This is a genomic window from Halomonas sp. R57-5 (assembly GCF_900070345.1).
Classification (GTDB): Bacteria; Pseudomonadota; Gammaproteobacteria; order Pseudomonadales; family Halomonadaceae; genus Vreelandella; species Vreelandella ventosae_B.
The window spans coordinates 2,017,733-2,075,094 of the sequence record NZ_LN813019.1; the positions used below are offsets into that span (position 1 = coordinate 2,017,733).

Below are 57,362 nucleotides of genomic sequence, written 5' to 3' on the forward strand. Positions count from 1 at the left end.
TCGTTGCCAAGCCATTACTGAGCTATGTCGCCAACAGACAGCGCTTGAAGCCTTGCCCGTACACAAATTTATGGATTTGTGGATGATTTAAGGCGTGTCTCAACAATAGCCCGATGCTTATGCCACCGGGCTATTGTAGTGGTTTACGAAAGATAGGCTCCCCAATAAGTCTATTCAAACGTTACTTGTTCGCGCATGCGGTCCACCGTGGCAGGGCCAATGCCGCTGACGCGTTCAAGATCCTCAACGCTTTCAAAGGCGCCATTGGCTTCACGCTCTTCAATGAGCGCTTCAGCCCGGCTGGGACCAATGCCCGGTAGTTCGGCCAGTAGTTCAGCGTCGGCGGTATTGACGTTAATCGGGGCCACTTCTTGAGCCATCACGCCACTTGAAAGTCCTAAGCTAACGCTAAGCAGTAGTGCGGCCAACATTGCTTTAAGTGTCATGTTCATCCTCAATGATCCTTTTAATAACGTTGGAGTACGTGGGTTGCATAGACGACGTTGGGTAGTGGTTTTTACCCATGCCCAAGTTATTGATGAGCAAGATAAGCGCCGCTGCATTATTAACTTAGCTTTATTGAAAGCGCGTTTCTGTAAGAGATCTATGACGGCGTTTGTAAGTTTTTAGCTATCGATATATGGCAAAAGGCTTACATATAGCTTACATGTGGGGGGCGCGAGGAGAGGGAAGAGGCTGATACAATGGCCGAAAACGTATTTGGAGCAAGGTTGTGGCCACCGATTCCCCGATTATTATTGCCCTTGACTATCCCTCCCTAGATGCTGCGCTGTGTATGGCTGATCAACTAGATCCCGCCCGCTGCCGGGTGAAAGTGGGTAAAGAGCTGTTCACCCGCAGCGGCCCCGCTGTGCTTGAGGCGTTACACGGGCGTGGCTTTGAAGTATTTCTGGATCTTAAATTTCACGATATTCCCAACACCGTAGCCAGCGCCGTGCAGGCGGCGGCGGAGCAGGGTGTGTGGATGGTCAACGTGCACGCTAGCGGGGGGCGGCGGATGATGGAGGCGGCTGTGCAGCGCCTGGATCAGCACGCTTTAACGACCCACTTAATCGCCGTCACTGTATTGACCAGTATGCAGGCCGACGATTTGGCGGAGTTAGGCATAAAGGCCCCGCTGGCCGAGCACGTGGAGCGCTTGGCGCTGCTGGCGAAGCAGAGTGGTTTGCAAGGAGTGGTCTGCTCAGCCCAGGAGTCAGCGCGGATTAAAACCCTATGCGGCGAGTCTTTCTTGAAGGTGACCCCCGGTATTCGGCCAAGCTTTGCAGCCGCTAATGACCAGCAGCGGACGATGAGCCCCAGCGAAGCCATTGAGGCGGGGAGTAGTCATCTGGTGATAGGGCGACCTGTTACTCAGGCCGAGGACCCTATGGCCGCGCTGGAGGCGATTGAGGCTGAGTTGGCGCACCGCTAAACGAATAGCACGGCTAACTATTCTCCCTCTACGCCTATGACCGGCTTAATCGTGCCCCAGTAGCGGCAGCTGGGGCACTGCCACTGTAGCGCGTCGCTGGCAAAGCCGCAGCGTTGGCAGCGGTGGCGCGTACGGTTAAGCAGCAGCGCATCAGTATGATGTTTTAGTAGCAACAGGCGGGTATCAGGTGAGGGTTTTCCGCTAAGCCGCTGGCTTTCAATATATAGGTCGATCAGATAATCCAGCCCGCCTAAGCTTGGCACTGCGCGCAGGCGTTCGCCTATCAACTCAATCGCTTTGTCGACACCGTCACGCTGATGAACGAGCTGCCCTAGCGCAATAATGGTACTGGTGTAAGGTGCTTGCTCCAGTAGACGGTAGAGGTGAGCCTCAAAACCCGCTTCATCATTATTGCGCAAATAGGCGTGCTTGAGGGCAGGCAGGATGGTGGGAATATGAGCTATGTCCTGCCTCGGGATGTTGTCTAATCGCTCAACTGCGCGGGCATAATGTCCGTTGTCCATCTCTAATTCTGCCAGCAGCAGCGTGGCGCGAACGCAGTTTTCATCCAGTTGCAGGGCTTTCTTGAGGTGCTTTTTAGCCAGTGCTCGGCTGGCTTCACTAATTTCTTCCAGCGCCAGTTCGCATAGCCAGTGAGCCGCGGGACGGCGCATCTTGGGATACTGTTTGAGCAGCGGCTGGATCACATCGAAGGCTTGCTGCCAGGCTTTCTCGCGCTCCAATAAGTCGACGAGCAGCTGTTTGGCAGCATAGCGGTGATCATCATCACCGCTGTTTTCCAGCAGCGTATTGAGTAGCCGCTGCGCACGGTCGTGAACACCAAGGGTCATAAAGTCCCGGGCAAGTTCAAGCTGGATCTGTTCGTTGGTATGCTGCGAAAGGGCGGGCCGCGCCAATAGGTTTTGGTGAATGCTGACCGCTTTATCGGCCTCGCCGCGGGCGCGAAACAGTTTACCAAGCGCGATATGGGTATGAACCGTGTCGCTGTTGACCGAAAGCACGTTGATAAAGGTATTAATTGCTTCGTCGGGCTGCTCGTTAAGCAGGTAGTTTAGCCCGACGAAGTAATCCCGGGAGAGCGCCTGCGAGGAGGGCGCAGACGGCTGGGAGCGATGTCGGCGGCGTCCGGCTTGGCGATAACCTAACCCGTAACCGATGGCAATGGCGACCAACAGTACGCTTAGCAGCGCGACATCCAGCATTTATGCCAGTTCCTTGAACTCCTGGGTGCGTAGGCTATCCAGCTCTTTACGTTGCTGCTTATTGTGTCGCTGACTGCGGGCCAGGGTCGCCTTTAATCGCACGTAGACACCCAGCATGGCGAGCATGCCCAGCACAACGCCAAACACCAGTGTCGCTAGCAGCCAAACCGATAGCGATACCGCTGGCAGCTCCAACCAAATAAGGTTCAAGGCTATGGTTTGCTGATTATTAACGGCAAACAGAATGCCTACCAGCACTACAATGAGCAAAATGACGGCTAGAATCAGCCCTTTGATCCAACGCATGTGAGTTTCCTAGTCTGTGACGTTCACGGTAGCGCTATTGTGTACGACTCGAGCGGCGACGTCATCCCACAGAAGGTCGGATAACCCTAATAGCCGCGATTAGTAACCGAGTGCTCGACTAGCATCTACCTGCTCGCGTAGCTCCTTGCCTGGCTTAAAGTGCGGCACATACTTGCCTTCCAGATCAACCGCGTCGCCTGTTTTTGGATTGCGCCCTACCCGCGGTTCCCGGTAGTGCAGTGAAAAACTGCCGAAACCACGGATCTCAACGCGACCACCGCTAGAAAGAGAATCCGTCATGTCGTCCAGGATAATACGCACCGCCGTTTCAACATCTTTGGCGGACAACTCCGGCTGACGCATCGCAATTTGTTCGATTAATTCAGATTTAGTCATCGGTTGGCTCCCTGCAAACATTGAAGGCCGTGACGCGCTATCGACCTCGCTAACATCAAATTCAGCATACTGCGCAATTCACTATAAAACAATTCAGATAAAACAAGGTTCTAGGTACTTTTACAGCATAGGCGAAGTAGGGCGCTGGCGCGACCCTGTGGCTTAGGTATACTGGCCCTTCATTTCTTAGATCGGAGCGGCTGACGTTGAACGACGACAATTCCCCAGCAGCCATTTTGCGCAAACGGCTTTACTGGCACTCCCGGCGCGGCATGTGGGAGCTTGATCTGCTGCTTATCCCTTTTCTTGAACAGCGTTTTGACCATATCAGCGAAGCGGATCAACAGGCCTATCAGCAGCTGATTGAAGGTGAAGATCAGGATCTTTTTGTTTGGCTGATGCACCGCGAGTGGCCCGAGGAGCCTAGCCAGCGGCGTATCGTACAAATGATCGTTGAACATGCTGAAACCACCGATAATTCTGCCTATCGTACCCTCTAAGTATTGGCTACTGGCCCAATGTGGGTTGTTGATTGGGGTAGTGGTGCTGAGCTATTGGGTAGGGGGTAAGCTCGCGGCAGGGGCGATGGTAGTGTTAGGCGCTGCCTTTGGGTGGCGGGGCTATCTTCGCCAACCCAAAGGAGTGCTCTCGCTGACGTCGATGGGGTCACATTTCCAGGGCCGCTGGCTGCGCGATTCGCAGTCAGCGGAGGCGGGCCTGACCCAACATGAGGTGCAGGGTGAAGCGCATCAAGTGCACTGCGACTATTTAGGGCCCTGGTTGATCGGACTTTACGTGGGTAAACAGCGGGTTTGGCTCTGGCCTGATAGTGCGCCGCAAAAAAGCCTGCGAGAAACACGTAAGTTATTTCACCGTCCCGGTCGTTAAATCGGTTATCGAAAGCGCAGAGGCAATGGCTTCGGGCTGATGGTGGGGCCAGTCGGTGGCGTAATGCAGTCCGCGGGACTCATGGCGCTGCTGAGCGGCGAGTACCGTCAATATGGCTAGCTGTAGCGTTTGCTGTAAGCGTTTGCCTTCCGGGGCAGTTAAGGCCCCTTCTAGTTCTTCCAGGCTGTTTAGCAGCGCCTTCAAGTTCGCCAGGGCAGTATTTAGCCCGGTTGCGCTGCGCACAATGGAGACATGCTGGCTCATGGTGGTTCGCATCTGTTGGCGTATGGCGCTGAGCTTTGCCTTGGGAAAAACGGCTGCAGCCCGCGCCGGGGGCTGGAACTCGCTAATGTGGATAGTTTGGTCGCCTTGTTCCTGTCCGTCTGCTAACAGCGCCTGGGCACAGCTGCGTGCAAACACTAAACACTCTAACAGTGAGTTGCTGGCCATTCGGTTAGCGCCGTGCAGGCCCGTGCAGGCCGTTTCTCCGATAGCATAGAGGTGGGCTACGTCGGTGGCGCCTTGTAGGTTGGTGGCGACACCGCCGCAGCTATAGTGGGCGGCAGGCACCACGGGAATGGCCTGCTGGGTGATGTCGATGCCTCGGGAGGCACAGTGCCCCAGAATAGTGGGGAAGTGGTGACGAATCGCTTGTTCACCTAAATGGCGAATGTCCAGCCACACGTGCCCCAGGGAGCTGCGCTGTATTTCAGCATCAATGGCGCGGGCTACCACATCGCGAGGAGCTAATTCTGCGCGGTTATCCAGTGCCAGCATAAAACGCTGCCCCGCCTCGTTAAGCAAATGCCCGCCTTCACCACGAACTGCCTCACTAATCAAAAACGCCGGGCCTTCGGGGTCAAACAGGCAGGTGGGGTGAAACTGCTGAAACTCTAGGTTCATTAGCCTAGCGCCCAGCTCTGCGGCCATCATCATGCCTTCACCGCTGCTTGGAGCGGGCGTCGTGGTGTGGCGGTAAAGACCGCTTGCCCCGCCGGTTGCCAACACGGTATGGCGTGCGGTGAGCGAATGCCACCGGTGGTTAGTATCGTTGCCATAGGCTCCGCAGCAGGCGCCTTGATCATCTTTTAGCAGGCCGACTACGGKTAGATCGTTGCGTTGGGTTATGTTGGCATGCCGTGCAACGTTGGCTAATAAGGTGTCCACCACGGCGCGGCCTGTGGCGTCGTCAGCGTGGATGATGCGCCGGGCATTGTGACCACCTTCACGGGTGAGGTGATAAGGGTAGCGCGCGGCGGGGTCGGGCTCGGGTGTAAAGGGAACGCCCTTATCAATCAGCCACTGAATAGCCGCGGGTCCGTGGGTAACGGTAAAGCGAACGGCCTCGATATCGCATAGCCCATCACCCGCGATCAGAGTGTCGTTGATATGCGCTTCGAGATCGTCATCCGGCGAGAGCACGGCGGCAATACCGCCTTGGGCCCAACGGCTGGCCCCTTGGTCGTCTTGAGCGGGGCGCACCAGTGTTACTGACATATGATCAGCAATTTCCAGGGCAAGGGTCAGTCCAGCGACGCCGCCGCCAATGATAAGTACATCGGATGTTGGCGTGCTCATAGTGCCCGCTCCTTCTTGATACTGACCAAAATATTGCAACCCTTAGGGCCTGTTGACGTTTCAGCGCGAACCGCGTTGCACCACAAAGCGCGCCAGACAAGGCGCAAAACGCAGGGAAGGGTGGTTCCCTTTTCAAGTTTTGCAACGCCGTATGGCGCGCTTTGTGGTGTAACCCGTAGGGCTGGGCCCGTTTTTACCCGCGGCGGCGTTAGTCGTCGTTCATTTGGAACCACCAAACGTCTCTCCTCCTGCCTTGCCGCGAATAAAAACGGGCTCCAGCGCGGCCGCGAGTGAAACGTCAACAGGCCCTAGCTTCGCCGAGCGCAAATAGTTAGGAGGCAGGCATCATAGCGTGGCGATTCGCGTTTAGCGATGTTTTAGGGTAAGAAATACGTGATTCTGGGCGCTCAAATGAGCCATGTTCTGACGCACTGACGGTCGCAACAGAGGCAATGTAAATAGATAACCAGAATAAGAAGTTGAATCACTAGAAGAGGTAATGCGGAAGGCAGGGGGTAAGCAGCTAACTAGATAATGGTGCCCGGAGCCGGACTTGAACCGGCACGGGGTTTCCCCCGAGAGATTTTAAGTCTCTTGCGTCTACCGATTTCGCCATCCGGGCTATACATTACAAACAATCACATCACAATGCTGTTTCATGCTACTTAAAACATCATTGCGGTACAAAAATGGAGGCTGGAGTCGGAATCGAACCGGCGTACACGGAGTTGCAGTCCGCTGCATAACCACTCTGCCATCCAGCCTCAAGAGTCGTTAGGGCGGGAAAGGAGATACGATCGGACTGGCGCACCAGCTCACGACCCTAGCCTGCTTTACCACACTATCCAAGTTGGAGCGGGAAAGGAGATTCGAACTCCCGACCCTCGCCTTGGCAAGGCGATGCTCTACCACTGAGCTATTCCCGCTCGACTCGAGGGCGAATTATACGGATCGCCACCGGGTTGTCAATCAATGAATTAATTCGCGTTCCCTATTTACTAATCAGCAGCTTACATGGAACGGCTAAGATGCGGCCAGGCGGCTTTCAGGTACTGAATCATTGACCACAGCGTCAGGATAGCGGCGGTATACAGCACTACAACACCCAGCAGTGCAAATTCGTGCGACGGCGGCAGCGCCAGCAAGATTAGCAGCGACACCATTTGCAGGGTCGTTTTCAATTTGCCCACCCAAGAAACCGCCACCATGCCGCGTTTGCCCATTTCGGCCATCCACTCGCGCAGCGCTGAAATAACAATTTCACGGCCAATAATCACCAGCGCCGGAAGCGTTAGCACCAGGGTGTCGTAACGCTCGATCAATAACGCCAGGGCCACGACGACCATGAGCTTGTCGGCGACCGGGTCTAAAAAAGCGCCGAAGGGCGTTGACTGGTTCCAGCGTCGCGCTAAATAGCCGTCCAGCCAGTCGGTGATGGAGGCCAGTCCAAATAGGCCCGCCGCCACGGGCATGCTCCAACTGAAGGGTAGATAAAACAGCACCACCAGCAGTGGAATAAAGGCGATTCTCGCCAGTGTCAGTATGTTGGGTATGTTCATCGCAGGGTGCGATCCTTGCCGGAAAATCAGAGGATTCGAAGTGTCTGGGGCTCATTCTATCCCCCTTGGTCGATAGCATCCATGCCAAACGGGCGTTTATCCGTTGAGCGCCCGATAAATACTCTCTGCTAACGACGCATTAATGCCGGGTACGCGGGCGAGTTCATCGCGGCTGGCCTTTTGCACTCCCTGCAGGCCGCCAAAGAAACGTAATAACTCCCGCCGACGTTTAGGGCCAATGCCGGGAATATCCTGCAGGGTGGAGGTGCGTCGCGCTTTATCGCGCTGAGCACGGTGGCCCGCAATGGCGAAACGGTGTGATTCATCGCGAATATGCTGGATCAGATGCAAAGCGGGGGAGGCCGGGTCCAGATCGAGCGGGTTGTCAGCGGTTTCCACAAACAGGCTTTCGAGCCCCGCTTTGCGCGTAGTGCCCTTGGCGACGCCCAATAGCATGATGTTGCTGATGTCGAGTTGTTTAAACACCTCGCGGGCCATATTAAGCTGCCCCTTGCCCCCGTCGACGATCAAAATATCGGGGGCAATCGCTTCACCACTTTTTACCCGCTTAAGGCGCCGTGTCAGGGCCTGCTGCATAGCCGCGTAGTCGTCGCCGGCGGCGACCCCCTCAATGCGGAAGTGGCGGTAGTCGCTTTTACGGGGACCTTGATGATCAAAAACCACGCAGGAGGCAACGGTCGCCTCGCCGTGGCTATGGCTAATGTCGAAACACTCAAGACGCTGTGGCGTGTTCTCTAAGCCCAACGCTTTCTGCAGGGCGGTAAAGCGCTGGGTAAGCTGGGTTTGATTGGCCAGTTGCGAGGCCAGCTGCTGCTCAGCATTAGTAATGGCGAGCTGTTGCCACTGGGCGCGGTGGCCGCGCACTTGGCTGGTGACGCGAATGCGTTTGCCCGCCTGTTGGGTCAGCGCTTCGGCGATCAGTTCGCTGTCGTCTAACGGATGGCTAGTAATCACCTCGCTGGGCACGCTGTGCGGTTGACCAAAATAGTACTGGCTAACCACCTCGGTGAGTAGCGTCTCTAGCGGTAGGTCCAGATCGTTTTTTGGCGTGTGATGGCGTGCCCCCAATAGGCGGCCGTCACGGACGCTTAACACGGAAACACCCAGTGCACCGGGGCGCTGGGCGAGGGCAAAAATGTCGGCATCACCGCCACCGGTATCAACAAACTGGCGCTGCTGAAGCTGGCGCAACTGCTGAACCTGATCACGCAAGCGAGCGGCTTCCTCAAAGTTAAGCGCCTGGCTGGCGGCTTCCATCGCCTCCATCAGCTCCTGAGTCACACGCTCACTTTTGCCTTCAAGGCACATCACCGCGTGTTCGAGATCGCGTCGGTAGTCCTCGGCGGAGATATAGTCGACGCAGGGGGCGCTGCAGCGCTGAATCTGATACTGCAAGCAGGGGCGCGAGCGGTGGGCAAACACGCTGTCTTCGCAGTTGCGAATATGAAATATCTTTTGCATCAGCGCTAAGCTTTCGCGCACGGCGCCGCTGCTGGGGTAGGGGCCTAAATAGCGGCCGTCGTCGCTGCGTTGCCGGGCGCGTTTATACTCAAGAGCCGGGTAGGGGTGGCGGTCAGTGACAAACACAAACGGGTAGGACTTATCGTCGCGCAATAAAATATTGTAGGGCGGACGCAGTTGTTTGATCAGCGTTTGTTCGAGCAGGAGGGCTTCAGTTTCCGTGCGCGTGACGGTTACCTGGACGTCGGCGATACGCCCTACCATGGCCTGGGTTTTAGTATTCAACTGGCCGCGGAAATAGCTGGCAAGGCGCGTTTTTAAGCGCTTGGCTTTGCCTACATAGAGGGTGTTGCTTTGCTCATCAAGCATCCGATAAATCCCAGGCGAGGAGCTTACCGAGCTCAAGAACTGTTTTGAATCAAAGGTCATATCAGCGTGTAGGTACCCAATAACAGCAGGAGAAAAAGGGGGTTATATTTGGGTGCCGTCAAACCCCTCGACCAGCCCGTGACGAAGCGCTAGGKGAGTAAGCTCGACGTCGGTAGCCACCTGTAGTTTATCAAAGAGTCGGTAGCGATAGGTATTGACCGTTTTAGGGCTTAGATGGAGGCGATCGGAGATATCTTGCACACGCTGGCAGTTAACAATCATGAGCGCAATCTGTAGCTCACGGTGGGAGAGGTGGCTAAACGGATTATCCTCATCGGTAAAGTGTGACATAGCCAGCCGCTGGGCGATTTCTTGACTGACATGGCGTCGGCCATGGAACACCTGGCGGATGGCGTCGGTCATTTCTAGGGCATCTGCCCCCTTGCTCAAAAAGCCCGAGGCGCCGGCTTCGAGCATGCGGCGCAGTACGCTGTCTTCCATGTGTGCGGTTAAGATCAGCACCTTAACGTCTTTCATGCTGCGGTTAATACGCCGAGTGGCTTCAAGCCCGCCGATGCCTGGCATGCGAATGTCCATCAACACGATGTCGGGTTTTAAATGGCGGCATTGGGTTACCGCACTTTCACCGTCGTCGACCTCGCCCACAATTTTAATGTCGCGCTCTTCGTTTAGCAGGTGAGCAATGCTAGTTCTGACTAGGTGATGATCATCGGCGATAAGTACAGTGATCAATGGACAGGCTCCTGCTTGGAAACATCATGGGCTCAGGCGTTGGCCTCGGGCGCTGCTTTATCGTGTCAGCTGCATATAGAGTGCCACAGCTAACGACAAAGGAGAATTAGTTGGCCGCTGATGATGTGGATACTTGACCAAGATAAATGTTCAACGTAGTATTCGCCTCGCTGTTGACAGATAGCATGTGGGGCCTTAGCTCAGCTGGGAGAGCGCAACACTGGCAGTGTTGAGGTCAGCGGTTCGATCCCGCTAGGCTCCACCATTATTTTGCGTTACAAAGATTCCAGAAAAAAGCCTCGTTTAACAACGAGGCTTTTTTTCGACTTTAAAAGCTGATTACGCAGCGATTTTTCCTAGCAGTAAAAATTCAATTAGCGCTTTTTGCGCGTGCAGACGATTCCCGGCTTCCTGCCAAACTACCGCACGCGGGTCTTCGAGCAGGGTGTGGCTAATCTCTTCGCCGCGATGCGCGGGCAGGCAGTGCAGAAAGAGTACGTCCTGGTTGGCTTGATCAAGCATCGCTTCGGTGACTTGGAAACCTGCAAAGTCGGCCTCACGTTTCGCCTGTTCCTCTTCTTGGCCCATAGAAGCCCAGACGTCGGTGGTGATTAAGTCAACCTGTTTTACCGCTTCCTGTGGGTCGTGCAGCAGCGTCACTTGATCGCCAGCGGCCGCCATAATGTCTGCACGGGGCTCGTAGCCTTTGGGGCAGCAAATGCGCAGATGAAAACCAAACTGGCGAGCGGCATTGATCCAGGAGTGGCACATATTGTTGCCATCACCGATCCATACCGCTGTACGTCCTTTTACACTGCCGCGTAGCTCGGTCCAGGTCATCACGTCGGCAAGTAGCTGGCAGGGGTGGTAATCATCGCTCAAGGCGTTAATGACCGGTACGCTGCTGGCGCTGGCGTAGGTTTCTAGCCCTGCGTGGGAGAAGGTGCGAATCATGACCGCATCGACCATTTCAGACAGTACGCGAGCGGTGTCTTCAATCGGCTCGCCCCGGCCTAGCTGGGTATCCCGGGGGGAGAGAAATAGTGCGTGGCCGCCAAACTGCGCCATTCCCGTTTCAAATGAAACCCGCGTACGCGTTGACGATTTTTCAAAGATCATCGCCAGGGTGCGGTTGGGTAATGGTGTATAAACAGGACCTTGGGCTTTGAGATTGGTTTTGATCGTAATGGCGCGCTGGATCAAATAGTCCAGCTCATCCGGGGTCAAATCTAGCAAGGTCAGGAAATGGCGTGTCGCCATAAGAGCTTCTCTCCGCGTAAAAACACTATCCTAGCGATGCTGCAGGGGATGCGCAACGCGGACGGCATGCGTAGAATGCCCTTTACACGTTAAAGCCGAGCGCTCTACTCAGGTACTAGTCTTAAGTACTATTCGGGTTCAAGAACCCGGTTCAAGGGCCAAGCCAAGTAGATGGGTGAGAGGGTATCGGTCATTGATAAGCGAGGAGATAGTATGAGCACGACTGCCGAAAACATTCAGCGTCAAATTAGCGAAAATCCGATCCTGATTTACATGAAAGGGTCGCCCCAACTGCCTCAGTGCGGGTTTTCTGCCCAAACCGTTCAAGCGCTGATGAGCTGCGGAGAGCGTTTTGCATTCGTTAACGTTCTGGATAACCCGGATATTCGCACCGAGCTGCCCAAAATTGCCAACTGGCCGACCTTCCCCCAGCTGTGGGTAGAAGGTGAACTCGTGGGGGGCTGCGATATCGTGGTTGAAATGCATCAAAATGGCGAGCTTGAAAAGCTGGTAAAAGCGGCCGCTGAGCGTGCCGGTGCGGCGGAAGGCGGTGATAACGCCTAGGCGTTGTCGATTACTCCGTCTGCTGCTGGCGGTTGGCGGGCTGCGGTGCAGCCGCTAGAATGGCGTTTGTTATCGCATCGTCTTTGTTATGCATCTTGGCACTTGCCTCGCGCTGGCTACAGCGTGAGGTAAGGCAGCCCGCCGAAGGATATACAGCTTCATGAGCTATCAGGTTCTGGCCCGCAAGTGGCGGCCGCGCACATTCCACGAACTCGTGGGCCAGGCCCATGTTCAACGCGCCTTGGTCAATGCCCTTGATCAGGGCCGTCTGCACCATGCTTACCTATTTACGGGTACCCGCGGGGTGGGCAAAACCACCTTGGCGCGTATTCTTGCCAAATGTTTGAATTGCACCGCCAATGGCCGTGGTGATGAAGGCATTACCTCTACTCCCTGTGGACAGTGCGATAGCTGTCAAGCGATTGATGAAGGCCGCTTTGTTGATTTAATAGAGGTCGATGCGGCGTCAAGAACCAAAGTAGAAGATACCCGGGAGCTGCTGGATAATGTTCAGTACGCACCGACTCAAGGGCGTTATAAGGTGTACCTGATTGATGAGGTGCACATGCTTTCCACCAGCAGTTTCAATGCGCTGCTGAAAACGCTGGAAGAGCCGCCTCCCCACGTTAAATTTCTGCTGGCGACCACCGATCCGCAAAAGCTACCGCCGACGGTTCTCTCGCGCTGCCTCCAGTTTACCCTCAAACATATGCCGCCAGAGCGCGTGGTTGAGCACCTGACCTATGTACTGGGTGAGGAGCACGTTGAGTTTGACGAAAGTGCGTTATGGCTATTGGGTAAAGCAGCGGAAGGTTCCATGCGTGATGCCATGAGCCTGACCGATCAAGCCATTGCGTTTGGTCAGGGGGCGGTGCGCCATGCGGATGTGGCCGCCATGCTGGGCACCTTGGATCACCGCCATATTCTTGGGCTGGCAGAAGCCCTGGCCGATGTGGATGTGCAGCGCCTGCTGGGCGAGGTAGCCCAATTAGCCGAACAAGGCCCTGACTTTGCCGCGGTGCTGGATGAGCTTTCGAGCATGCTACACCGACTAGCGGTGGCGCAGATGGTGCCGGACGCCGTGGATAACAGCCACGGTGATCGTGACGTTATCCTGCAACTGGCGAGCCGCTTTACCGCTGAGGACATTCAGCTCTATTACCAAATTGGTATTCAGGGCCGCGGGGACATGGTGCATGCCCCTGATTTGCGCAGTGCGTTAGAGATGACGCTGCTGCGCATGCTGGCGTTTCGCCCTCAGGGGGTGCCGAAACCGCCGCGTACCCCGCTACCGCTGCGCCGCGAGCCTTCAGAGACGGCAGCGACTCAAGCGTCAGTGGTGGAGGCGGCTTCACCAGCGCCGCAGCCCGCGCCAGAAGCTGATACCCCGTCAGAAGCTCCGCCGCCCGAATCTCAGTCAAAGCCGCCAGCAGAGCCCCATCCGCAAGCGTCCGTGCCTGCTGCCGAAGAGAAACCTCCGCTGCAAGAGCCACCTCCTTGGACTCTCGAAACTGATACAGCAGCGTCCGAGATTGATGCTCCCCAGCAAGCTGCTGAGCCAGCGGCGATGGCTGAGCCTGAGCGTGCTAATGAGCCAGAGCCAACCGTAACCCCTGAACCAGCCGCTGGGGCTGAGACTGTAGAGCCCACCACGGCTGAGGCGCCAACAGCTCAACCAGAGGCTCTTTCAGAAGCCAGTCCAGAAACTCAGTCAGAAGCCATTCCCGAAACCGTTCCTGAAGCCGTTCCTGAAGCCCTGTCAGGCAAGCTGGACAATGCTAAGTGGCTGGAGTGTTTTGACTCCCTGGGCTTGGGCGGCTTAACCCGTAACTTGGCGGGCAACTGCTTGGTCGAGAGCGACGACGGCACGTTGCTGACGCTGCGCTTAGATCCCAGTCAAGAAGCAATGCAGGCTGAGGTACACCAAACGCGTATTGAGCGGGCGCTCAAGGAGCAGGGTATACCCCGGCGAATAGCGTTTTACGTTGCCGAGTTGTCTAATAGCCTGGAAACGCCCCGCCAGCGCGAAGAGCGCCTTAATAAAGAGCGCCATGCCCAGGCGGTTGATCTACTCAATCACGACCCACATGTACAGAAGTTACAGCAGGCGTTTGGGGCAAAGCTGATAGAATCCAGCGTAAAGCCTGCCGACGCGATACGCTAAGCGCTTGTCATTGAGTCGAAGCATTAACATCTTTTTAACTAGAAAATTTTAACTACGTACGTTGGAGATCAGACCATGCTTAAAGGTGGAATGGGCAACTTGATGCAACAAGCCCAAGAAATGCAGGAAAAAATGCAGCGCGCCCAAGAAGAGGTAGCGAAAACCGAAGTACAGGGCGAAGCGGGTGCCGGTATGGTGAAGGTCACCATGAACGGTCGCCACGACGTTTCCAACGTGTCCATTGACCCCAGCGTGATGGAAGAGGACAAAGAGTTGCTGGAAGATTTGTTAGCGGCGGCGGTCAACGACGCAGTGCGCAAATTGGAAGTTAGCTCTAAACAGAAGATGGAAGAAGCCACGGCGGGTTTAAACCTTCCGCCTGGCTTTAAGATGCCGTTCTAAGCAATGCGTTTTTCTCCTCTCGTTGAGCAGTTAATGGAAGCGTTTCGCATACTGCCAGGCGTTGGGCCCAAAACGGCCCAGCGCATGGCGATGCACCTACTTGAGCGTGAACGACCAGGTGGGCAGCGACTAGCTTCGGTCATTCAACAGGCGATTGAAGAAGTCGGTTATTGCCAGCGTTGTCGAACGCTCACCGAAGCTGATATCTGTGCGCTGTGTGAGAGCCCGCGTCGGGATGATGCGCTGCTTTGCGTGGTGGAATCGCCCGCCGATCAACTGGCGATTGAAGAAGCCGGTGGCTTTAAAGGGCGCTATTTTGTGCTCCATGGGCACCTTTCGCCGCTAGATGGCGTGGGGCCAGAGTCGATTGGTTTAGACTTGCTGGAAGCACGCGTTGCTGAAGGGCTCATTGAAGAGGTGGTGTTGGCGACTAACCCCACCATCGAGGGTGAAGCGACTGCCCATTACATTGCTGCGCTGCTATCTGAACATGGCGTCAAACTTTCTCGGCTCGCTTATGGCGTTCCCATGGGCGGTGAACTGGAATACGTTGATGGCGGTACCTTAAGCCGTGCCTTTAATGGTCGTCTGCCGTTTGCCAGCGAATAAGCCTACCTAAAACGCAAGCGCGGTAGCGTTTGCGCCAACTTGGAAGAATGCTTTTGTCCTCTCTTACTCCCTCTTATCAATGGCTTGATACCCCTGATGCGCTTGATGCGGCATGCGAACAAGTAGCCGATGCGGCCGTGATTGCTCTGGATACCGAGTTTTTCCGAGAGAACACTTTTTTTCCAGTCCCCGCGCTGATTCAATTCACCGCCGGTGAAGAGGCTTATCTGATTGACCCGGTGGCCGTCCCGTGTACCGATAAATTTCGCGCTCTGCTGCAGAATAGTGCCATCAAGTTGCTGCACGCTTGCAGCGAAGATCTAGAAGTCTTCCAACACTGGGCGGGGGTATTGCCAGAGCCGCTCATTGACACCCAGGTGGTACAAGGCTTCTTGGGCGAAAACCCTGGCATGGGGTATCAAAAGCTGGTCGAATTTTGGGTCGGTGAAACCCTGCCGAAAGAGGAGACCCGCTCGAATTGGCTAGTGCGCCCGCTGTCGCCTGCGCAGTGCCACTACGCCGCGCTGGACGTTATCTATTTACTCAAAGTCTGGACGCTGCAGGCTGAAAAGCTTGCCATATTGGGGCGCCGTGAGTGGGTCGACGCTGAGTGCACAAGCCTAATTGAACAGGCGGGCCGCAGCGTTGATAACGACCAACAGTGGTATACCCGCCAACGCCAGCTATGGCGCCTCACGCCCCGTCAAATGGAAGCGTATCGGCTGATGACCACCTGGCGTGAAGGCGAAACGCGCCGTCGCAACTTGCCGCGTAATTGGTTGATTAGTGACAAGCTGCTGTTTGCGATCGCCGAAAAGATGCCGAGCAATCGCTTCGAGCTCGCCGAGGTGGAAGGCGTTAAGCCGATGCTCATCAAAAAAGAGGGCGATGCACTGCTGGCGATGGTCAAACAGGCCCAGCACTGCGATGAAATAGCCCTGCCCAAGCGCTGGCCGGACCCCATGCACCCGACGTTCAAGTCACGCTTTAAAGCGCTCAAGAAGGTGGTAACCGGCAAAGCCGATGACTTGGGGGTGGCACCGGAAATGCTGATGCGCCGCCGGGATATTGAAACACTGGTGATGCAGGACTTGGCGGGTGAGCCTTTCACTTGGCCGACCGGTTGGCGGGGCGAGTATTTGAATGGTGCGCTGGCCCAAGCCCTTGAGGAACGACCATCATGAGCGACAAGCTGATTTGCGAGGTTTTCAAAAGCTCGCGTAAAGATGAGATGTATTTATACCTCGATAAGCGTCAAGGATTTGCTAACGTCCCAGAGCAGTTACTGGAAACGTTTGGCAAGCCTGTGCCGGTGTTTACCATGCTACTGACCGCGGACAAAAAATTGTCACGGGTGAATGCCGCAGACGTGGTGGAAGGKATTAAAGAGAAAGGCTTCTATTTGCAAATGCCGCCGCCTAAAGAAGCCTATTTGCTTGACGTGCATCGCGCCCATGTTGCCTCGCGTTCTAATGCACGTTCTGATCAAGAGTAGCGACAGGCAGTTATGAATTTTCTTGCCCATGCCTGGCTGGTGAGCGCCGGAAGCGATGATTTTCTCTACGGAAATTTAATTGCTGATGGCGTTAAGGGTCGCGATTTAAGCGCTTGGTCTAGCGCCACTGCGCTGGGTATTCGCCATCACCGCCGGGTGGATGCCTGGGTAGATAGTCATACCTGCGTTGTTAATGCGCGACGCCGTGCGCCAGCTGACCAACGTCGCTATGCGGGTATTGCTCTGGATATGGTGTGGGATCATTTCCTGGCCCGGGATACGGCGGGCCAGGCGGATCAAGAGGCGATTGTGGAGCGTTGTTATCGGCTGCTCTCCGCGCGCCCTGCGCCAAATCGGTTGGCGGGTATGATGCCGATTCTCGTCAAGCACGACTGGTTAAGAGGCTACGCTGACTTTGCTTTCACCTGCAGGGCGATTGCCGGTATCGGGCGGCGTTTGTCTGGCCCCAATCAGTTGGCGGCCTTAGTGCCTTGGCTCCACGATGATTATCAAGCGCTAGAAAATGACTTCCAGACACTATGGCCCGAGCTATTGGCTGAATTAAGCTACTAAGCTACACCCCATAATAAAGAGTTTTTCCGTGACAATGAGGCATGACAGGAGGGAGACAGCGATGCGCGAACGTTTTTGGGAGCGCTTTACCCTTGAAGAGCTAACGCCCCAGGAGTGGGAGGCGCTATGCGACGGCTGTGGGCAGTGCTGCCTGCTAAAGCTGCACGATGAGGATACCCAGGAGTTGGCGGTGCTCAATGTGGCTTGCCGCCTGCTGGATATCCACAGCTGTCAGTGCAGTGATTATGCCAACCGCTTTGACAGCGTGCCCGACTGTACTCAGCTGACCCCTGCCTTGGTCAAAGAGTTTACCTGGCTACCGCAAAGCTGCGGCTACCGGCGGGTGGCGGAAGGGCGCAAGTTGGCAGGCTGGCACCCGCTGTTAAGCAATGACGCCGAACGGGTTCACCGCAAAGGGGTGAGCGTGCGCAGCTTTGCGGTGTCCCAAGATGAAGTGCCTGAACAGCAGCTAGAGTCGCACATTATTGCCGTGCTGCCGATGTGATGCCAACCATGCCTGCAGTGCTTCAAAAGGCATAGGCCGGGCGAATAGATAACCCTGAAACACATCGCACTTCAACGCCATCAACTGCTGTTGCTGCTGAGGCGTCTCTACCCCCTCCGCGACGACCGTCAGATCGAGGTGGTGAGCCAGGGCAATAATACCCTGTACGATAGCCGCGTCTTTGCTGTTGTTGGCGATATTGTTGATAAAACTGCGGTCAATTTTTACCTTATCAACGGGTAGGTGGCGCAGGTAACTCAGGCTTGAAAAGCCAGTGCCAAAATCGTCAATGGCAACGCTGATCCCCATTTCACGCAGCGCATGCAGCGTCTCAATCGCGGCGTCGGTATCGTTCATCAATATGCCTTCGGTTAACTCAAGTTCTAGCGATGTTGCGCTGAGCCCGGTGGCTTCAAGGGTAGCGCTGAGCGAGCTTAAAAAACTTGGCCGGTGAAACTGCATCGGCGAAAGGTTGACCGATATACGGCAGTGGCTGGGAAGCCGCGGCCGAAGCCTCAGGAAATCCCGCGCGGCGCGCTCTATTACCCACTGGCTTAAGGCGATAATTTGTCCTGTCTCTTCAGCAATAGGGATAAACAGCACCGGTGAGATAGCGCCTTTGGTCGGATGGTTCCAACGGACCAGCGCCTCGAAGCCCTTAACGTGCCCATCGGCCGTTAACAACGGCTGATAATGCAGTTCAAACTGCTCATTCAGAATCGCTTCCTGCAATTCATTTCTCAGCGTCACCCGCTGGGTTAGTTTTTGATTAATATCTTGAGTGAAGGTTTGTAAGGCATTGCGGCCTTGCTGCTTGGCTTTGTACATCGCCATATCGGCTTGCTGAAGCAGCTCTTCAGGTTGCGCCAGCTGTTTGTCATTGAGCGCAATGCCAATACTGGCTGAAAGATAAAGTTCATGTCGATCAATACAGTAGGGCAGTGCAAGCGCTTCAAGCAAACGCTCTCCAATGTCCTGCGCTTGCTGGGGGCTATGCAAATCCGGTAGCAGCAATACAAACTCATCGCCCCCGAAACGGCACAAGGTGTCGGAAGGCCTGATCGCCTGCTCAAGCCGTCTAGCGACGTTGATAAGCACTTGGTCGCCAATGCCATGGCCCAGGGTGTCGTTGATCGGCTTKAATTCATCCAAGTCAATAAACAGCACCGCTAAATGTTGATTGTGCCGCCGGGCGAGCTCAACATCATGGCGCAGATGATCCTCAAACAGGGCGCGGTTACCAAGGCCCGTCAGTGCATCGTGGGTGGCATGAAAAGCGAGCGCGTTCTCATGGTCCCGACGCTCAGAAATATCGTTAATACTGCCCACAAAGTGCGTGATATGACCGTTATGGGAGCGCACCGGGGAGAGAAATAGGTTATTCCAGAACGCTTGACCGTTTTTGCGGTAGTTACGTAGGGTCAAGGTGATATCGTGCTGCTGAGTAAGAGCATGCTGGATATCGGTCATTTGCTCTGGGTCGGTATCTTGGCCTTGTAAAAAACCGCAGTTGCGCCCTTTTGCCTCTTCCAGCGAATAGCCTGTTATGGCCACAAAGGCGGGGTTTACATAAACAATGGGGTAGTCAGGTTGCCGTGCCTCGCAAATTAAAATGCCATTGCTGCTGGCTTCAATGCTGCGCTGATAGATACGCAACTGGGACTCTTTTTGGCGCAGCGCGGTCATCTCCTTGGCAATTCCGTAAACACCTACCACTTGATCCATGACCACCGTGGGTAAAAACGAGACATCCAATTGGCGTACGTTGCCCTGTTGGCTGATGATTTCCAAATCGAAACGCTGGGCGATACCCATTAATGCTTGTTGGAAAGCAGTACCCACGATGGAGTGGTGTTCAGGCGCAACAACCTCTTTCCAATGACTGCCAATAATCTGTGCTTCGTTAATTTCAAGCAGGGTGAGTACGGATCGGTTGACGCTTAAGTGATAGCCGCTCAAATCTAGCGAAAACACTGCATCGGGGTTTTGTGTAAACAGAGAGCGAAACCGCTGTTCGCTATCTTGCAGGGTCTCTTTGGCTTTCGAAAGCTCACGGGAACGTTGGGCACGGGCAGATATCAAGGCAAGGCTGAAAATCAATTGATAGGTGAGTAGCAGGCCGGAGAGTCCAACACCAGCAGCAAGAAAATTGGTGGTGAGGAGGGGCTGATTTGATCGTTCCGAGAGTGCCAAAGTGATCACTGTTCCGCCCGGTAACGCCACCGTGTGCTGCGCTAGCGTCATTGCTGGTGGTGCTATTGAAGCAGTGGGTAGCAAGCCCTCCCCTTGGTTAATCAGGTGACCATTGGCGTGGATTATATGCAGCGTAAAAGCGCCGTTAACCGTGCTGGTTTCTTGCTCTACGAGCCGCGCTATATCGATAACGGCGACTAGCTGGTGGGGCTGGTCCTGAGGTTGGATGGAGAGAAGCGCTAGCGTAGGGCGTTCAAAATCGGGGAATGACCACTGAATGACACTTCGTTGCTGATTAAGCCAGGTCAATGTAGCCAGGTTAATTAATTGATCATCTAGCCAGAGTAGCGCGCTGCCATGGCGTGAACGGCGCCATATATCATTGGCGAGCGGGTTGAAGTATGCAATGGCGAGTATGCTTGGATAGTCTGTCCAGTAGCGCGCAACCTCCCGGCTGCGCGATGCTGGGTCTTCAAAGACCTGGTGCCAGCGCTCCGCCAAGCGTTCCAGTACAATCGCTCGCGATGCCAGCGTCTGGTTAATATTAACCGCAATGCTTTCCAGGTTCTGCTGAGCCCCTTGGCGCATCTCGTGGTGTTGATCCCAACTGACTAAAAACCAACCGCTCATACTTAAGCTAACGCCTAGGATGCCAAACAGTACGGCGGCATTGCTTAAGGATGTTTTTAGATGAGGAATATGCCGACTCACCATTAGCATCGCGATACCAAATAGAAAACCGACTAGGCCAGGGATAAGCGCGCTGGCGCGGGGTAACCAGTCCGGCACAGTTAAACCATAATGGACGGCAAAGGTAATGCAACCCACCACCCATAAAAACAGCCCGCCGAGCTGCCAAATAAGCCGCTGCCAACGTCCTTGAGGGCCGACCCAGAGGCAAAATGCAGCCATAAACAGTATGGGGGCGGTTTGGCTAGGCAGGCGTTGATGACCACTCAGCAGGGAGACCGTGTCATAAGTGGGGTCTAGGGCATTGTGGATCAGCGTATAGCTGGCAACCGCAGCCAGTGCGATAGAGGTTACTTTGCGAAAACGTTCGAAGTTAGCCATCACTGCGCTGAGGCCTAACCCGCAAAGTAAAATAACCAGCGCACTGTCCGGTAGCAGAGCGAGCGCATCGGGCTGGTGAACATCAGGAAAAAAGCCCATCAAGAAGCCACCTGCACCAATCACAATGGTGGCCACCAGCAGCATCAGTAAGCCCGCTTGAAGTGCCAGTTCGCGATTATTGACATCCATTAGTTATTATTTATGCATCCAGTGAAGGGTGTGTTTACGCCGATTCACATAAGGTACCTTTAGAAACCAATAGCTCACCAGGGGATATCATCAACGCAAGTTGGAAACATCTTTTTATTAACGCCAGCTGAATTTATTAAGTTTATGTATTTAATATTATTTTTGTATTCTGAGCTTAAGTTGAGTGGGGTTTTCTATGCATAAAGGATATGAGTGTTTTGATAAAAAATCTCAAGCAATATATGCATAGGCCTGCTGTACTTGCCGGAGCGCAGCAGGCCTGTGAGCACTTTACTCAGTGATTGCCAGTGTTTGCGGGTTCAGGCCCAGCGCCCAAAGAATAAACGCATCTTGCCGGGCGGTATCGCGCCAGGCCTTGAAGCGGCCAGATGCGCCGCCGTGGCCACTGCTCATATCGGTACGCATCAGAATTGGCGCTGATCCCTGTTGCTGCTGGGACACCTGGGCATAGAACTTGGCGGGCTCCCAGTAGCTGACCCGGGTGTCAAACCAACTGCCCTCAATCCACAGGGCTGGGTAGGTTTGGGGCTGGATATTGTCGATCGGCGAGTAAGCGCGGATTCGGGCGGCAACCTCTGGCTCCTCTGGGTTTCCCCACTCGCTGTACTCCGCGGTGGTTAGCGGTAGCTCTGGATTCTGCATGGTGCGCAGTACGTCTAAAAAGGGCACATCCAGCAGCGCCGCGCAAAATTTTTCCGGGGCACGATTAATACAGGTACCGACCAGTAACCCACCGGCGCTGGCGCCATAGGCTGCTATGCGCTGTGAATCGCTAATACCCTGTTCGACAAGTGCTTCACGCGCGGCCAGGAAGTCATTAAAACTGTTTTCCTTGTGCTCCATTTTACCGTTTAAATACCAGGGCTCGCCGCGTTCGCCACCACCGCGGACATGGGCAACCGCAAAGGCTGCACCGCGCTCCAGCAGCTCCAACCTGGCGATCGAGAACCAGGGGTCGAGCGCATCACCGTAGGCACCGTAGCCATACAGCAGTGTGGGTAGGGCCTGGCCCGCCAAGTCGGCGCGCATCACTACCGATACGGGCACCTGTTCACCATCTTGGCTGGTCGCCCAAAGGCGACGGCTGATTAACTGTTGCGGCTGTAAATTGCCGTAAACAGGTACCCGTTTCAGTAGTGTGCGTTCGCCGCTGATTAGATCAAGTGCGAACCAGCTGGGCGGCTGGGTAAATGACTCTTCACGTAGATGCACTATCTGTGTATCGAAGTGCGGCGCATCTTCCAGCATCTGGGAGCAGGGTTGTTCGGGCAGTGCCAGATACTCATCCTGCGTGCATCCGTGCTGGGCATCGAACAGCAAACGCCGCAACCGCACCTGCGCCTGTGCATGATCGCGCTCCGCCAGTATCAGCCCCCAGGCGAACGCATCAACGCCTTCCAGGGTAGCTCCTTCACGGTGGGCGATTAACGTTTGCCAATTCAATTGGGGCTGACCAAGCTGACTTTCGGGCAGGAAGTCGAGCTGGAAGTGAGCACCCGCCTGATTATGCAGACGATAAAAGCTGCCTGGGCGATGATCGATGCTGTACTCAACCCCTGCCTGTCGCGGCTGAATACACTGTGGTGTTGAAGTTGACGAGTCAGCGGGCAGTAGGTGGATTTCACTGGTGTCTTTTGAGCCGCTTTCGAGCAGCAGCCACGACCGTGAACGCGTTTTGCCGATGCCAAGCCAAAACTCAGGGTCCTCTTCGCGTAACACCAGAGCGGGCTCTTTGGAGGCCTCAGGTTTAGCCAGTGAGATCGAAAACCGCCAAACGCTATCGGGGCGCTGAGTGTCGTCAAAGCGCGTAAACAGCAAGGTAGCCTTGGTGGCAGTTTGATCTTCTGCCCAGCACAGCCCCGCACCAATATCGCTCAACAGTTGCACCGGCTCCCCGCTAGGCAGTGCTTTCAGCCATAGGGTAAACCGCTCATCGCCTTGGGTATCTTCTGTCCAGGCTAACCACTGCTCATCGGGGGAGAGCGCCATATCGCCCATATCGTAAAAGTCGTGTTCGGCGGCGCGGGCTCTCACATCGAAAAAGCATTCTTGCTGTTCGGAGTGGTGATTGGGATGGCGCCACCAACAGGGGTAATCATCGTCCGCACCTGTCTCGCTCCAGAACGTGAAGTGGTCAAGCGTTGTCTTAAGGCTGGTCACGGCTAATTCGCGGCGTGCCAAGTGGCTCTGGTATAACGCTTCCTCCAGCGGGGCAAGTGGGGCAAACCAATCGGCTTGTTGCTGGTTGGCGGCCTCTAAAAAGGCGCTGACCTGTGGGTCGTCGCGCTCTTCTAACCAGTGCCATTGCGGGTCATTAGCGCGATAATAGCGTGCAGCGGGTAAGCCTGAATGTATGCCTTGCTGTGCTTTCATAAATTGATAGGTACCATAACGGGAAATCAACGTCGGGTGAGTTCACCCATATGAGGGGTATTATGCTGTTTGCAAATTCAACGCCAATGCTTTGGTTGAGTTATTACGGGCTGTCGCTGCTAGTGATTGTCGCGGTCTATTTTGCGCTCACTTTTCTGCCTCGCTTGCCACGTCTTGTACTGACCTGGACGGTTGCCGGGGCGGTATGGGTGCCCGCGACTTTCCGGCTGCCGCTAATCGAAGAGGGTGAATTCTATACCGGTTGGGCACCTTCGGCGATGGTGGCGGCGGTTGGCTTTTTAGAAAATAACGGCTCGGCGCTACGTGGCGGGTTGATGTGGCTGGTATTAGGGATGGCGTTAGGTGCGCTTATTGGCGTTGCACTTTGGTGGTGGCGCCGCCCAGGCGAGGCTGAGTATGTCACCCAGGAAGAAGAAAGTGATGACGAAGGCGAATCGCCACGCCGTCGCGAACCGGTGATTGGTTGATGCCACGTTTGAACAATGTCTTGATGCCTCAGTATGTGCAAATCGTATGTATGAACCGTATGTGTAAAGCGTATGTGTGAACTGCTGGGTATGAGCGCCAATGTACCCACCGATATCTGTTTCAGCTTTTCGGGCTTTTTGCACCGCGGTGGGGGCACGGGCCCACACCGCGATGGCTGGGGAATCGCCTTCTACGAAGAGGGCGGCTACCGCGACTTTCGTGACCCTCACCCGTCGGTCGATTCGCCCATTGCGCGATTAATTTGTGACTACCCGATTAAGTCCAATGTGGTGATTAGTCATATTCGCCAAGCCAATGTAGGGGGCGTAAAGCTTGCCAATACGCACCCATTTACCCGAGAAATGTGGGGGCGGCCCTGGTGCTATGCCCACAATGGCCAATTAAGTGGCTGGGAGAGCCTAGCATTAGGTAATTATATCCCGGTTGGCAGCACCGATAGCGAGCACGCCTACTGCTGGCTAATGGGTGAGTTACGCCGCACCTTTCCTACGCCACCTGCTTCACCTGAAACACTCTGGGAGTACTTGCACCAGCTGTGTGAGCAGCTAAGAGCGCTTGGGGTGTTCAATATGCTGCTCTCCGATGGCCGCTATTTGTATACTTATTGCGCCACTAAGTTGGCGCACATTACCCGCTGTGCGCCCTTCGGCGATGCGGAACTTTCCGACGCTGAAATGACGGTGAACTTTGCCGAACACACCACACCAGACGATATTGTGTCAGTGATTGCCACCGAGCCTCTCACCCATAATGAAGCGTGGCAGCGCATGGTGCCCGGCGAACTATTGGTCTGGCGCGATGGAGAAATCCAGGCGCGTTACTGTCCATAAGCGTAGGKGTTGCTAAAGTGAAATAAGAGAAGTAGCAATGAATTAAGCGAGCCTGACTATGGGCTAAAGTTTAAACGTAAGTTTCAATCGATCGTTTTACAGCCTGTTATAGGTCGTATATCGTTGGGCGTCTTAAGCTATTTTCAGACAAAGCCCAGCGACAACAACAAGGTCGGTGATCCTACGCCGACGCCGATAGCGGAGATTGCCCATGAGCGAACACGCCAACGCCGCCGTTTTACGTGGCCCAGCGCTTGAAGGGTTGGATCAATACGATTCAGTCACGGATGTTTTTCATAACGCAGTAGCACGTTTTAAGGACAAGCCAGCTTTTTCCTGTATGGGGAAAACGCTCACCTTCGCTGACCTTGATCGCCTCTCAGCAGACTTTGCTGCTTGGCTTCAGCATGAAACCGACCTTGTTCCAGGCGATCGTATCGCAATCCAGTTGCCCAACGTACTGCAGTTTCCGGTGGCGGTATTTGGCGCGCTGCGGGCAGGCTTGGTGGTGGTTAACACCAACCCGCTGTATACCGAGCGGGAAATGGCCAATCAGTTCAAGGACTCTAACGCTAAAGCCATTGTGATTTTGGCCAATATGGCGGACAAGCTCGAAAAAGTGCTCGATAAAACAGATATCAAGCACGTGCTCGTCACCCAGTTAGCTGACTTGCACGACGTTCCCAAGCGCTGGTTAATCAATGCCGTGGTGAAGCACGTCAAGAAAATGGTGCCTGCCTATTCACTGCCCGGCGCGGTTGGTTTTCGCGATGCGCTGAAAAAAGGCGCCTCGCTAAGCCATAGCGAGGTCAAAAGAGGCCCTGATGATTTAGCCGCGCTGCAATACACCGGCGGTACTACGGGTATGCCAAAAGGCGCGATGCTGACCCATCGCAACCTCATCGCCAATATGTTGCAAGCGCGTGAAGCCATTGGCGCCCATCTGACCGATGGCGAAGAGCTGGTTGTCGCCCCGTTACCGGTGTATCACATCTATACCTTTACGGTTAACTGCCTGTTTTTAATGGAAACCGGTAACCACTCCTTGCTTATCACCAACCCTCGTGATCTGGATGGGTTTGTCAAAGAGCTCAAGGGGCTGCCTTTTACTGCCTTTATCGGCCTCAACACGCTGTTTAATGCATTGTGTAATCGCGACGACTTCAAACAGCTCGATTTTTCCAAGTTGAAGCTGACGATCTCCGGCGGCATGGCGCTGACTAAAGCAGCGGCGCAGCGTTGGGAGCAAACTACCGGTTGTCCTATCGCTGAGGGGTATGGTCTGACCGAGACTTCTCCCATCGTTAGCTTTAACCCCACCGATGCGATCCAACTGGGCACTATCGGCAAGCCTGTGGCAGGCACCGCGGTAAAAGTCGTCGACGCCGATGGCAACGATGTGGCGCTGGGTGAGCCAGGAGAGCTGTGCGTGCAAGGGCCGCAGGTGATGAAAGGCTACTGGCAGCGCGAAGACGAAACTCGCGATTCCATCGATGAAGATGGCTGGTTCCACACGGGTGATATCGCCGTGCTGCAGGATGACGGCTACATCCGCATCGTTGATCGCAAAAAAGACATGATTCTGGTCTCTGGCTTTAATGTGTACCCCAACGAAATTGAGGACGTGGTGGCTGCTCATCCTGACGTACTTGAATCAGCGGCGGTTGGCGTACCGGATGAAAATGCCGGTGAAGCGATCAAGCTGTTCGTAGTGAGCAAAAATGACCAGTTGGATGAGAAAACGCTACGCGATTGGTGCAAAAAAGAACTCACTGGCTATAAGGTCCCCAAGGTCATCGAGTTTCGTGATGAACTGCCCAAAACCAACGTGGGCAAAGTGCTCCGCCGCCAATTGCGCGACGAAGAGCCCTCAAAAACGTCATCAGATAGCCATTAATAAACACTCGATTAGCGGGCGAGGGCAGGTTGTAACAAGGGTCTTTCGCCATGGATGGCGAAAGTAGCGCCCACGGATGGGTTCACAGCGCCCTTGTGGAAACCTGGGCTCGCCCGCTTCCTGCTTGCTTTGTGGTTAGGCGTCGTGGAGCTGAAAGCGTTACACTATCCGACCCGCTCAATCGAGCGGGTCGTTTTTTTCTATCTCTTTTTAGACGTCTCTTGTTAAATGCCCAAGCGAATGGAAGCCGACTCAATCGTGACCACCGACACATCCCCAGCCCCCACCGATAGCCAACGTCTCGCGTCGCTGCAACAGGCGGCAGGGAGTGTGATGTTGCGTGATGCCGAACGGCTGGAACGTCGCTTGGCTGGTTTGTACCGCCGTCAGCGTGATAACAAGCCGATTAGTCGTGGTTTGGATGAAGTGCAGCGTGAGCTCGATCGCGCTCAGCAACAGCTCAGCTTGCGTGAAGCCCAACAAGTCGCGCTGAATTACCCACCTGAATTGCCGGTAGTTGAACGAAAAGAAGATATCGTTAACGCGATACGCGATCACCAAGTAGTGGTGGTGGCGGGGGAGACCGGCTCAGGCAAAACCACCCAGCTACCTAAAATGTGTTTGGAGTTGGGGCGCGGTCGCCGTGGTTTGATTGGTCATACTCAGCCGCGTCGTCTGGCTGCTCGCAGTGTGGCAGGACGCTTGGCAGAGGAGCTGCAGGTTTCCCTGGGCGAACAGGTGGGCTACCAGGTGCGCTTTAGCGACCAGAGCAGTCCGGGTACGCTGGTTAAATTGATGACCGACGGAATTTTGCTGGCCGAAACGCAGAATGACCCACTTTTGCTGCGTTACGACACTATAATTATTGATGAGGCCCACGAGCGCAGCCTGAATATCGACTTTCTGCTTGGCTACCTCAAGCGCTTGTTGCCCAAGCGGCCCGATCTAAAAATCATCATTACCTCGGCGACCATCGACGTAGAGCGCTTTGCCAAGCACTTCGGCACGGCTAAAACGCCCGCCCCAGTGGTGGAAGTCACAGGGCGCACCTACCCCGTTGAGGTGCACTACCGGCCATTGGTCCGCGATGAAGACGATGAAGAAGACCGCACGCTGCAAGAGGGCATTCTCCATGCAGTAGAGGAGATTGAAGCTGTTGAGCGCGAAAAAGGCTGGCTACACGGCCCCCGGGACGTGCTGGTGTTTTTACCCGGCGAGCGCGAGATTCGTGAAACCGCCGATACCCTGCGCCGCGCCGAGCTGAAAGGCACTGAAATCCTGCCGCTCTACGCACGGCTTTCCAACGAAGAGCAGAACCGCGTTTTTGCACCGCACCGCGGTCGGCGCATTGTACTCGCCACCAACGTGGCGGAAACTTCGCTGACTGTGCCCGGCATTCGCTACGTGATTGACCCAGGATTGGTGCGTATCAGCCGCTACAGCTACCGCTCCAAGATCCAGCGTCTACCGGTGGAAGCGGTTAGCCAAGCCAGCGCCAACCAGCGGAAAGGCCGCTGTGGACGGATCGCCGAAGGCGTGTGCATTCGCCTCTACAGCGAAGAGGATTTTCTCTCCCGGCCCGGCTTTACCGATCCCGAAATCCAGCGCACCAACTTAGCGTCGGTCATCCTTTCGATGCTGGGGCTAAAGCTTGGGGATATTGAAGCGTTTCCGTTTGTTGACCCACCGGATAGCCGCTTTGTTAAAGACGGCTTTCGACTACTGTTCGAGCTGGGCGCAGTGGATGAAAAGCAGCGCCTTTCCCCGCTGGGACGTAAGCTGGCGCGACTGCCGATTGACCCGCGCTTAGCGCGCATGGTGCTGTCGGGGGCCGAAATCGGCAGCCTGCGCGATGTGCTGATTGTGGTCTCGGCGCTGGCTATTCAAGACCCCCGCGACCGACCCGCGGATAAGCGTCAGGCCGCCGACCAAGCCCACCAGCGTTGGCACGACCCGGATTCCGACTTTGTCGCTTTGCTGAACCTCTGGCACGGCATTGAGAATGCCCGCGAGGAGCTGTCGGGCAATCAGCTGCGCCGCTGGTGCCGCGAGCACTACATCAACTACCTGCGCATGCGCGAGTGGCACGACACCTTCCGCCAACTGCGCCAATTGCTGCGCGATATGGACATTGACGTGCCCGCACCGCCGCCCCGCAATGACGACGAGAGCGAAGAGCAGGCGCGTCAAACGCGGCGTAAAACTTCAGGCAAGGTTCATCAGGCGCTACTTTCAGGGCTGCTCTCTAACCTGGGTACGCTGGTGGAGAACCGCGAGTACCTTGGTGCCCGCAACCGCAAGTTTATGATCCATCCTGGTTCAGGGTTAGCCAAGAAGTCGCCCAAGTGGATCATGGCGTTCGAGATGGTAGAAACCTCCAAACTGTTTGCCCGCACCGTGGCCAAGATCGACCCCCAGTGGATCGAACCCCAGGCGCAGCATTTGGTTAAGCGCAGCTACAGCGAACCCCATTGGGAAATGAAACGCGCCCAGGTAGTGGCCTTTGAGCAGGTTACGCTGTTTGGCCTGCCCATTGTGGCGCGGCGTCGGGTGCACTATGGCCCCATCGCCCCTCAGGAGTCTCGGGAGCTGTTTATTCGCCGGGCGCTGGTGGAAGGAGAGTTTCAAACCAAAGGCGCCTTCTTTGCTCATAACCGCGCACTGATCGACGAAGTCGAAGCGCTGGAAGATCGTGCTCGGCGGCGGGACATTCTGGTCGATGAAGATACGCTGTTTGATTTTTACGATCAGCGGATTCCGGCTGACATCGTCAACGGCAAGGGCTTTGAGCATTGGCGCAAACAGGCCGAACAGCAAGATCCGCAATTACTCCATTTCGATATTGATTCGCTTAAGGCGCGGGATGCCGATGACGTTACTCAGGCGCAGTATCCGGATCATTTAATGCTGGCGGGCGTGGCCTATCCGGTCAGTTACCACTTTGACCCTGAAGCCGAAGATGACGGTGTTACCCTGACTGTACCCGCCGCCATGCTGCCGCAAGTGCCGGTGCATGCTCTGGAGTGGTTGGTGCCTGGGCTGCTGCGTGAAAAGTGTATTGCGCTGCTGAAGTCGTTGCCGAAAAGCATCCGCCGACAGGTGGTGCCGATTCCCGATTGGGTGGATGCGGCGTTGGAAACCCTGGTGCCTGATCAACGCCCGTTAACCGAGGCGTTAGGGGAGTTTATTCGCCGCCGGACATCGACGCGGGTGCATCCTGACGATTGGCGCCTAGACTTGCTCGAACCGCACCTGATCATGAATATTCGCGTGGTCGATCATGCGGGCGAAACCTTAGGCCAGGGGCGCGATCTGCGCGCCCTGGAACAGCGCTTTGAAGCGGCAGCCAGCGCAGGAGCTCAGGCGCTGGCCGAACAGGTTAGCCATGAGCCCGCCGTTGCCGGGCTACCCAAAACGCCGCTGCCTGCCTCCCGGGTCACCACCCAGGCAGGCATTCGTGTAGAGGCGTATCCTGCCCTGGTCGCTGAAACCAGCGAGTTCAAAGTAGCGCTATTTGATCACCCTGCTAAAGCTGACGCTGCCCACCAGGAGGGCATCGCCCGGCTGGGCATTGCAAAGCTTCCCGAACAGGTTAAAGCGATTAAGCAACTGCCGGGTGTTGAGAAGTGCGCGCTGCTGTTCGCCAAAGTGGGCAGCAAGCAAGCCTTGATTGACGATCTGCTGCTTGCGGTGTTTACCCAGGTGATCGCTCAGCACCCCCTGCCGCGCTCGGAAGGGGAGTTTAGCCAGCGCCTAGCAGAAACACACAACCAACTGGTTGACGAAGCGCAAGCTCTGCTGGTGCGGGTAGAAGCCGCGCTACAGGGCCATCTGGCAGTTAGTAAGCTGCTCAAAGGCAAGCTTAATTTTGCCCTGGCGCTGGTGTACAGCGATGTTAGCGCGCAGATGCAGCGCTTGGTATATCCCGGCTTTATTCGCAATGCTGGCGCTTGGCTGGACGAATACCCGCGCTACACCGAAGCGGCACTCATTCGGCTTGAAAAAGCCGCTCGTGAACGCGGTCGCGATCAAATGATGATGCAAGAGGTCCAGTCATTAGAGGCCCGCTTTGATGCCCGCCGCGAGAGCGAGCGGCGCGGGCGGGTGGAAGACCCAGAACTGGTCGCTTTTGGCTGGTGGTTGCAAGAGCTTAGGGTGTCGCTATTCGCCCAGCAGTTGGGTACTAGTATGGTGGTGTCGGTAAAACGACTGGAAAAGCGCTGGCAAGAGATAATTAACGTTTAGCCGCGGGGTGGAAAAAAGCGCGCTAAACGCACACAGTAATGGTATGGGTGGCGGTTTAAGCTTCCTGGCGTAAGCCGCGGTGAAAAGGAGAGGTAGATGATAAATGCGGTGATTACCGGGACAGGGCTCTATACCCCGGAACACGCCATTGATAATGCAGCCCTGGTGGCGGCATTTAACGCTTGGGTAGACGCCGAGAATGGGCAACACGCCGAGTCCATCGAGCGCGGTGAGCTTGAACCGCTTGCCCACTCCAGCAGCGAATTTATCGAAAAAGCGTCCGGTATTCAGAGCCGCTATGTGCTCGACGCTTCAGGAATACTTGACCCACAGCGTATGCGGCCTAAACTGCCGCAGCGGGGTAATGACGAACCTTCGATTCAGTGCGAGATGGCGATCGCTGCCGCGCGCCAAGCGCTTGACGCTGCCCAAGTGGATGCTGCTGACATTGAACTGGTCATTGTTGCCTGCTCAAATCTAGAGCGCGCCTATCCTGCAGTGGCTGTAGAAGTACAGCAAACGCTGGGAACCAGCGGCTACGGATTTGATATGAACGTGGCCTGTAGTTCAGCGACGTTTGCCTTGGAAACCGCTGCCAATGCGATAGCCTCCGGTAGCGTCAAGCGCGCGCTGGTGGTCAATCCTGAAATCTGCTCAGCGCATCTTAATTTTCGAGACCGTGACAGCCACTTCATTTTCGGCGATGCTTGTACCGCTGTAGTACTAGAAAATAGCGCCGATGCCGTGGCTGTTGAGCAGTTTGAAATACTCGGTACCCGCTTGGTCACCAAGTTTTCCAACGCGATTCGCAATAATGCTGGCTTTCTTAATCGCGTAACGGACAGTGACCCGATGGCCTTGGACAAGCTGTTTGTGCAGGAGGGTCGACGGGTATTTAGAGAGGTTTGTCCGATGGTGGCTAAATTGATCACTGATCATTTGGCCTCCTTGGAGTTAAGCGGTAGCGATCTCAAGCGTATGTGGCTACACCAAGCCAACCGACATATGAACGATTTGATTGCCCGCAAAGTATTGGGTTATGACCCCAGTGACATCCAGGCGCCGATCATTTTGGATCGTTATGCCAATACCAGCTCAGCAGGCTCCATCATAGCCTTTCATCTCCATCGCGAGGGGCTTGTAGCGGGTGATATTGGTGTGATTTGCTCCTTTGGGGCAGGTTATAGCGCAGGCAATGTGGTTATCCGGCGTCTATAAGTGCGCTGTGGAATTGAAAAAAGGAAAATGTCATGTGGCAGTGGTTAAATAAAGACAAGCCTGCGCTTTCGCTGCGTAGCAAAGGGGTGCCACTACTGCTGGTGACGTTACTCGCAACCGGCGGCTGTGCCAGCACGCAAATGGCAGAAAATGCTGCTCCAGAGGATCCCTGGGAAGGCTTTAACCGCAAAGTGTTTGCATTTAACGATGTGCTGGATCGCTATGCGCTTAAGCCGGTGGCAAAAGGCTATCGCACTATTACCCCTGACCCAGTGGAAACCGGGGTGGGCAATTTTTTCGCTAACTTAGGCGAAGTGCGCACTGCCATTAATAGTGTGCTGCAAGGCAAGCCTGCCAACGCAGGCCTGGCAACCTCCCGCTTTCTGATTAACTCCACGGTGGGTATTGGTGGCTTGCTGGATTATGCCACTCTGATGGAAATTACCGCGGATAAAGAAGATTTCGGCCAAACGTTGGCCGTTTGGGGCTGGCAAGATTCGCGCTATCTGGTGCTTCCTTTGTTGGGCCCCAGCACGCTGCGGGACACCACCGGCTTKCCTGCTGATATGACTTCGTATCCGTTGTATTACGTAGACGACGACGCCGTTCGACTAAGCCTGACGGCACTCAATGTGATTGATATTCGTGCGGGTTTGCTTGACCAGGAAGAATTAATTCGCGGTGATCGCTACCGTTTTATTCGTGACGCTTACTTACAGAGCCGCCAATTTGAGGTGAGCGATGGAGAATTGGGCGATGACCCCTTTGCCAGCGAAACATTCGAGTTTGATGACAGCGATTTTGAAGACAGTGACCAGGATGATAGCGGCTCTAGCGGCAACGTCGCTGATTGAGGCTTATGATGGATCACTCTAAGCAGTTGATCGCGGTGATCGACGAACCGGGTCGTGAGCGCGATGCGCTGGCTGAAGCAATTACCTGCGACGGCATGTGGGTTTTTGCATCGGATGATATCGAGCATTTGCCCCCTGACACGGCGCTTATTGTTGCTCACGCACGAGCGGTGCCCAGGCAGCAGTGGTCGCAGCTGACACGTCGCCTGCCGACACTGGTGGTCAGCGACTCGCGTCAGGATGCCGACTTGATTAAGGCGATTGATGTGGGGCTGGTGGATTATATCGTCCACCCACTGCGTCACGCTGAACTGCTGCGACGCATGATCCGCAAGGCCATTGAGCTTAACGATTTGGCGTTGGAGCGTGAGAGTGACCATGCGCGTCTGGCGGAGCTAAATGAGAGCCTGGAGACTCACTTGGCCCTGCTGCGCATGGATCAACAGAGCGGGGGGCATATCCAGCGGCGTTTACTACCGCTACGCCCCAAAGTGATTAATGGGGTGTATTACGATTACGTATTTGCCCCTTCGCTCTATTTATCCGGTGATTTTCTCGATTATCAACGCTATAACGAGCGTTACAGCGCCTTCTATTTCGCTGATGTATCGGGTCATGGCGCCTCGTCGGCGTTCGTCACGGTGCTGCTCAAATACTTATGCAACCGCTGGCTGAGTGAGTGGGATGGCCAGCACCCAGAAAATCTGCCTCCAGATTGGCTAAAGGCAATGAACCGCGAGCTGCAGGGCACCGATATCGGCAAACATGCCACCTTATTTGTCGGTGTTATTGACCATGAGGCGCATACTCTGCACTATTCGCTCGGCGCACAGCTCCCCATGCCCCTGTTAGCGGCTGGGGGAGAGCTACGCCGGTTAGAAGGCGAGGGAATGCCGGTAGGCCTTTTCCCCGATGTGGAGTATCCTGCGCTGAGCTGTACTTTGCCGAGTGACTTTCGGTTGTGGCTCTGTTCAGATGGTGTATTGGAATGCTTGCCGGGTAAAACGCTCGACACGCGGCTCAAGGAGCTTGAGCAATTAGTAAGTGAGAGTGTCACGCTTGAGCAGCTGCGCGACCGGCTGGCAGAAACAAACGCACCTCTTGCTGCAGGGGATGCGGAGTTCGATGCCAACCAAGAACGCGATGCTTTACCCGATGACCTAACAATCATGATGGTGAGCGGATTTGGTCATGCTGATTGAAGAAGGCCGCATTAAAGCGGCGTTCGATTCTGGTGTTTTTGTTTTAAAACTGTGTGGTGATGTGCGCTTGACGCTCTGCGCCACGCTGGATACCCAAGCTCAACGTCTCGCCGAGACGCCGGGGTTGCGTGCCGTATTGATTGACCTGCGTGAAGCGACCAATGTGGACTCCACGGCGCTTGGCTTTCTGGCCAAGGTCGCCATGGCGGTGAAAGGGCGCCTGGAGCAATCACCAACGATTATTGTCGATAATCCCGACGTGCGGCAGATGTTGGACGTGATGGGATTTGCGCGCTTTTTCACCCTAATGGAAGCGCCGCTACAGCAGGCAGCTACGCTCAATAATGCGCTTGAAGAGCTTCCCCAAGAGCCCGCAGATGAAGAAGGGCTGCGCGACCGGATCCTGGAAGCCCACCGCATTCTAATGCATATGAACGAGCATAACCGTGAGCAGTTTCAGCCACTGGTTGAGATGCTTGAGTCGCAAGATGCCACTACGCACCATTAAACATCCCTCACCCTGATAAGCCCCTGGCCATCTCCAGGGCTATTGCTCGATAGCATCCAGCCCCGACAAATGGCTTGAAATCGGCTATGATTAGCGGCCTATCTATTCCAGTGCGTATATCATCGCCTTAAGGAGACCCATGGATCTTAATCCTCGTCGGGTAGCCATGTTGGTTGCCGCCAACACGGCGCTGGCGCCCTTTGCTATCGACGCGTATTTGCCTGCCATGGGGGTCATTGCGGAGAGCATCGGCGCTAGTATTCACCGTACTGAGCTCTCCATTAGCGTGTTTTTGTTTGGCTTTGCGTTGGGACAGCTTTGCTTTGGGCCGCTATCGGATCGCTTGGGCAGGAAGCCTGTTCTTCTGAGTGGCCTAGTGGTTTTCATGCTGGCAAGCCTGGCTATTACCCTGGTGGACAGTTTGCCCACGCTGCTGGTCTGGCGGTTTATCCAGGCGCTAGGGGGCGGGGCCTGCGTGGTCAACTCGGCGGCGATCGTGCGCGACTGCTTTAGCGGGCGCGAGGCCGCCAAAGTGATGTCCACCATGGCGATGATCATGATGCTGGCACCGTTAGTGGCGCCTACCGTGGGGAGTTTACTACTGCATATTGCCGGCTGGTGGCTGATCTTTGTGTTCCTGGCTGTCTATGCGGGTTTTTTGCTCTGGCTGTTAGGAACGCGCCTGCCTGAAACCCGTGATATGTCGCTGCCTGCAGCTTCACCGCGGCAGGTAATCCGCAACTACGCCAGCGTGCTTAAACACCGGGAAGGCATGGGCTATATCTGCGCGGTAGCGGCTTCCTTTGCGGGGCTATTTGCTTTCGTGACCGCTTCCCCGTTTCTGTACCTTGATTATTTTGGTCTCTCACCAAGTACTTATCCGCTGGTCTTTGGGGTCAACGTGGTGGTAATTGCGCTCTCTAACCGGGTCAATATTCACCTGCTGCGCAAGCGCACCCCCCAGCAAAATTTGCGCCTAGGTTTGCTTATACAGCTGGTGGCGGCGCTAGGGCTAGTGGCGGTGACCGCCTTGGATATAGCGACGCTAGCGTTTGTGGTGCCGCTGATTATGCTATTTACCGGTATGATCGGGCTGATAACGCCCAACGCGATCTCGTCGCTGTTGGATCATTTTGGCCATATCAGCGCCACGGCCACAGCGCTGCTGGGCGGCATCCAATTTACCTGCGGTGCGTTCGCGGGCGTTATGGTAGGGCTCTTTGAGGTTGAGCACCTCTGGCCCATGGTACTCACCATGCTGGGTGCTGCGTTACTGGGCAATATCGGTGTACGCAAATTAACCAAGGCGCCCAGTGTTGAAGAGCAACAGGGATGAGCGGCACTGATGAATAGCCTGCTGGTGTGGGTCAATATGCCCATGAGTACCTGGTTGGCCTGTTCCGGCGTACTTCTGCTGGGCGCCTTTGTACAGCGCGCTACCGGTTTTGGTTTAGCCGTTATCGGTGCGCCGCTACTGTTGATGCTTGAGCCGCGGCTGGTGCCGGTCGTTCTGGTGCTATTTGGATTTACCGTTTCGCTGATGATGGTTCGCCACTACTGGCATGAGGTGCGCCTGGATTCCATTGGTATGGCGCTAGTGGGGCGTCTTCCCGGCAATGCGCTGGGTATTTGGTTGCTGCTCGCCGCCCCTATGTTTCTGCTAGAAAAGCTGATTGCGGTCATCGTCCTGTTTGCGGTACTTGTCACCTTGTGCCGCTTTCAACTGCCGGTAAACCGCATAACGCTGTTTGGCGCGGGGATACTCTCCGGTATTTTCGGCACCGTCGCCGCCATTGGCGGCCCGCCCATTGTGCTGCTGATGCATGGTCTTCCGGCGGATCGCGTGCGCGGCAATTTAGCCGCTTTTTTCATTTTGACCTCCCTATTGACCTTAGTCACTCTCACCCTGGCTGACCAGATTCAACTCTGGCATTTCCAGGTCGCGCTGACCTTCCTGCCCGCGGTGTTAATCGGTAATGCCTTGGCCGATACCGTCGCCCACCGATTGGATCGACGCCTACTGCAAGGTGCCTCGCTAGCGTTGTGCACCCTCGCTGCCTTAGGTTTGTTGTGGTGATGTAAAGCTTGGATGCAGCCACGTAACGAAAAATTCTTCACGTTTTGCTCGCTGTCATGAAGTTGTCATGGAACCCGTGCAAGGTATGCCTTGCGAAGGCCAGATCCCTACATGAACAGGAGTATTTCGCATGAACCGTATTCTAAAAACCACCGTTATCGCGGCTGCTGTAATGAGCGTTGCCGGTGTTGCCCAAGCCCGTGATCAAATCCGTATCGTAGGCTCCAGTACCGTTTACCCGTTTGCCAGCTACGTAACTGAAGAGTTCGGTGCGACGACCGGCAATCCGACGCCTGTTATTGAATCGACTGGTTCGGGTGGCGGTTTGCGCCTGTTCTGTAACGGTGTTGGTGAAGGCACTCCGGACATCACTAATGCTTCACGCCGCATGAAAGTGTCTGAGTTCGAGCGTTGTGAAGAGAACGGCGTTACCGATATCACCGAGGCTAAAATCGGTTCTGACGGTATCGTTTTAGGCCAATCCAACGAAAATGACGTTGTTGACCTGACGCTTGAGCAGATTTTCATGGCAGTAGCCGCTCAGGTGCCGGTTGATGGCGAGCTAGTTGATAACCCTTACACTAACTGGAGCGAAATTGATTCTTCGCTGCCAGACCGTGAAATCTCCATCTATGGTCCGCCGACAACTTCTGGTACCCGTGACGCTTTTGAAGAGCTCGTACTGGAATCTGCATCGCTTGAAATGGATGTTTACGGCGAAGAAGGCTACACCGATATTCGCTCTGACGGTGTTTACATCGACGCTGGCGAAAACGACAACCTTATCGTTCAGCGCTTGAGTGAAGATACCGGCGCAATGGGTATCTTCGGTTACTCATTCCTTGAAGAAAACACCGATACACTGAACGGTGCCACCATTGAGGGTGTTGCGCCAGAGCCAGAAGCAATCAGCTCGGGTGACTACCCTGTTGCGCGTTCACTGTGGTTCTACGTGAAGAACCAGCACGCCGATGAAGTACCGCCGATGGCTGACTACGTCGAGATGTTTATGAGCGAGCAGATGATTGGCTCAGATGGTTACTTGAAAGATATCGGCTTGATCGTGCTGCCGGAAGACGAGCGTGAAGAGTGGCGTCAGGCTGTAGCAGATCGCACTACAATGTCAGCAGACGTTCTTAAGTAAGCGGTTGATTTAGATGTAAAAAAGGCCGGCAGCGCAAGCTGTCGGCCCGTTATTGTTAATAGGCTTCTTAACCGGTGACGACGTGAGAGAGATGCGATGCAGACCAACCAGCTTCTTTTGATTTTTTGCGGTGCGTTATTACTGCTGGGGCTGCTGGCTTTTTTTGCTGGCCGTTCAAAAGCCACTCGTTTACGAAGCGCGGGCACGGCTATGTTTGCTCAGCCAGATCAGTACGCTTGGTTTACCGTGCTTTCCACAGCCGGTCCAGCCGTGCTAGTGAGCTCAGTTGGCGCTTTCGCGCTGCTGTTAATGGGTGCCGATATTCCTACGCTCTATTTGCTCGCGGCCAGTTTGGTCGTGGCAGCCATAGGATTGATGGTCAGTCTTAACCAAGTAAAGCCCGATTTTCATGCTCGTCAAGCTATTGAGCGGGTAATCCGCATGATCTTGGCCGGGGCAGCGTTAATCTCAATTTTCACGACGTTCGGTATTTTGTTCTCGATTATTTCCGAGGCGCTGCGCTTTTTCCAAATGCACAGCTTCTGGGAGTTTATTACCGGCACTACATGGAATCCCGGCGCCAGCTTTTTAGCGTCTGCGGGTCGTGGTGATGGAGGCGGCGCTGAGTTCGGCTCAGTGCCGCTGTTTGCCGGTACCTTTATGATTACCGCCATCGCTATGTTGGTGGCGGTACCTATCGGTTTGCTCTCGGCGATTTATATGTCTGAGTATGCGCCGAGCAAGGTGCGCACCGTTGCCAAGCCGGTGCTCGAAGTGTTGGCGGGTATCCCTACCGTAGTTTATGGCTTTTTTGCTGCCATCACCGTCGCGCCAATTATCGTCAATATTGCCGGTTTTTTTGGACTTGACGCTTCATATAACAATGCGCTGGCACCCGGTATTGTGATGGGCATTATGATCATTCCGTTTATCTCATCGCTGTCTGATGACGTGATTAACTCGGTACCCGATACCATGCGCCAGGGTTCGCTGGCGCTGGGGATGACCAAAGGCGAAACGATTCGTGACGTGGKGGTTCCTGCCGCAATGCCGGGGATTATTTCTGCAGCGCTCTTAGGCATGTCTCGGGCACTGGGTGAAACCATGATTGTGGTCATGGCGGCGGGCATGCGCCCCAATTTAACGTCGAATCCTTTGGAAGATATGACCACGGTGACTGTGCGAATCGTGGCGGCACTTACCGGCGACCAAGAGTTTGAAAGTGCTGAAACATTATCAGCTTTTGCGCTCGGATTGGTGCTCTTCGTGATCACCCTTGCACTTAATTTGGTGTCGGTTCTGATGATCCGTCGTTTCCGTGAAAAATATCGCGTGAATAACCTGTAACGCTGAGGAACTGTTTCGATGAGCAATACTTTTGACGAAATCAGCCAGCAGTTAAAGCGGCGTCACCGTAAGTCTTCACGCTTGAAGTGGATTTCCATGGGGGCGTTGGGCCTTGCCGGGTTGTTTCTGGTGCTGTTTTTTGCCGATATGCTGAATAAAGGCTTGCCTGCGTTTCAGCAAGCGTATGTCAAGACAGAGCTTAATTATACAGAAGAAGCTACTACTGATGCTCGTAAGGCAATTGCCGAAGAGTTGGTGCCATTAGTAAGCCGTACAGAGCTGCGTACTATCCCACTTGAGATGCGCAATGATGAAAGCATGATTGGCACCTCCGAAGAACGCTGGTTGCTGGTTAATAGCGAGGCTGATCAGTATCTTAAAGGCCATCGTCATCGTCTTAATGAAGAGGAACAGGCGGCCATAGACGAGCGTGTCGAATCTGGCCAGGTAAGTTTGCGCTTCAATACTACGTTTTTTGGGACAGGTGATTCCAAAATCGCCGAGAGCGCGGGTATTTTATCGGCAGTGGTCGGCACAGTGATGACCATGATCGTTACCCTGGCGATATCCTTCCCTATCGGTGTGATGACGGCAATTTATTTGGAAGAATTTGCCCCGGATAACCGTTTTACACAAGCGATTGAAATCAACATTAATAATCTGGCCGCGATTCCGTCGATCCTGTTTGGTTTGCTAGGTTTAGCGATCTTTATAAACTTCTTCGGTGTCCCGCGCTCATCACCATTGGTGGGTGGTATGACGCTGGCATTGATGACCCTGCCGGTCATTATCATTTCGACGCGTACTGCGTTGCGCAGTGTCCCGGATTCCATCCGCCATGCGGGTTTTGGTGTCGGTTGTTCGCGCTGGCAAGTAGTACGCGATCACGTTTTGCCGTTAGCAATGCCAGGTATCATGACCGGCTCTATTATTGGCTTGGCGCAAGCGATGGGTGAAACAGCACCGTTGATTATCGTAGGAATGGTGGCCTTTATCCCTGATGTGAGCGCGACATTTACCGAAGCGGCAACGGTGATGCCCGCGCAAATATTCACTTGGTCAGGTGAGCCTGAACAGGCGTTTGTGGAAAAAACCGCCGGTGGTATTTTGGTGCTTCTCACCATACTCATCTCACTCAACGCCTTTGCCGTTGTGTTACGTAAGAAATTTGAGCGTCGCTGGTAGGCCAGCGCGATAGAGGACATGACTATGAATAGCCAAGCACCTGTAATGAACGGCCAGCAGACACCTGCGGTTGGGCAACCCTATACACGAAATGATACAGCGTGCCACGACCTGAGTTTCCGGGTTCGCGATTTGAATCTGTGGTATGGCAAAAACCAAGCGTTGAATAATCTGAATATCGATCTTTTTCAGAAAAATGTGACGGCACTGATTGGCCCTTCGGGGTGTGGTAAGTCGACATTTTTACGCTGCTTGAACCGTATGAACGACTTGATTCCTAGCGTGCGTACCGAAGGTCTGGTCGAGATGGACGGATTAGACGTTAATGCGCCTAAAATGGACGAAGTGGCGCTACGTCGTCGGGTGGGCATGGTGTTTCAGAAGCCGAATCCGTTTCCTAAATCGATCTTTGAAAATATTGCCTACGCACCGCGTATGCACGATTTGGTTAGCCGTAAAGCCGAGCAAGAAGAGCTGGTTGAAAAGGCACTGCGCGATGCCGGGCTTTGGAACGAGGTGAAAGACAAGCTGCATGAGCCTGGCACCTCGCTTTCCGGTGGTCAGCAGCAGCGCCTGTGTATTGCTCGTGCCATTGCGGTACAGCCCGATGTCATCTTGATGGATGAGCCAACCTCCGCGCTGGATCCGATCTCGACGGCAACGATCGAGGATTTGATGGACAAGCTGAAAGAAAAGTTCACCATCATTACCGTTACCCACAATATGCAGCAGGCGGCGAGGGTGGCGGACTACACGGCGTTCTTCCACCTGGGTGAAATCATTGAGTACAACGATACCAAAGTGATGTTCTCAACCCCGGCGCAGAAGAAGACCGAAGACTATATCTCCGGTCGTTATGGTTAAGCTTTTTTAAAAGTAGGCCCATCGTTCATCGGTGGGCCTACTGGTTAATGCGCTTTTTTTTATGCATTAATATATGTTTTTCCGTATGTAGGTATTATGCTTTTACCCAATAGATTCATAAGGAGCTTCCATGACACTCAGTATCGGTATCAACGGTTTTGGACGTATTGGTCGCTTGGCGCTGCGCAGCTTGTGGGCGCAGGTAGAATCTGGTGCGGTAGAGCTTGAGCGCATTAATGACCCAGGCGGTGATGCGGCCACTTTTGCCCACCTGCTGGAGTTTGACTCGGTACACGGCCACTGGGCCCCTGGAAAGGGCATCTCCGCCCAGGAAAGTAGCATTATCATCGATGGTAAACCGATAGCATTTAGTTCTAATAAGGCCCTGGGTGACAGCGACTGGTCTGGCTGTGATGTAGTGATCGAGTGCTCGGGCAAAATGAAAACTACCGAAAAGCTGCAGGCATACCTTGATCTAGGGGTAGGGCGGATAGTGGTCAGCGCACCGGTCAAAGAGCCGAGTGTACTTAACGTGGTGGTAGGGGTGAACGACCATCTTTATGATCCTGCACAGCACCCCATTGTGACGGCGGCAAGTTGCACTACCAACTGCTTGGCGCCGGTAGTCAAAGTCATTCAGGAGAGCTTTGGTATTCGCCATGGCTCGATGACCACAGTACATGACATCACCAATACCCAAACGATTTTAGACGCGCCGCATAAAGACCTTCGCCGCGCCCGCGCTTGCGGCATGAGCCTGATTCCCACCACGACCGGTTCAGCCAAAGCCATCACCGCGATTTTCCCCGAACTGGAAGGCAAGCTAAACGGTCATGCGATTCGTGTGCCGCTGGCTAACGCTTCGCTTACCGATATGGTGTTCGAGCTTGAGCGTGAAGTGAGCGTCGACGAAGTCAATCAGGCGCTAAAAGCCGCTGCCGATGGCCCGCTGGCGGGCATTTTGGGCTATGAAGAGCGCCCGCTGGTGTCGATCGACTACCGCACCGATCCGCGCAGCTCAATTATTGATGCGCTCTCCACCATGGTGATCAACGGCACCCAGTTGAAACTTTACGCCTGGTACGACAATGAGTGGGGCTATGCTAACCGTACCGCTGAGCTGGCCCTGATGGTCGGGCGTGAGCAGGTGGCTCGTGGCTGATTCGCCGTTTTTGAAAATGCGTGCCCGCGTAAAGGCGCTACCTTTCGAGGTGCGCCAATACATGCTGATTACCGGCAACTACTGGGCGTTCACGGTAACCGACGGCGCTTTGCGCATGCTGGTGGTCATGCACTTCCACCAACTGGGCTACTCGCCGTTGGAAATCGCCATGCTGTTTTTGTTTTACGAAGCCTTTGGCGTGGTGACTAACCTGGTAGGCGGTTGGTTGGGCGCGCGGTTGGGGCTCAATCGCACCATGAATGTGGGGCTTGGGCTGCAAATCATTGCGCTCGCTATGCTGATGGTGCCCGCTAGCCTGCTGACCGTTGCCTGGGTAATGGCCGCTCAGGCGTTATCGGGGATTGCCAAAGACCTCAACAAAATGAGCGCTAAAAGCGCCGTTAAAGTACTGGTGCCTAAAGAGAGCGCCAACGCCAATAGCTCGCTTTACCGCTGGGTAGCGATGCTGACCGGCTCTAAAAATGCGCTTAAGGGGCTGGGCTTTTTTGTCGGCGGGCTTCTGCTCACCTTGATTGGCTTCCAGGCGGCAGTGTTCGTCATGGCAGTGATGCTGGGTGGCGTGCTGCTGCTTTCACTGCTGCGGCTAAAGGCGGATTTAGGCCGCCAAAAAGTAAAGCCCAAGTTCTCCGAAATCTTCTCAAAATCACGTGCGATTAACGTGCTCTCCGCGGCGCGTTTTTGCCTATTTTCGGCGCGGGATGTGTGGTTTGTAGTAGCGCTGCCGGTGTTCTTATACGACCAGCACGGCTGGACACACTGGACAGTGGGTGGACTGCTGGCTGTGTGGGTTATTGGCTACGGTGGAGTGCAAACCCAGGCGCCTAAATTAACCCGGCTGATCAAAGGCGATGCTCGGGCGCTTACCGCAGGCTGGGCCGCGGCGCTGGCGGTGCTGGCGATTGTGTTGGCGATGCTGCCCTTGGCGCAAGTGGGCTGGCTGGTCGTCGGGCTGCTCGCCTTTGGGGTGCTGTTTGCGATTAACTCCAGCTGGCACAGCTACTTGATCGTGCATTATGCCCGCGCCGATGGCGTCTCCATGGATGTTGGTTTCTATTATATGGCCAATGCCATGGGGCGTTTAGTGGGCACGCTACTGTCGGGCTGGCTATATATGGCATATGGGCTGAGCGTCTGCCTGTGGGTATCCGCCGCCTTAGTGGCTGCCAGCGCATTGATGGCCCTAGCGTTGCCTAAGCAAGTCGCATGATCCGCGCTTCGCCCAGGCTGGGTTTAACGCTCACTTTAGGCAGTGCACAAACTCTTGCCTGGGCCTCCAGCTATTACTTGCCCGCTATCCTTGCGGTGCCCATGGCCCGCGAGCTAGGGATGTCGCCAAGCTGGGTGTTTGCGGCGTTCTCTGTCGCCTTGCTGTTAACCGCCATGCTTGGCCCCAGCGTAGGACGCTTGATTGACCAGCAAGGTGGGCGAGGCGTGCTGATGGCATCCAACGTTGTTCTGGCGTTTGGCTTGGTCATCATGGCGCTGTCCCAAGGTGTGTTAAGCCTAATGCTTGCCTGGCTGATTACCGGCGTGGGCATGGCGATGGGGCTATACGACGCCGCCTTTGCTACTCTCGGGCGGCTATTAGGTCGCAGCGCCCGCGCTTCTATTACCGGTGTGACGCTACTGGCAGGGTTTGCCAGCACTATCGGTTGGCCACTAACGGCCTTGTTGGAAAATGAGTTCGGGTGGCGGGCCACCTGTGGCGCCTGGGCCATTATGCATATAGTGATGGGCCTACCGCTGAATGCCCGCCTGCCCAAAGCCGGTGATAGCACTCACCATTTCAATGACGAAACATCTGTACCATCGCCAGAGCGGGCCACGCCTGGCGATGATTTTATTAGCCTATGTATTTGCCGCAGGCTGGTTTGTGTCGACGGCGATGGCGGCGCATCTGCCCAGGCTTTTGCAGGAAACCGGCGTGTCGCTTTCGGTGGCCGTAGCCGCTGCGGCGTTGGTAGGGCCTGCGCAAGTAGCCGCACGGCTGGGCGAGTTTGCACTGCTTCGCCATTTGCACCCATTGGTGGCGGCGCGGGTGGCCACAACGCTCCACCCCCTTGGTGCGGCACTGCTAGCCACAGTGGGTATGCCCGCCGCGGGATTTGCGCTACTCCATGGCGCGGGCAATGGCATGATGACGATTGCCTCCGGCACGCTGCCGCTTGCGCTGTTTGGTCCAAAAGGGTTTGGTCAGCGTCAAGGTTTGATTATCGCCCCGGCCAGGGCTGCGCAAGCCTTTGCACCGCTGCTGTTTGGCTTATTGATAGAGCAAAATGGTGCTGGAGCGCTATGGCTGACTACGGGGTTGATGCTGGCGGCGTGTCTAGCGCTAGTGTTTATTCGTGTGCCCAGAGCTCGGGTATGAGCCATCCACATACAGGTGGCGCAACTTCCAGAACCCTTCAACGTCGACACGCAGTCCTTGGTAGGCAAGCTCTGTCGCAATGAAGAGAGTTATATCTTCATCACTATGGCGCTGGTAAAGCGAAGGGTCTTTGGGGGCACTCGCCTCGGCGACGGCAACGTTGGCGAGCCCCCCACAGCAGCCGTGGCGGGGTGATAAACGCACGGTCACCACGCCTCCCTGTTGCTTGATAAACGCTTTTGCATCGTCAGACGCATCGATAATTTCCAGCATTGAGACGCCTGTTAAAAGAGAGCTCCCAGCTTACCAGGAAGTAATAGGGGAGCCAGAGGGCAGTAGGTGAACTTGAGGCCTTTAGGCTTTCAGTATAGCTTCGATTTTTTTACGATCTGGAATACCCCCGCTGTGGGCAAGCTTGCCATTGACCGCGACCGCCGGGGTCGACATAACCTGATACTGCATGATGATTTGTGGGTCAGTGACTTTAGTCACCTCAACATCGGTGCCCAACTCTTTGGCAATAGTCGTAATTTGCTCCGCAGTGACGGTGCACTTTTTGCAGCCTGTGCCTAATACTTCGATCTTTTTCATGCTGTATCCTCTTGGGTTTATAAACTGCTGAATAACCAGGGTGCCAGCAGGTTAATTATCCAGCCCACCAACATAAAGTTGATAAGTAGAATGATGAAAATGGTGGCTAGTAAGCGCCACAGCATGACCTGCTTGAGCATGATAAATTCGGGAAAGCTCGCCGCGACGGTGCTCATGCAGAAGGCCAGTGTTGTACCCACAGGCAATCCTTTCGTGATCAAGCTTTCCATGATGGGAATAACGCCGGTAGCGTTGGAGTAAAGCGGTAAGCCCGCCAACACGGCCACCGGAACACTCCACCATTGGCCGCTGCCCAGGTTGTCACTGAACCAGCCATCCGGCACAAAGCCATGCAGCGCGGCGCCCAGCCCCACGCCGATGATGATCCACTTCCAAATCCGCGCGACAATGTCGAAAAGTTCATTGCGGGCAAATTCGTGGCGTTCTCTCAAAGTCAGTGACGCAGGTTCCGGAGCAGGCCGATTTGCTTGCGGGCTTGTTGCTGCGTTCTGATAGGCTTTCGCCGCAAAGTCTTTTAACCAGCGTTCAGCGCCTAAGCTATCGAGCAGTATGCCGCCGCCTATGCCCACGGTCATTCCGATGGCGATGTACACCAGAGTGAATTCCCAGCCTAGCAGGCTCCATAGCATGATGACGGCAACTTCATTAATAATCGGTGAGGTAAACAGAAACGCCATGGTAATGCCCAGAGGAATGCCTGCACTGGTGAACCCGAGAAACAACGGAATGCTTGAGCAAGAACAGAACGGTGTAATCGCGCCAAAACCAGCGCCTAAGCCGTAGCCTGCGAAACGGTTCTTTTGCTGAATGTAATAACGCACCCGCTCCAGATTGAGCGAGGCGCGTAACAAGGCAATGGCATAAATCATCACCACCAGTAACGCGAAAATTTTGCTCGTGTCCTCGACGAAAAAGTGCAGTGAGCTACCTAACTTGCTGTTAGGGTCAAAACCGCCAAGGCCGTATACCAGCCAACTGGCCAGCCAGGTATAGATCTCCAACATCGCTGCTTTCCTTTATATGAACGGTTCTATAAAGAAGACGAAGCAATGTGGAAAAGGACGCAGGGAAAAGCCAAATAAATATTCGCTAAGGTACTTATTCGGTAAAGGGTATCGCCCGATGGCAGCAGACATGGCCTTGATCATCAAAGACGATCCCGCACTGGGCAACCAAGGTTTCGCGGAGACGTTTCCGGGCGCGCAGTAGCCGCGCTTTGGTCGCAGGGAGCGTTAAACCATGACGCTGGGCATAGTCACTTTGCTTAACGCCGTTAAGGTCACAGGCACCGACAATATCGGCGTCTTCGTCAGTACAATGAGCCAGTGCCTTCGCGATGCAGGTAGCCAAGCTCGCTAAGGGAAGGTGGGCATCAGTGTGGTTATTAGGCAATGGCGCTGCTGTTGCGGTATCTAGCGATTGAGTGTCAGGCGTTGAGCGGCGCAACTCATCAATCCACTCATGTTTGGCGACCGTATAAAGCCATGCTTTGGGTTCTGCCAGTTGGCAAAACTGGGCGCGATGCGTCAGCGCTTTTACATAGACACGCTGCAAGATTTCGTCGGCGGCGTCCCTGTTGTTGCATAGTGCCAAGAGGTAATAGCGCAGTGCCTGATGATGGCTGTTCCAAGCCTCCTCAATGCAGGGTGAGGCAGCGTTTTTCCTCATGGGTAGGTCACTATGTCACCGTCTTCTTTGGTGAAGTGTTTGATCGGTTTTTCCAAAAGCGCTAATACTTGCTCTGAAGGGCGGCACAGGCGTGTGCCCTTATTGGTCACCACAATAGGGCGATTAATCAGAATCGGGTGGGCCATCATGGTGTCGATAAGTTGATCATCGCTCAATAAAGGATCATCCAATTTAAGTTCTTCATAGGGAGCACCTTTGCGACGTAGTAGCTCCCTGGGTGAGATCTGCATCATCGCCAATAGCTTTTCCAACTCTTCCCGGCTGGGCGGTGCTTCCAGATAATGGATCACCTCTGGTGTTTCGCCGGAGGCTTTGATCATTGCCAGGGTGTTGCGCGACGTACCGCAGTTGGGGTTGTGGTAAATAGTGACGGGCATGGTCTCCTCACGATCGATTAGTTGCTTTCACTGCCGGGCGCGTTGCGTTGCGAGGGCGCGGTTTTAAAAGCGGGCGATACCCGCGTTGGATCTACCTGCTGTTTATAGCTAGCCGCGGCTTCCGCCCACCACATGAGTTGGCCTAACGTGCGGCCAAAATAGCTTTCCCAACGTTCCTGCTCTTGCTCAAATTGCCCCTCTTCGTTTAGCGCCTCCTGAGCTTTAGGTATATGAATCATGGCTGATACGGGCAGGCAGCCAAGCTCGGAGAGAAACGCGCGCATGGCGACTGCTGCACGCACGCCGCCCCACTGGCCCATTGAGTAGGTCACGATGGCGCTGGGTTTAAACGCAAACAGCGATGCGCCGAAGTGGTTTATCAGATGGCTAAGCGCCGGGCTCATGGAGTGGTTATATTCTGGACTGACCATCACATAGCCATCGGCAGCGGCGATTTTATCAGCCAGCTCTGCTAAGTCCTCCGGCGCATCGTTTTTTGCGTAAGCAAAATGCGGCTTAAACGGATCGCTTAAGTTTAGCGCTAGCGGATCAATAATTTCCGCCGTTGTATGAGGGAGCGATGAAAGCAAGCGCTCGCACGCTTTTGCGACCCGCTCGCCAAGGCGAGCCGGGGAGGGCGGTGTGCTGGTGCGGGTTGAGCCTAGAAATACCAAATAGTGAGCCATAGCGCTTACTCCCGATTAATTCGCTTCTGCCGGAAAATGGTGGCGGGTCTTATTGGCAATTCTTACCAGTGCCAGCATCAGCGGTACTTCGACCAATACGCCCACTACCGTGGCCAGCGCCGCGCCCGACTGTAAGCCAAATAGCGCAATCGCTGCCGCGACGGCTAACTCAAAGAAATTGCTCGCACCAATCATCGCCCCCGGGGCGGCAATATTGTGCGGCAACTTCCAGGCTTTAGCCCAGCCATAGGTAATAAAGAAGATCAAAAAGGTCTGAATAATCAGCGGGATCGAGATCAGCACGATATGCAGCGGATTATTCAGAATGACCTCGCCCTGGAAGGCAAACAGCAGCACTAGGGTAATGATCAAACCAATCGGCGTGATCGGGCCAACGCGCTTCATAAAGACATTGTCGTACCATTCGGCGCCGCGTTTTTTAATCAAGCTCTGCCGGGTGATATAGCCCGCCGCCAGGGGAATCACTATATATAGGATCACTGATAGTGCGACGGTGTCCCAGGGCACCTGAATATTGGAAATGCCCAGTAGGAAGACCACGATAGGAGCAAACGCGAACAGCATAATCAGGTCATTAAGCGCCACCTGCACCAGGGTGTAGGCAGCATCGCCGCGGGTGAGGTAGCTCCACACAAACACCATGGCGGTACACGGCGCAGCTCCGAGTAGAATGGCACCGGCTAGATACTGACTGGCTAGCTCGGCGGGAATCAACGGTCGAAAGATCACCATTAGAAATAGCCAGGCAATGGCGAACATGGTGAAGGGTTTGATCAACCAGTTAACGGAGGTCGTGATGATCAACCCTTTTGGCTGGCGCCGGACACCTAATAAGGAGGTAAAGTCAATTTGCGCCATCATGGGGAATATCATCGCCCAGATGAGTATTGCCACGGGTATCGAAACCTGCGCCACTTCAAAGCGTGACAGCGTTTCCGGTACCGCTGGGATAAATTGCCCGACTAAAATGCCCATCACAATGGCAAGTGCTACCCATAGTGAGAGGTAGCGTTCAAAGACTCCCATGCCTTCGGCAGTGGAGGGCGATGCGTTATCTTGCAGTGCTGACATGTGAAGCTCCTGATTAAATGGCGCGTTGATTAACCCGTTTGGAGACTTCTTCCGCGCTCTCTTTGCGCTCCGAGTAACGATCCGTGAGCAGTTCGCTGCGGTCACGCACCAGCAGCGTGAATTTCACCAGCTCTTCCATAACGTCGACGATACGGTCGTAGAAAGGGGAGGCTTTCATCCTGTCGTTATCATCAAACTCCATAAAGGCCTTGGGTACGGACGATTGATTGGGGATCGTCAGCATGCGCATCCAGCGGCCCAAAATACGCAGTTGGTTGACGGTATTGAAAGACTGCGAACCGCCGCACACCTGCATCACCGCCAATGTCTTGCCTTGGGTGGGACGTACGCCGCCCAGGGAGAGCGGGATCCAATCAATTTGCGCTTTCATAATGCCGGTCATCGCGCCGTGGCGTTCCGGCGAGCACCACACCATCCCTTCGGCCCATTGGGCCAATTGGCGTAGCTCTTCAACTTTGGGGTGGCTGGCATCTTCACTATCCGGCAATGGTAATCCTCTAGGATCAAAGATGCGTGTTTCGGCGCCCATGGCATTGAGCAAGCGTGCGGCTTCCTCAACCATTAAACGACTAAAAGAGCGTTCACGTAGCGAGCCGTATAGCAGCAATATTTTAGGTGCATGTTCAGCACGTTGTGGTACTCCAAGCCGCTCGCTGCTGGGGGGCTCGAAAAGCGCGGCATCAATATTGGGTAAGTCATCAAGGTGGGACATTAGGTTCTACCTGTTCAAGCCATGATCGGTTAGTTGCTTCATGATATATGTTTTTCCGTATATTTCCAGCGCAGCCTGCCAGTTGCAATAATGCCGTCATGATCCAGGCGTAGATTGGCAGCCATCAATCAAATAAGAGGCTGTTTATTTATGTCGAAGCGCCGCGTGTTGTTTCTCTGCAATGCTAATTCTGCACGGTCGTTGATGGGAGAGGCGCTGCTTCGCTATTTGGCAGCTGATCAGTTTGAAGCCTTTAGTGCCGGGTCTGAACCCGATCAGCCCCATGCATTGACCCTTGAAGCGTTGCGCAAGCAGGGGTTGCCCACAGAAGGCTTGCGCAGTAAGTCGCTGGATGAGTTTGAAAGCGAAACCTTCGATTTTGTCATTGTGCTTTGCGACAAAGCCCRGCAAGCCTGCCGTGAATGGCAAGGAAAGGCGGGCGAGGTGCTGTTCTGGGATATTCGAGACCCTCGCCTGATTGGCAAGTCAGATGCTTATGAGCAGGCGTTATTAGAGATTCGTCGGCGCCTGCAGCTGTGGCTGCCCCTCCACACGTCTGATTAACCTTACTGAAAGGGGAGGGTTGAGATGAAATGGATTAATAATTTAAGCGTTAAAGCGAGTTGGACGCTGGTACTCGTCGCCTTGAGTGGCTTGGTGGTCGTTATTGGCGCGTTGGGGCTGTTCGCCAACCATTTTGGCCGTGAGGCATTCACGTCACTTCATGAAAGGGACATGGCGCAAATTAGCAACCTCGATAGCGCCTACTCCCAGCTATTGCGTTCGCGAATTCAGATGAACCGTGCGGCGGAGTTAATCCGTACCCCTTCATTTGATCGGCCTGACCCCTTGATAGAAGAAGCCCAGCGGTTGCTTGACTCGGCCACTGAGAATTTCTCTCAATTTACAGCGAGTGATTTTGATCAAAATCAACAGGCACTTGTGGATCAGTTAGCGTCGAGCTTTCAATCATTCGTTAACAATAATCTCAATCTTCAGATGATGATGCTGGAAGAGCGCGATATATCCGGTTTCTTCTCAGGCGAGTCGCGGGTGGATGATAGCAGTCAGCACTTTGTGGAGAGTGCCGAAGCATTTTTTGCAGCCTCAACCCAGCGGGGTAACGCGCTGTTCGCGCGCTTTGAGCAGGTTTCATCGCTGCTTTTTTGGGGCGTGATTGCGGCGCTGGGTACTGCACTGCTGGTAGTGACAGTAGTGGTATGGGGTGTGCGTAAAAACGTGCTGCGCCCATTAAAAACGATCACTGGGCATTTTCAGCGCATTGCTAGCGGTGATCTGTCAGCGCCGGTAACAGCACACTCAACCAACGAAATTGGTCAGCTGTTTAGTGAGTTGGACAAGATGCAGCACTCGTTGACGGCGACTGTTAAGCGACTTAACGCAAGTAGTCAGCAGGTGTATAGCAACAGCCAGGAGATGACCGAGCAGAACCAACTTCTGGCGAGCCAAACCGACACTCAAGTCTCAGCCTTGCAGCAAATGGCCGCGAGCTTGGAGCAGCTGACCGCCACGGTGAACCAGAATGCTGAAAGCGCGGCGCATGTTAATCAGTCCACGGCGGATGTGTCCCACAAAGCGCAGCAGGGTGACGAGGTAATTAGCCAGTTTATCGCTACGATGGAGGCGATCAATGATCACTCCGAAGAGATTCAAAGCATTATTCGAATGATTGAAAGTATTGCTTTTCAAACCAATATTTTAGCGCTCAATGCATCGGTTGAAGCGGCGCGCGCCGGAGAACATGGGCGTGGATTTGCGGTGGTGGCCAATGAAGTGCGTGCGCTGGCAACCCGCAGTGCCAGTGCCGCCAGCGATATACGGACGCGCATTGAAGCGTCGAGTGCGAGTGTTCAGCAGGGTAGCGTTCTGTCCCTACAGGCCGGCGAACATACTCGGGCGATCATGCAAGCGGCGAGTAACGTCAATACGCTGATGACGCAAATCACCCATGCCTCTGAGGAGCAGCGGCGAGGCATTGAAGAGGTCAATCAAGCGGTGACCCAAATTGATACCACCACCCAAGACACCATGCGTTTAGTCAATCAAGCAGCCCAGAGCGCAGAGGTGTTGTCTCAAGAAGCCTTGCAGATGCGTGAATATGCTGGCCAGTTTAGCGTGGTAGAGAACGACTCAAGCTTGGCTGAAGTGAGTGAAGAGCACGCCGAATATCCCGAATGGGAGCAGCTTAGCCATCAAGACACCGCCTTGGCTGATACCCAGGTTCGCCGTCAAGCCAGCTTAATGGCTTCTGCTTAGCATGCTGACGTGAGCAATTTACGTTTACTCAGAGTCAGTTAACGCTATCATGCGGTTTTCTCTGAGCGGTCTATGGCGTGTTTGCAACAAAGCGGTTAGCGACACCTGTTAGTGTGTTTGTTCAGCGTTTTCTTAACGATCCTATGCTGCTCTTTATGAGCGGCCTAGGCGGCGTTCTGTGGTGGCTGCAGCCCCAGTCGTTGATGGAGATGGCTGAACGTGTTCACTGGACAACCCTGGCAGTGTTGACGGGCCTGATGGTGCTTAGTAGAGCGTTAGAACTGAGCGGCTATTTAACCCTCTGGGGGCGGCGGTTGTTAGCCCACCTGCGTGGCGAGCGTCGCCTAGCGGTTGGGCTGGTAATGTTTTCGGGGCTGCTTTCCGCGGTAGTTACCAACGATGTGGCGCTGTTTATTGTGGTGCCGCTGACGCTTAGCCTGGCAGGAATGGCGGCACTGCCGATTGGGCGTTTGATTGTATTTGAAGCGCTGGCGGTCAACGCTGGGTCATCGCTGAGCCCGATAGGTAATCCACAAAACCTTTATTTATGGCAGCATTCAGGCGTTAGTTTTGGCGAGTTTTTATCCGTCATGCTGCCGCTGGGAGTGGGGCTGATGGTGCTGCTGTTGCTACTTGTTCCCTTGGCGTTTCCTAAAGCATTAATACGCCTGGATACAGTGGCAAGCGCGCCCAATGAGCGGTTACAAAAACCGTTATGGGCCGCGCTCATCGGCTACCCGCTGTTCTTGCTCGCCGTTGAAATGGGCTGGGCTGCCCAGGCAATGGCGGGCGTTCTGCTAGCGATGTTGCTCGTGGCCCGACGGGCGGTATTCAGCATTGATTGGCTGTTGCTGGTCGTGTTTGTCTTAATGTTTGTAAATTTGAGTGTGATCGGAGAGTTGGGCGTCGTTCGGCAGGCGATTGCTACGATGCAGCTGTGGCCGGGTGGCGATACCAGCGTCGGTGTGCTGCTCTCACAGCTGTTATCCAACGTGCCGGCAACGCTGCTGCTTGCCCAGCAAAGCGAGTGGCAGCCGCTCGCCTGGGGTGTCAGCGTGGGCGGTTTTGGTTTAGTGATTGGCTCAATGGCTAATTTAATTGCGCTGCGATTGGCGCGCCAGCCGGGGATGTTGATGGAGTTTCATCGCTGGTCGCTTCCCATGCTGGGGCTTGGTTGGTTGTTTGCCGCTGTGTGGCTAAGCGCCCTGGCTCGGTAACCGTGCCAGGGCGTTTTCCAGCAGCTTTCTCTTCTAGCTCTCTCTTCCAGCTCTCTCTTTAAAGATCGCGAATTAGTCGATTAGCTCGACGGCGATGGCCGTCGCTTCGCCGCCGCCAATGCATAAGCTAGCAATGCCGCGTTTGCCGCCTTTAGTGCGCAGGGCATGAATCAGTGTGGCAATAATACGCGAGCCGGTGGAGCCAATGGGGTGGCCTTGGGCGCAGGCACCGCCAAACACATTGACCTTGTCATGGGGGAGGCCCAAGTCATCCATTGCCATGAGTGTCACCACTGCAAAGGCTTCGTTAATTTCAAATAGATCAACGTCGTTCACGCGCCAGTCCAGCTTTTTCATAAGCTTATCAATGGCGCCAACAGGGGCGATGGTGAATTCACTAGGGTGTTGTGAATGGGTCGAGTGGCCCAACATGCGCGCCAGTGGCTTAATGCCGTGCTGATCGGCGGCTGCTTGGCTGGCCAAGATAAGTGCCGAAGCGCCGTCGGAAATTGAGCTGGCGTTGGCGGCGGTAATCGTGCCGTCCTTGGCAAAGGCGGGGCGCAGCTGGCGGATTTTGTCGAGCTTGGCTTGGAAGGGCTGCTCGTCGTGTTCGACCAGGATTTCACCCTGGCGAGAGGAGACCATCACCGGTGCCATTTCTGCGTTTAGGTGGCCCGCGTTGGTGGCAGCCATGGCGCGCTCAAGCGAGGCAATGGCAAAGTCATCCAGGCGCTCACGGGTATAGCCGCGATCCGAAGCGACATCTTGAGCAAACACGCCCATTAGTTTGCCCGTTTCGGCGTCTTCCAACCCATCCAAAAACATATGGTCTTTGAGCTCGCCGTGGCCTAAGCGATAGCCACCGCGTGCCTTGGTCAGCAGGTGTGGGGCGTTAGACATGGATTCCATGCCGCCTGCCAGCACAATATCGCCGCTGCCTGCCTTGATTAGGTCGTGGGCAAGCATGGTAGCTTTCATGCCCGAGCCGCACAGCTTATTGATCGTCGTGGCGCCATTGGCGTCGGGAATACCAGCTTGTCGCATTGCCTGACGTGCTGGGCCCTGATTAACGCCTGCAGGCAGTACACATCCCATAATGCCCTCGCTGATCGCAGCAGAGTCAATGCCTGACGCTTCAATCGCTGCTTTGATGGCAACAGCGCCAAGCTGTGGCGCCGTCATGTTCGCAAGGCTGCCCATCATGCCACCCATTGGCGTGCGTTTGGCGGCGAGAAATACAATATCGGTGGGGTTACTCATGGTCAATCTCCTTCAGTTTTATTGTGATTATCGTATCGAGTCGTGGGTGATACATTGACCCGTAGGCGGTGCTGTGGTTCTCTCCTGAGTAACCAAGCAAGCGCTAGTGTGAGTGACATGAATGTAATGAATGCATCCCCTCGTCGCAAGGAATTGACGCGCCTCGCCGCTCAGCTATTCGTCCAAGAGGGCTTTGACCGGACGACGGTGCGTATGCTGGCGCAGGAAATGGGCATTAAGTCCGGCAGCTTGTTTCACCATTTTAAAGATAAGCAGGAAATCCTCGCCGCGGTTATCGAAGAGGGCACCCAAAATGCCTTGGCGATTGCCCGCAAAGCCCTCGCTGAGTGTGCCGCTGAGCCTGAGATGCGGTTACGTGCCATGGCCCGTGCTCATTTAGAAACGCTATTTACCGACCGCAATGCGCATGTGGTGGCGCTCTTCGAGTGGCGTCGCCTGGATCCTGCGGCAAGTGCCCATTTGAGCCATCTACGCGATGCTTACGAGGCGCTGTGGGTCGCTGTGATTGACGATGCCTTGGCAGCAGGGTTGATTCATGGTGACCGCTTTCTTGTCTCGCGCTTTGTACTTGGGGCGCTCAACTGGACGGTTCGCTGGTACGACCCTAACGGCCCTCGCTCACCCGATGACCTTGCTGATGAGCTTGTCGCCATGATTATGCCTACCCCTGCTTGATGCCTCGATGACCACCGCCTCGACCAACGTCTAACGCGACAATTTATAACAGTGCTTGCTCTCTGCACCGATTACTTTTAGCGTTGCTATTATCTATGGGGTTACGTTAACGTCAACGGATAATTATAGCGACGGACTACTTTCCCACCTTTAATGCCTAGAGCTCGTTACCAACAACAATTATCAACGACATAAGAGAGCCATCATGACAGCGATATCACAATCACTGCCCGACTATCACCACTATCGCGATAGTTTCTCCGTGGATAGCGTTATTGCTCGCCTGGATGACCACCAGGACGGCTTGCTGAATGCCTTTGAGGCCTGCTGTGGTCGTCATGTGCGTGAGGGGCGTGGCGAGGTGCTGGCGCTGGTTCAAGAAGATACTCAAGGTGATTTGCATACCTTGACCTACGCCGAACTCGATGAGCAGAGCGCGAAGTTAGCGGGATGGTTTGAATCCCAAGGGTTGGGTAAAGGTGATCGCATTGCCTGTATGCTGCCGCGGTCACCACAGCTATTGATTGCAGTACTCGCCACATGGCGTATTGGCGCGGTTTATCAGCCTTTATTTACCGCTTTTGGCCCCGATGCGGTGGATTATCGATTAGGCCGTGCGGATACCAAACTAGTGATTACCGATCACGCTAACCGCTATAAGTTTGATGGCCTTAGCCAGTGCCCGCCGGTTTTGACTGTAGGTGGAGCGACCAGTGAACACGGCGAGGATCACGATTGGCTGTCAGCGTTGACGCATACGTCAATGAGCGACAAGCCGCCGCGACTCTCGCCCGAAGAGCCATTTCTGCAAATGTTCACCTCCGGCACCGTAGGCAAGCCAAAAGGCGTAGCTGTGCCGCTGGCAGGGATGACGGCTTTTGCGATCTATATGGAACTGGCCATTGACCTGCGTGACGATGACCGTTTTTGGAATATGGCCGACCCCGGCTGGGCCTATGGTCTTTACTACGCGATTGCCGGGCCTTTGCTACTTGGCGTGACGACGCATTTTTGCGAGGCAGGATTTAGCGCCGAAGGGGCGCTGGCGTTTATGAAGCGCCATCATATTACCAATTTTGCTGCTGCGCCGACGGCTTATCGGCTGATGAAGGCGTCAGGTCTGTTTGATGACGCCCATGAAACGTTGCAACTTCGGGCGGCTAGCTCGGCGGGTGAACCTTTAAACACGGAAGTGGTGACCTGGGTAGAGAGGTCGTTGGGTTGTCCGGTCATGGATCACTACGGCCAGACTGAGACCGGCATGACGTGTAATAACCACCATGCTCTTGACCACCTTAAGCATGTGGGCGCGATGGGTGTGCCGATGCCAGGGTATCGTCTGGCAATTTTGGATGCGGAGTATAAAGAGCTGCCTGCCGGTGAGCCTGGTGTCCTTGCGGTGGATATCAAGCAATCTCCAGCGCACTTTTTTCAGGGCTACACCTGGCAAGAGAAGAACCCTTTTGTAGAGGGCTATTACCTGACCGGTGACGTGGTTATCCGCAATGAAGACGGCACCTTCCAGTTTGCTGGCCGCGACGACGACATTATTACCACGGCGGGTTATCGCGTAGGGCCAACGGATGTCGAAAATAGCGTGATGACGCACCCTGCGGTCGCTGAGTCTGCGGCGGTTGGACAGCCCGATGAGATTCGCGGCGAAGTGATTAAGTCGTATATCGTGCTGCGCGAAGGCTATGAGGCAAGTGATGAGCTTGCAGATGAAATCAAGCAACGTGTGCGTGAGCGGCTATCAACCCACGCTTTCCCGCGCATTATTGAGTTTGTCGATGAGCTGCCTAAAACCCCCAGCGGCAAGATACAGCGCTTCAAATTGCGTGCCCAGGCGGTAGAAGAAGCCAAAACAGCTAAGTAAACATAAC

General features: G+C 54.7%; 54 protein-coding genes, 4 tRNA genes and 1 pseudogene (1 of these 59 cut by a window edge). 36 read left to right on the forward strand and 23 right to left on the reverse strand.

All coding sequences use genetic code 11. The annotated features are described in order from the left end of the window. Positions 1-91: the final stretch of a 2-methylcitrate dehydratase gene (gene prpD / locus HALO_RS09185; RefSeq protein WP_050713355.1), read on the forward strand. The gene continues 1,418 nt to the left of window position 1, outside the view; 91 of the gene's 1,509 nt are visible here — the last part of the coding sequence; its start codon lies off the left edge, out of view; it ends in the stop codon at positions 89-91. Positions 92-170: 79 nt separating this feature from the next. Here the strand turns inward: prpD and HALO_RS09190 are convergent, their stop codons facing one another. Then, the gene (locus tag HALO_RS09190; protein WP_035583909.1) at positions 171-452 is read right to left on the reverse strand and encodes a ComEA family DNA-binding protein; all 282 of its coding nucleotides are present in this window, start codon (positions 450-452) and stop codon (positions 171-173) included. A 281-nt stretch (positions 453-733) separates the two neighbouring features. Here HALO_RS09190 and pyrF point away from each other — a divergent pair, with 281 nt between their 5' ends. Further along, positions 734-1,435, forward strand: a complete 702-nt coding sequence (pyrF, locus tag HALO_RS09195; RefSeq protein WP_035583907.1) for an orotidine-5'-phosphate decarboxylase — start codon at positions 734-736, stop codon at positions 1,433-1,435. 17 nt (positions 1,436-1,452) lie between these two features. Here pyrF and lapB read toward each other — a convergent pair whose 3' ends face one another. The 3 genes from lapB to HALO_RS09210 form a co-directional block, all read right to left on the reverse strand. Beyond that, positions 1,453-2,658 carry a lipopolysaccharide assembly protein LapB gene (lapB, locus tag HALO_RS09200; RefSeq protein ID WP_035583905.1) on the reverse strand — a complete coding sequence of 402 codons (1,206 nt, stop codon included), beginning with the start codon at positions 2,656-2,658 and terminating at the stop codon, positions 1,453-1,455. Continuing rightward, positions 2,659-2,964, reverse strand: coding sequence for a LapA family protein (locus tag HALO_RS09205; protein ID WP_035583902.1), 306 nt, complete (start codon positions 2,962-2,964; stop codon positions 2,659-2,661). A gap of 99 nt (positions 2,965-3,063) precedes the next feature. Next, a complete protein-coding gene (locus tag HALO_RS09210) occupies positions 3,064-3,360 on the reverse strand; it encodes an integration host factor subunit beta (RefSeq protein WP_007113226.1) in 297 nt (98 codons plus the stop codon). 206 nt (positions 3,361-3,566) lie between these two features. On the opposite strand from HALO_RS09210, the gene HALO_RS09215 reads away from it, so the two are divergent. Together HALO_RS09215 and HALO_RS23505 are read left to right on the forward strand one after the other, a co-directional pair. Continuing rightward, a complete protein-coding gene (locus HALO_RS09215) occupies positions 3,567-3,860 on the forward strand; it encodes an FAD assembly factor SdhE (protein WP_035583899.1) in 294 nt (97 codons plus the stop codon). After that, positions 3,820-4,248: a hypothetical protein gene (locus HALO_RS23505; RefSeq protein ID WP_231896832.1), complete on the forward strand. Its 429-nt coding sequence runs from the start codon at positions 3,820-3,822 to the stop codon at positions 4,246-4,248. Before HALO_RS09215 ends, HALO_RS23505 begins: the two co-directional genes overlap by 41 nt. Here HALO_RS23505 and nadB read toward each other — a convergent pair. The 7 genes from nadB to uvrY all read right to left on the reverse strand — a co-directional run bounded on the left by nadB (position 4,225) and on the right by uvrY (position 9,989). Then, a complete protein-coding gene (gene nadB, locus HALO_RS09225) occupies positions 4,225-5,826 on the reverse strand; it encodes an L-aspartate oxidase (RefSeq protein WP_050713356.1) in 1,602 nt (533 codons plus the stop codon). The genes HALO_RS23505 and nadB overlap by 24 nt on opposite strands. Before the next feature lie 535 nt (positions 5,827-6,361). After that, a tRNA-Leu gene (locus HALO_RS09230) sits at positions 6,362-6,448 on the reverse strand. 68 nt (positions 6,449-6,516) lie between these two features. After that, a tRNA-Cys gene (locus HALO_RS09235) sits at positions 6,517-6,590 on the reverse strand. Between the two features lie 87 nt (positions 6,591-6,677). Further along, positions 6,678-6,752, reverse strand: a tRNA-Gly gene (locus HALO_RS09240). A gap of 84 nt (positions 6,753-6,836) precedes the next feature. Next, on the reverse strand, positions 6,837-7,385 hold the full coding sequence (gene pgsA, locus HALO_RS09245; protein WP_035583895.1) for a CDP-diacylglycerol--glycerol-3-phosphate 3-phosphatidyltransferase: 549 nt from the start codon (positions 7,383-7,385) through the stop codon (positions 6,837-6,839). A gap of 96 nt (positions 7,386-7,481) precedes the next feature. Beyond that, on the reverse strand, positions 7,482-9,296 hold the full coding sequence (gene uvrC, locus HALO_RS09250) for an excinuclease ABC subunit UvrC (protein WP_035583893.1): 1,815 nt from the start codon (positions 9,294-9,296) through the stop codon (positions 7,482-7,484). A 42-nt stretch (positions 9,297-9,338) separates the two neighbouring features. Next, positions 9,339-9,989, reverse strand: a complete 651-nt coding sequence (uvrY, locus tag HALO_RS09255; protein ID WP_050713357.1) for a UvrY/SirA/GacA family response regulator transcription factor — start codon at positions 9,987-9,989, stop codon at positions 9,339-9,341. A gap of 189 nt (positions 9,990-10,178) precedes the next feature. On the opposite strand from uvrY, the gene HALO_RS09260 reads away from it, so the two are divergent. Continuing rightward, positions 10,179-10,254, forward strand: a tRNA-Ala gene (locus tag HALO_RS09260). Positions 10,255-10,328: 74 nt separating this feature from the next. On the opposite strand, the gene argF is transcribed toward HALO_RS09260, so the two are convergent. Further along, complete coding sequence (argF, locus tag HALO_RS09265) at positions 10,329-11,249, reverse strand: ornithine carbamoyltransferase (protein WP_035583889.1); 921 nt, start codon at positions 11,247-11,249, stop codon at positions 10,329-10,331. A gap of 213 nt (positions 11,250-11,462) precedes the next feature. On the opposite strand from argF, the gene grxD reads away from it, so the two are divergent. The 8 genes from grxD to HALO_RS09305 all read left to right on the forward strand — a co-directional run bounded on the left by grxD (position 11,463) and on the right by HALO_RS09305 (position 17,561). Then, a complete protein-coding gene (gene grxD / locus HALO_RS09270) occupies positions 11,463-11,813 on the forward strand; it encodes a Grx4 family monothiol glutaredoxin (RefSeq protein WP_035583887.1) in 351 nt (116 codons plus the stop codon). Between the two features lie 160 nt (positions 11,814-11,973). Continuing rightward, the gene (gene dnaX / locus HALO_RS09275; RefSeq protein WP_035583885.1) at positions 11,974-13,977 is read left to right on the forward strand and encodes a DNA polymerase III subunit gamma/tau; all 2,004 of its coding nucleotides are present in this window, start codon (positions 11,974-11,976) and stop codon (positions 13,975-13,977) included. A 75-nt stretch (positions 13,978-14,052) separates the two neighbouring features. After that, complete coding sequence (locus tag HALO_RS09280; RefSeq protein WP_035583883.1) at positions 14,053-14,379, forward strand: YbaB/EbfC family nucleoid-associated protein; 327 nt, start codon at positions 14,053-14,055, stop codon at positions 14,377-14,379. Between the two features lie 3 nt (positions 14,380-14,382). Further along, complete coding sequence (gene recR, locus HALO_RS09285) at positions 14,383-14,988, forward strand: recombination mediator RecR (protein ID WP_035583881.1); 606 nt, start codon at positions 14,383-14,385, stop codon at positions 14,986-14,988. A 47-nt stretch (positions 14,989-15,035) separates the two neighbouring features. Beyond that, positions 15,036-16,172, forward strand: coding sequence for a ribonuclease D (rnd, locus tag HALO_RS09290; protein ID WP_035583878.1), 1,137 nt, complete (start codon positions 15,036-15,038; stop codon positions 16,170-16,172). Further along, positions 16,169-16,483: a YcgL domain-containing protein gene (locus HALO_RS09295; RefSeq protein ID WP_035583876.1), complete on the forward strand. Its 315-nt coding sequence runs from the start codon at positions 16,169-16,171 to the stop codon at positions 16,481-16,483. Before rnd ends, HALO_RS09295 begins: the two co-directional genes overlap by 4 nt. A 12-nt stretch (positions 16,484-16,495) precedes the next feature. Continuing rightward, positions 16,496-17,056 carry an acyl carrier protein phosphodiesterase gene (locus HALO_RS09300; protein WP_035583874.1) on the forward strand — a complete coding sequence of 187 codons (561 nt, stop codon included), beginning with the start codon at positions 16,496-16,498 and terminating at the stop codon, positions 17,054-17,056. A 61-nt stretch (positions 17,057-17,117) separates the two neighbouring features. Continuing rightward, positions 17,118-17,561, forward strand: a complete 444-nt coding sequence (locus HALO_RS09305) for a YcgN family cysteine cluster protein (protein WP_211596093.1) — start codon at positions 17,118-17,120, stop codon at positions 17,559-17,561. On the opposite strand, the gene HALO_RS09310 is transcribed toward HALO_RS09305, so the two are convergent. Continuing rightward, complete coding sequence (locus tag HALO_RS09310; protein WP_050713358.1) at positions 17,526-21,014, reverse strand: EAL domain-containing protein; 3,489 nt, start codon at positions 21,012-21,014, stop codon at positions 17,526-17,528. The two genes, HALO_RS09305 and HALO_RS09310, sit on opposite strands and share 36 nt — an antisense overlap. 291 nt (positions 21,015-21,305) lie before the next feature. Continuing rightward, entirely contained in the window at positions 21,306-23,408 is a 2,103-nt protein-coding gene (locus HALO_RS09315) for a S9 family peptidase (RefSeq protein WP_035583868.1), read from the reverse strand. A 62-nt stretch (positions 23,409-23,470) separates the two neighbouring features. Here HALO_RS09315 and HALO_RS09320 point away from each other — a divergent pair, with 62 nt between their 5' ends. The 18 genes and pseudogenes from HALO_RS09320 to HALO_RS23515 all read left to right on the forward strand — a co-directional run bounded on the left by HALO_RS09320 (position 23,471) and on the right by HALO_RS23515 (position 44,840). After that, a complete protein-coding gene (locus HALO_RS09320) occupies positions 23,471-23,896 on the forward strand; it encodes a hypothetical protein (RefSeq protein WP_035583866.1) in 426 nt (141 codons plus the stop codon). A 72-nt stretch (positions 23,897-23,968) separates the two neighbouring features. Further along, positions 23,969-24,748 carry a class II glutamine amidotransferase gene (locus HALO_RS09325; RefSeq protein ID WP_035583864.1) on the forward strand — a complete coding sequence of 260 codons (780 nt, stop codon included), beginning with the start codon at positions 23,969-23,971 and terminating at the stop codon, positions 24,746-24,748. A gap of 211 nt (positions 24,749-24,959) precedes the next feature. Then, a complete protein-coding gene (locus HALO_RS09330) occupies positions 24,960-26,645 on the forward strand; it encodes an AMP-binding protein (RefSeq protein ID WP_035583862.1) in 1,686 nt (561 codons plus the stop codon). A gap of 240 nt (positions 26,646-26,885) precedes the next feature. Beyond that, complete coding sequence (hrpA, locus tag HALO_RS09335; protein WP_035583860.1) at positions 26,886-30,890, forward strand: ATP-dependent RNA helicase HrpA; 4,005 nt, start codon at positions 26,886-26,888, stop codon at positions 30,888-30,890. Positions 30,891-30,986: 96 nt separating this feature from the next. After that, positions 30,987-32,108, forward strand: a complete 1,122-nt coding sequence (locus HALO_RS09340; protein WP_050713359.1) for a beta-ketoacyl-ACP synthase III — start codon at positions 30,987-30,989, stop codon at positions 32,106-32,108. Between the two features lie 32 nt (positions 32,109-32,140). Then, complete coding sequence (locus HALO_RS09345; protein WP_050713360.1) at positions 32,141-32,962, forward strand: MlaA family lipoprotein; 822 nt, start codon at positions 32,141-32,143, stop codon at positions 32,960-32,962. A gap of 8 nt (positions 32,963-32,970) precedes the next feature. After that, on the forward strand, positions 32,971-34,164 hold the full coding sequence (locus HALO_RS09350; protein WP_035583854.1) for a PP2C family protein-serine/threonine phosphatase: 1,194 nt from the start codon (positions 32,971-32,973) through the stop codon (positions 34,162-34,164). Further along, positions 34,154-34,672, forward strand: a complete 519-nt coding sequence (locus HALO_RS09355; protein ID WP_035583852.1) for an STAS domain-containing protein — start codon at positions 34,154-34,156, stop codon at positions 34,670-34,672. The genes HALO_RS09350 and HALO_RS09355 overlap by 11 nt, the downstream gene beginning before the upstream one ends. Positions 34,673-34,811: 139 nt before the next feature. Next, positions 34,812-36,008, forward strand: a complete 1,197-nt coding sequence (locus tag HALO_RS09360) for a Bcr/CflA family multidrug efflux MFS transporter (protein WP_035583850.1) — start codon at positions 34,812-34,814, stop codon at positions 36,006-36,008. 9 nt (positions 36,009-36,017) lie between these two features. Then, the gene (locus HALO_RS09365) at positions 36,018-36,749 is read left to right on the forward strand and encodes a sulfite exporter TauE/SafE family protein (RefSeq protein ID WP_050713361.1); all 732 of its coding nucleotides are present in this window, start codon (positions 36,018-36,020) and stop codon (positions 36,747-36,749) included. A gap of 130 nt (positions 36,750-36,879) precedes the next feature. Further along, complete coding sequence (locus tag HALO_RS09370; protein WP_035583848.1) at positions 36,880-37,893, forward strand: PstS family phosphate ABC transporter substrate-binding protein; 1,014 nt, start codon at positions 36,880-36,882, stop codon at positions 37,891-37,893. A 96-nt stretch (positions 37,894-37,989) separates the two neighbouring features. Beyond that, positions 37,990-39,240 carry a phosphate ABC transporter permease subunit PstC gene (pstC, locus tag HALO_RS09375; RefSeq protein WP_050713362.1) on the forward strand — a complete coding sequence of 417 codons (1,251 nt, stop codon included), beginning with the start codon at positions 37,990-37,992 and terminating at the stop codon, positions 39,238-39,240. 18 nt (positions 39,241-39,258) lie between these two features. Further along, positions 39,259-40,425, forward strand: coding sequence for a phosphate ABC transporter permease PstA (gene pstA, locus HALO_RS09380; RefSeq protein ID WP_035583844.1), 1,167 nt, complete (start codon positions 39,259-39,261; stop codon positions 40,423-40,425). A gap of 24 nt (positions 40,426-40,449) precedes the next feature. Continuing rightward, a complete protein-coding gene (gene pstB, locus HALO_RS09385; protein ID WP_035583842.1) occupies positions 40,450-41,289 on the forward strand; it encodes a phosphate ABC transporter ATP-binding protein PstB in 840 nt (279 codons plus the stop codon). Between the two features lie 130 nt (positions 41,290-41,419). Then, positions 41,420-42,451, forward strand: coding sequence for an ArsJ-associated glyceraldehyde-3-phosphate dehydrogenase (locus HALO_RS09390; protein WP_035583840.1), 1,032 nt, complete (start codon positions 41,420-41,422; stop codon positions 42,449-42,451). Positions 42,452-42,467: 16 nt separating this feature from the next. Next, positions 42,468-43,679, forward strand: coding sequence for an organoarsenical effux MFS transporter ArsJ (gene arsJ / locus HALO_RS09395; RefSeq protein ID WP_035585626.1), 1,212 nt, complete (start codon positions 42,468-42,470; stop codon positions 43,677-43,679). Between the two features lie 101 nt (positions 43,680-43,780). Further along, positions 43,781-44,167 (forward strand): annotated as a pseudogene (locus HALO_RS23510) (MFS transporter); the annotation flags it as partial. A gap of 94 nt (positions 44,168-44,261) precedes the next feature. Then, the gene (locus tag HALO_RS23515) at positions 44,262-44,840 is read left to right on the forward strand and encodes a hypothetical protein (RefSeq protein WP_231896867.1); all 579 of its coding nucleotides are present in this window, start codon (positions 44,262-44,264) and stop codon (positions 44,838-44,840) included. Here the strand turns inward: HALO_RS23515 and HALO_RS09405 are convergent. The 8 genes from HALO_RS09405 to arsH all read right to left on the reverse strand — a co-directional run bounded on the left by HALO_RS09405 (position 44,805) and on the right by arsH (position 50,029). Then, on the reverse strand, positions 44,805-45,113 hold the full coding sequence (locus HALO_RS09405; RefSeq protein WP_035583838.1) for a CC/Se motif family (seleno)protein: 309 nt from the start codon (positions 45,111-45,113) through the stop codon (positions 44,805-44,807). The two genes, HALO_RS23515 and HALO_RS09405, sit on opposite strands and share 36 nt — an antisense overlap. 81 nt (positions 45,114-45,194) lie before the next feature. Then, the gene (locus tag HALO_RS09410) at positions 45,195-45,431 is read right to left on the reverse strand and encodes a thioredoxin family protein (protein WP_035583836.1); all 237 of its coding nucleotides are present in this window, start codon (positions 45,429-45,431) and stop codon (positions 45,195-45,197) included. A gap of 17 nt (positions 45,432-45,448) precedes the next feature. Beyond that, the gene (locus tag HALO_RS09415; RefSeq protein ID WP_035583835.1) at positions 45,449-46,456 is read right to left on the reverse strand and encodes a permease; all 1,008 of its coding nucleotides are present in this window, start codon (positions 46,454-46,456) and stop codon (positions 45,449-45,451) included. 94 nt (positions 46,457-46,550) lie between these two features. After that, on the reverse strand, positions 46,551-47,120 hold the full coding sequence (locus tag HALO_RS09420; RefSeq protein ID WP_035583832.1) for an RNA polymerase sigma factor: 570 nt from the start codon (positions 47,118-47,120) through the stop codon (positions 46,551-46,553). Beyond that, complete coding sequence (gene arsC, locus HALO_RS09425; RefSeq protein WP_035583830.1) at positions 47,117-47,518, reverse strand: arsenate reductase (glutaredoxin); 402 nt, start codon at positions 47,516-47,518, stop codon at positions 47,117-47,119. The genes HALO_RS09420 and arsC overlap by 4 nt, the downstream gene beginning before the upstream one ends. A 17-nt stretch (positions 47,519-47,535) precedes the next feature. Next, the gene (locus HALO_RS09430) at positions 47,536-48,204 is read right to left on the reverse strand and encodes an NADPH-dependent FMN reductase (protein WP_035583828.1); all 669 of its coding nucleotides are present in this window, start codon (positions 48,202-48,204) and stop codon (positions 47,536-47,538) included. A gap of 15 nt (positions 48,205-48,219) precedes the next feature. Further along, positions 48,220-49,296 carry an ACR3 family arsenite efflux transporter gene (gene arsB / locus HALO_RS09435; RefSeq protein ID WP_035583826.1) on the reverse strand — a complete coding sequence of 359 codons (1,077 nt, stop codon included), beginning with the start codon at positions 49,294-49,296 and terminating at the stop codon, positions 48,220-48,222. Between the two features lie 13 nt (positions 49,297-49,309). After that, positions 49,310-50,029, reverse strand: a complete 720-nt coding sequence (gene arsH / locus HALO_RS09440) for an arsenical resistance protein ArsH (RefSeq protein WP_035583824.1) — start codon at positions 50,027-50,029, stop codon at positions 49,310-49,312. A 150-nt stretch (positions 50,030-50,179) separates the two neighbouring features. Between arsH and HALO_RS09445 the strand changes: the two genes are divergently transcribed. The 3 genes from HALO_RS09445 to HALO_RS09455 all read left to right on the forward strand — a co-directional run bounded on the left by HALO_RS09445 (position 50,180) and on the right by HALO_RS09455 (position 53,523). Beyond that, positions 50,180-50,593 (forward strand): arsenate reductase ArsC, encoded by a 414-nt coding sequence (locus HALO_RS09445; RefSeq protein WP_050713363.1) that lies wholly within the window; start codon positions 50,180-50,182, stop codon positions 50,591-50,593. 24 nt (positions 50,594-50,617) lie between these two features. Then, positions 50,618-52,306, forward strand: a complete 1,689-nt coding sequence (locus HALO_RS09450) for a methyl-accepting chemotaxis protein (protein WP_035583820.1) — start codon at positions 50,618-50,620, stop codon at positions 52,304-52,306. 77 nt (positions 52,307-52,383) lie between these two features. Next, positions 52,384-53,523, forward strand: coding sequence for an SLC13 family permease (locus HALO_RS09455; protein WP_231896833.1), 1,140 nt, complete (start codon positions 52,384-52,386; stop codon positions 53,521-53,523). A gap of 72 nt (positions 53,524-53,595) precedes the next feature. Here HALO_RS09455 and HALO_RS09460 read toward each other — a convergent pair whose 3' ends face one another. After that, positions 53,596-54,783 (reverse strand): acetyl-CoA C-acyltransferase, encoded by a 1,188-nt coding sequence (locus HALO_RS09460; RefSeq protein WP_035583818.1) that lies wholly within the window; start codon positions 54,781-54,783, stop codon positions 53,596-53,598. 126 nt (positions 54,784-54,909) lie between these two features. On the opposite strand from HALO_RS09460, the gene HALO_RS09465 reads away from it, so the two are divergent. Beyond that, positions 54,910-55,479, forward strand: a complete 570-nt coding sequence (locus HALO_RS09465; protein ID WP_035583816.1) for a TetR/AcrR family transcriptional regulator — start codon at positions 54,910-54,912, stop codon at positions 55,477-55,479. A 205-nt stretch (positions 55,480-55,684) separates the two neighbouring features. Then, positions 55,685-57,355, forward strand: a complete 1,671-nt coding sequence (locus HALO_RS09470) for an AMP-binding protein (RefSeq protein ID WP_035583814.1) — start codon at positions 55,685-55,687, stop codon at positions 57,353-57,355. Positions 57,356-57,362 lie beyond the last annotated feature (7 nt).

Coding starts and splice junctions, on each gene's coding strand:
- HALO_RS09420 (WP_035583832.1), bottom strand. CDS start 47,120: ATGAGGAAAAACGCTGCCTCACCCTGCATTGAGGAGGCTTGGAACAGC.
- HALO_RS09325 (WP_035583864.1), top strand. CDS start 23,969: ATGTGTGAACTGCTGGGTATGAGCGCCAATGTACCCACCGATATCTGT.
- HALO_RS09205 (WP_035583902.1), bottom strand. CDS start 2,964: ATGCGTTGGATCAAAGGGCTGATTCTAGCCGTCATTTTGCTCATTGTA.
- HALO_RS09340 (WP_050713359.1), top strand. CDS start 30,987: ATGATAAATGCGGTGATTACCGGGACAGGGCTCTATACCCCGGAACAC.
- pgsA (WP_035583895.1), bottom strand. CDS start 7,385: ATGAACATACCCAACATACTGACACTGGCGAGAATCGCCTTTATTCCA.
- HALO_RS09415 (WP_035583835.1), bottom strand. CDS start 46,456: ATGTTGGAGATCTATACCTGGCTGGCCAGTTGGCTGGTATACGGCCTT.
- HALO_RS09315 (WP_035583868.1), bottom strand. CDS start 23,408: ATGAAAGCACAGCAAGGCATACATTCAGGCTTACCCGCTGCACGCTAT.
- HALO_RS09305 (WP_211596093.1), top strand. CDS start 17,118: ATGCGCGAACGTTTTTGGGAGCGCTTTACCCTTGAAGAGCTAACGCCC.
- arsJ (WP_035585626.1), top strand. CDS start 42,468: ATGCGTGCCCGCGTAAAGGCGCTACCTTTCGAGGTGCGCCAATACATG.
- HALO_RS09355 (WP_035583852.1), top strand. CDS start 34,154: ATGCTGATTGAAGAAGGCCGCATTAAAGCGGCGTTCGATTCTGGTGTT.
- HALO_RS09350 (WP_035583854.1), top strand. CDS start 32,971: ATGGATCACTCTAAGCAGTTGATCGCGGTGATCGACGAACCGGGTCGT.
- grxD (WP_035583887.1), top strand. CDS start 11,463: ATGAGCACGACTGCCGAAAACATTCAGCGTCAAATTAGCGAAAATCCG.
- lapB (WP_035583905.1), bottom strand. CDS start 2,658: ATGCTGGATGTCGCGCTGCTAAGCGTACTGTTGGTCGCCATTGCCATC.
- HALO_RS09360 (WP_035583850.1), top strand. CDS start 34,812: ATGGATCTTAATCCTCGTCGGGTAGCCATGTTGGTTGCCGCCAACACG.
- HALO_RS09370 (WP_035583848.1), top strand. CDS start 36,880: ATGAACCGTATTCTAAAAACCACCGTTATCGCGGCTGCTGTAATGAGC.
- HALO_RS09190 (WP_035583909.1), bottom strand. CDS start 452: ATGAACATGACACTTAAAGCAATGTTGGCCGCACTACTGCTTAGCGTT.
- arsC (WP_035583830.1), bottom strand. CDS start 47,518: ATGCCCGTCACTATTTACCACAACCCCAACTGCGGTACGTCGCGCAAC.
- HALO_RS09210 (WP_007113226.1), bottom strand. CDS start 3,360: ATGACTAAATCTGAATTAATCGAACAAATTGCGATGCGTCAGCCGGAG.
- pstA (WP_035583844.1), top strand. CDS start 39,259: ATGAGCAATACTTTTGACGAAATCAGCCAGCAGTTAAAGCGGCGTCAC.
- HALO_RS09450 (WP_035583820.1), top strand. CDS start 50,618: ATGAAATGGATTAATAATTTAAGCGTTAAAGCGAGTTGGACGCTGGTA.
- HALO_RS09470 (WP_035583814.1), top strand. CDS start 55,685: ATGACAGCGATATCACAATCACTGCCCGACTATCACCACTATCGCGAT.
- HALO_RS09330 (WP_035583862.1), top strand. CDS start 24,960: ATGAGCGAACACGCCAACGCCGCCGTTTTACGTGGCCCAGCGCTTGAA.
- HALO_RS09390 (WP_035583840.1), top strand. CDS start 41,420: ATGACACTCAGTATCGGTATCAACGGTTTTGGACGTATTGGTCGCTTG.
- arsH (WP_035583824.1), bottom strand. CDS start 50,029: ATGTCCCACCTTGATGACTTACCCAATATTGATGCCGCGCTTTTCGAG.
- HALO_RS09320 (WP_035583866.1), top strand. CDS start 23,471: ATGCTGTTTGCAAATTCAACGCCAATGCTTTGGTTGAGTTATTACGGG.
- HALO_RS23505 (WP_231896832.1), top strand. CDS start 3,820: ATGCTGAAACCACCGATAATTCTGCCTATCGTACCCTCTAAGTATTGG.
- HALO_RS09365 (WP_050713361.1), top strand. CDS start 36,018: ATGAATAGCCTGCTGGTGTGGGTCAATATGCCCATGAGTACCTGGTTG.
- HALO_RS09280 (WP_035583883.1), top strand. CDS start 14,053: ATGCTTAAAGGTGGAATGGGCAACTTGATGCAACAAGCCCAAGAAATG.
- HALO_RS09430 (WP_035583828.1), bottom strand. CDS start 48,204: ATGGCTCACTATTTGGTATTTCTAGGCTCAACCCGCACCAGCACACCG.
- rnd (WP_035583878.1), top strand. CDS start 15,036: ATGCTTTTGTCCTCTCTTACTCCCTCTTATCAATGGCTTGATACCCCT.
- HALO_RS09300 (WP_035583874.1), top strand. CDS start 16,496: ATGAATTTTCTTGCCCATGCCTGGCTGGTGAGCGCCGGAAGCGATGAT.
- argF (WP_035583889.1), bottom strand. CDS start 11,249: ATGGCGACACGCCATTTCCTGACCTTGCTAGATTTGACCCCGGATGAG.
- HALO_RS09405 (WP_035583838.1), bottom strand. CDS start 45,113: ATGCTGGAAATTATCGATGCGTCTGACGATGCAAAAGCGTTTATCAAG.
- dnaX (WP_035583885.1), top strand. CDS start 11,974: ATGAGCTATCAGGTTCTGGCCCGCAAGTGGCGGCCGCGCACATTCCAC.
- uvrC (WP_035583893.1), bottom strand. CDS start 9,296: ATGACCTTTGATTCAAAACAGTTCTTGAGCTCGGTAAGCTCCTCGCCT.
- HALO_RS09410 (WP_035583836.1), bottom strand. CDS start 45,431: ATGAAAAAGATCGAAGTATTAGGCACAGGCTGCAAAAAGTGCACCGTC.
- HALO_RS23515 (WP_231896867.1), top strand. CDS start 44,262: ATGACGAAACATCTGTACCATCGCCAGAGCGGGCCACGCCTGGCGATG.
- HALO_RS09465 (WP_035583816.1), top strand. CDS start 54,910: ATGAATGCATCCCCTCGTCGCAAGGAATTGACGCGCCTCGCCGCTCAG.
- hrpA (WP_035583860.1), top strand. CDS start 26,886: ATGGAAGCCGACTCAATCGTGACCACCGACACATCCCCAGCCCCCACC.
- arsB (WP_035583826.1), bottom strand. CDS start 49,296: ATGTCAGCACTGCAAGATAACGCATCGCCCTCCACTGCCGAAGGCATG.
- HALO_RS09460 (WP_035583818.1), bottom strand. CDS start 54,783: ATGAGTAACCCCACCGATATTGTATTTCTCGCCGCCAAACGCACGCCA.
- recR (WP_035583881.1), top strand. CDS start 14,383: ATGCGTTTTTCTCCTCTCGTTGAGCAGTTAATGGAAGCGTTTCGCATA.
- pstB (WP_035583842.1), top strand. CDS start 40,450: ATGAATAGCCAAGCACCTGTAATGAACGGCCAGCAGACACCTGCGGTT.